This window comes from Streptomyces sp. ATCC 21386 (assembly GCF_018728545.1).
GTDB lineage: Bacteria > Actinomycetota > Actinomycetes > Streptomycetales > Streptomycetaceae > Streptomyces.
Map to the genome: position 1 here is coordinate 3,478,967 of NZ_JAAVVL010000001.1, position 56,269 is coordinate 3,535,235.

General features: G+C 72.1%; 51 protein-coding genes (1 of these 51 only partly in view). 26 read left to right on the top strand and 25 right to left on the bottom strand.

Annotation, left to right across the window (positions count from 1 at the left end):
* Both GWK25_RS15175 and GWK25_RS15180 read left to right on the top strand, forming a co-directional pair.
* Positions 1-451, top strand: partial view of a hypothetical protein gene (locus GWK25_RS15175; RefSeq protein ID WP_215450755.1) — the final stretch only. It extends 518 nt beyond the left edge of the window; the window shows 451 of its 969 coding nt (coding positions 519-969); its start codon lies off the left edge, out of view; it ends in the stop codon at positions 449-451.
* A gap of 200 nt (positions 452-651) precedes the next feature.
* Entirely contained in the window at positions 652-1,521 is an 870-nt protein-coding gene (locus tag GWK25_RS15180) for a triacylglycerol lipase (RefSeq protein ID WP_215450756.1), read from the top strand.
* Positions 1,522-1,585: 64 nt separating this feature from the next.
* Here the strand turns inward: GWK25_RS15180 and GWK25_RS15185 are convergent, their stop codons facing one another.
* Entirely contained in the window at positions 1,586-2,632 is a 1,047-nt protein-coding gene (locus tag GWK25_RS15185; RefSeq protein ID WP_215450757.1) for a lytic polysaccharide monooxygenase, read from the bottom strand.
* 219 nt (positions 2,633-2,851) lie between these two features.
* Between GWK25_RS15185 and GWK25_RS15190 the strand changes: the two genes are divergently transcribed.
* On the top strand, positions 2,852-3,622 hold the full coding sequence (locus tag GWK25_RS15190; protein WP_215450758.1) for a dienelactone hydrolase family protein: 771 nt from the start codon (positions 2,852-2,854) through the stop codon (positions 3,620-3,622).
* Between the two features lie 140 nt (positions 3,623-3,762).
* Here the strand turns inward: GWK25_RS15190 and GWK25_RS44285 are convergent, their stop codons facing one another.
* On the bottom strand, positions 3,763-3,897 hold the full coding sequence (locus GWK25_RS44285; RefSeq protein WP_268269884.1) for a hypothetical protein: 135 nt from the start codon (positions 3,895-3,897) through the stop codon (positions 3,763-3,765).
* 137 nt (positions 3,898-4,034) lie between these two features.
* On the opposite strand from GWK25_RS44285, the gene GWK25_RS15195 reads away from it, so the two are divergent.
* The gene (locus GWK25_RS15195; RefSeq protein ID WP_215450759.1) at positions 4,035-4,694 is read left to right on the top strand and encodes a bifunctional 2-polyprenyl-6-hydroxyphenol methylase/3-demethylubiquinol 3-O-methyltransferase UbiG; all 660 of its coding nucleotides are present in this window, start codon (positions 4,035-4,037) and stop codon (positions 4,692-4,694) included.
* Between the two features lie 19 nt (positions 4,695-4,713).
* Here GWK25_RS15195 and GWK25_RS15200 read toward each other — a convergent pair whose 3' ends face one another.
* Positions 4,714-5,226, bottom strand: a complete 513-nt coding sequence (locus GWK25_RS15200) for a DUF402 domain-containing protein (protein ID WP_215450760.1) — start codon at positions 5,224-5,226, stop codon at positions 4,714-4,716.
* Positions 5,207-6,136, bottom strand: coding sequence for a GNAT family N-acetyltransferase (locus GWK25_RS15205; RefSeq protein ID WP_215450761.1), 930 nt, complete (start codon positions 6,134-6,136; stop codon positions 5,207-5,209). Before GWK25_RS15205 ends, GWK25_RS15200 begins: the two co-directional genes overlap by 20 nt.
* A 71-nt stretch (positions 6,137-6,207) precedes the next feature.
* On the opposite strand from GWK25_RS15205, the gene GWK25_RS15210 reads away from it, so the two are divergent.
* Positions 6,208-6,576, top strand: a complete 369-nt coding sequence (locus tag GWK25_RS15210) for a GntR family transcriptional regulator (protein WP_184895946.1) — start codon at positions 6,208-6,210, stop codon at positions 6,574-6,576.
* Positions 6,577-6,746: 170 nt separating this feature from the next.
* On the opposite strand, the gene GWK25_RS15215 is transcribed toward GWK25_RS15210, so the two are convergent.
* Positions 6,747-7,517: a DUF72 domain-containing protein gene (locus GWK25_RS15215; protein WP_215450762.1), complete on the bottom strand. Its 771-nt coding sequence runs from the start codon at positions 7,515-7,517 to the stop codon at positions 6,747-6,749.
* A 51-nt stretch (positions 7,518-7,568) separates the two neighbouring features.
* Positions 7,569-8,663: a DUF5925 domain-containing protein gene (locus GWK25_RS15220; protein WP_184895950.1), complete on the bottom strand. Its 1,095-nt coding sequence runs from the start codon at positions 8,661-8,663 to the stop codon at positions 7,569-7,571.
* A 135-nt stretch (positions 8,664-8,798) separates the two neighbouring features.
* Here GWK25_RS15220 and GWK25_RS15225 point away from each other — a divergent pair, with 135 nt between their 5' ends.
* Entirely contained in the window at positions 8,799-10,214 is a 1,416-nt protein-coding gene (locus GWK25_RS15225) for a xylan 1,4-beta-xylosidase (protein ID WP_215450763.1), read from the top strand.
* 3 nt (positions 10,215-10,217) lie between these two features.
* Here the strand turns inward: GWK25_RS15225 and GWK25_RS15230 are convergent, their stop codons facing one another.
* The 7 genes from GWK25_RS15230 to GWK25_RS15260 form a co-directional block, all read right to left on the bottom strand.
* Positions 10,218-14,093, bottom strand: a complete 3,876-nt coding sequence (locus GWK25_RS15230; RefSeq protein WP_215450764.1) for a lipopolysaccharide biosynthesis protein — start codon at positions 14,091-14,093, stop codon at positions 10,218-10,220.
* Positions 14,086-14,898, bottom strand: a complete 813-nt coding sequence (locus tag GWK25_RS15235) for a polysaccharide deacetylase family protein (RefSeq protein ID WP_215450765.1) — start codon at positions 14,896-14,898, stop codon at positions 14,086-14,088. The genes GWK25_RS15230 and GWK25_RS15235 overlap by 8 nt, the downstream gene beginning before the upstream one ends.
* Positions 14,895-15,926 carry a glycosyltransferase family 2 protein gene (locus GWK25_RS15240; protein WP_215450766.1) on the bottom strand — a complete coding sequence of 344 codons (1,032 nt, stop codon included), beginning with the start codon at positions 15,924-15,926 and terminating at the stop codon, positions 14,895-14,897. The genes GWK25_RS15235 and GWK25_RS15240 overlap by 4 nt, the downstream gene beginning before the upstream one ends.
* On the bottom strand, positions 15,923-16,756 hold the full coding sequence (locus GWK25_RS15245; protein ID WP_215450767.1) for a glycosyltransferase family 2 protein: 834 nt from the start codon (positions 16,754-16,756) through the stop codon (positions 15,923-15,925). Before GWK25_RS15245 ends, GWK25_RS15240 begins: the two co-directional genes overlap by 4 nt.
* 352 nt (positions 16,757-17,108) lie before the next feature.
* Positions 17,109-18,230 carry a GNAT family N-acetyltransferase gene (locus tag GWK25_RS15250; RefSeq protein ID WP_215450768.1) on the bottom strand — a complete coding sequence of 374 codons (1,122 nt, stop codon included), beginning with the start codon at positions 18,228-18,230 and terminating at the stop codon, positions 17,109-17,111.
* Between the two features lie 3 nt (positions 18,231-18,233).
* On the bottom strand, positions 18,234-18,596 hold the full coding sequence (locus GWK25_RS15255; RefSeq protein ID WP_374105903.1) for a hypothetical protein: 363 nt from the start codon (positions 18,594-18,596) through the stop codon (positions 18,234-18,236).
* Positions 18,597-18,829: 233 nt separating this feature from the next.
* Positions 18,830-20,035: a S8 family peptidase gene (locus tag GWK25_RS15260; protein ID WP_215450770.1), complete on the bottom strand. Its 1,206-nt coding sequence runs from the start codon at positions 20,033-20,035 to the stop codon at positions 18,830-18,832.
* Between the two features lie 315 nt (positions 20,036-20,350).
* On the opposite strand from GWK25_RS15260, the gene GWK25_RS15265 reads away from it, so the two are divergent.
* On the top strand, positions 20,351-21,157 hold the full coding sequence (locus GWK25_RS15265; protein WP_215450771.1) for an SGNH/GDSL hydrolase family protein: 807 nt from the start codon (positions 20,351-20,353) through the stop codon (positions 21,155-21,157).
* Here GWK25_RS15265 and GWK25_RS15270 read toward each other — a convergent pair.
* The 4 genes from GWK25_RS15270 to GWK25_RS15285 form a co-directional block, all read right to left on the bottom strand.
* Entirely contained in the window at positions 21,141-22,868 is a 1,728-nt protein-coding gene (locus tag GWK25_RS15270) for a serine/threonine-protein kinase (protein WP_215450772.1), read from the bottom strand. The genes GWK25_RS15265 and GWK25_RS15270 overlap by 17 nt on opposite strands.
* Before the next feature lie 72 nt (positions 22,869-22,940).
* Positions 22,941-24,785: a nickel transporter gene (locus GWK25_RS15275; RefSeq protein WP_215450773.1), complete on the bottom strand. Its 1,845-nt coding sequence runs from the start codon at positions 24,783-24,785 to the stop codon at positions 22,941-22,943.
* Complete coding sequence (locus tag GWK25_RS15280) at positions 24,782-26,617, bottom strand: tetratricopeptide repeat protein (RefSeq protein ID WP_215450774.1); 1,836 nt, start codon at positions 26,615-26,617, stop codon at positions 24,782-24,784. The genes GWK25_RS15275 and GWK25_RS15280 overlap by 4 nt, the downstream gene beginning before the upstream one ends.
* 138 nt (positions 26,618-26,755) lie before the next feature.
* On the bottom strand, positions 26,756-28,279 hold the full coding sequence (locus tag GWK25_RS15285) for a DUF4331 domain-containing protein (protein WP_215450775.1): 1,524 nt from the start codon (positions 28,277-28,279) through the stop codon (positions 26,756-26,758).
* Between the two features lie 233 nt (positions 28,280-28,512).
* On the opposite strand from GWK25_RS15285, the gene GWK25_RS15290 reads away from it, so the two are divergent.
* The 3 genes from GWK25_RS15290 to GWK25_RS15300 all read left to right on the top strand — a co-directional run bounded on the left by GWK25_RS15290 (position 28,513) and on the right by GWK25_RS15300 (position 30,302).
* Positions 28,513-29,055, top strand: coding sequence for a sigma-70 family RNA polymerase sigma factor (locus GWK25_RS15290; RefSeq protein WP_215450776.1), 543 nt, complete (start codon positions 28,513-28,515; stop codon positions 29,053-29,055).
* Between the two features lie 34 nt (positions 29,056-29,089).
* On the top strand, positions 29,090-29,920 hold the full coding sequence (locus tag GWK25_RS15295) for an anti-sigma factor domain-containing protein (protein WP_215450777.1): 831 nt from the start codon (positions 29,090-29,092) through the stop codon (positions 29,918-29,920).
* A gap of 115 nt (positions 29,921-30,035) precedes the next feature.
* Positions 30,036-30,302 carry a hypothetical protein gene (locus GWK25_RS15300; RefSeq protein WP_215450778.1) on the top strand — a complete coding sequence of 89 codons (267 nt, stop codon included), beginning with the start codon at positions 30,036-30,038 and terminating at the stop codon, positions 30,300-30,302.
* A 39-nt stretch (positions 30,303-30,341) separates the two neighbouring features.
* Here GWK25_RS15300 and GWK25_RS15305 read toward each other — a convergent pair whose 3' ends face one another.
* The 3 genes from GWK25_RS15305 to GWK25_RS15315 form a co-directional block, all read right to left on the bottom strand.
* On the bottom strand, positions 30,342-31,565 hold the full coding sequence (locus GWK25_RS15305) for a CaiB/BaiF CoA-transferase family protein (RefSeq protein ID WP_215450779.1): 1,224 nt from the start codon (positions 31,563-31,565) through the stop codon (positions 30,342-30,344).
* Positions 31,566-31,671: 106 nt separating this feature from the next.
* Positions 31,672-32,454 carry an ABC transporter permease gene (locus GWK25_RS15310; protein ID WP_215450780.1) on the bottom strand — a complete coding sequence of 261 codons (783 nt, stop codon included), beginning with the start codon at positions 32,452-32,454 and terminating at the stop codon, positions 31,672-31,674.
* On the bottom strand, positions 32,451-33,428 hold the full coding sequence (locus GWK25_RS15315) for an ATP-binding cassette domain-containing protein (RefSeq protein WP_215450781.1): 978 nt from the start codon (positions 33,426-33,428) through the stop codon (positions 32,451-32,453). The genes GWK25_RS15310 and GWK25_RS15315 overlap by 4 nt, the downstream gene beginning before the upstream one ends.
* Positions 33,429-33,491: 63 nt before the next feature.
* On the opposite strand from GWK25_RS15315, the gene GWK25_RS15320 reads away from it, so the two are divergent.
* On the top strand, positions 33,492-34,199 hold the full coding sequence (locus tag GWK25_RS15320; RefSeq protein WP_215450782.1) for a TetR/AcrR family transcriptional regulator: 708 nt from the start codon (positions 33,492-33,494) through the stop codon (positions 34,197-34,199).
* Positions 34,200-34,225: 26 nt separating this feature from the next.
* Here GWK25_RS15320 and GWK25_RS15325 read toward each other — a convergent pair whose 3' ends face one another.
* Genes GWK25_RS15325 through hmgA form a run of 3 tightly spaced genes read right to left on the bottom strand, consistent with a single transcriptional unit; the run spans position 34,226 to position 37,544 of the window.
* Positions 34,226-35,428, bottom strand: coding sequence for a type ISP restriction/modification enzyme (locus GWK25_RS15325; RefSeq protein ID WP_215450783.1), 1,203 nt, complete (start codon positions 35,426-35,428; stop codon positions 34,226-34,228).
* Between the two features lie 12 nt (positions 35,429-35,440).
* A complete protein-coding gene (locus tag GWK25_RS15330; protein ID WP_215450784.1) occupies positions 35,441-36,190 on the bottom strand; it encodes a GntR family transcriptional regulator in 750 nt (249 codons plus the stop codon).
* A gap of 28 nt (positions 36,191-36,218) precedes the next feature.
* The gene (gene hmgA / locus GWK25_RS15335) at positions 36,219-37,544 is read right to left on the bottom strand and encodes a homogentisate 1,2-dioxygenase (RefSeq protein WP_215450785.1); all 1,326 of its coding nucleotides are present in this window, start codon (positions 37,542-37,544) and stop codon (positions 36,219-36,221) included.
* Between the two features lie 349 nt (positions 37,545-37,893).
* Between hmgA and GWK25_RS15340 the strand changes: the two genes are divergently transcribed.
* From GWK25_RS15340 to GWK25_RS15385, 10 genes are all read left to right on the top strand, one after another.
* A complete protein-coding gene (locus GWK25_RS15340) occupies positions 37,894-38,511 on the top strand; it encodes a TetR/AcrR family transcriptional regulator (RefSeq protein ID WP_215450786.1) in 618 nt (205 codons plus the stop codon).
* 212 nt (positions 38,512-38,723) lie between these two features.
* Positions 38,724-40,979, top strand: a complete 2,256-nt coding sequence (locus GWK25_RS15345; protein WP_215450787.1) for a molybdopterin oxidoreductase family protein — start codon at positions 38,724-38,726, stop codon at positions 40,977-40,979.
* A gap of 121 nt (positions 40,980-41,100) precedes the next feature.
* Positions 41,101-42,567, top strand: a complete 1,467-nt coding sequence (locus GWK25_RS15350; RefSeq protein WP_215450788.1) for a citrate:proton symporter — start codon at positions 41,101-41,103, stop codon at positions 42,565-42,567.
* 78 nt (positions 42,568-42,645) lie between these two features.
* On the top strand, positions 42,646-43,920 hold the full coding sequence (locus tag GWK25_RS15355; protein ID WP_308404242.1) for an MFS transporter: 1,275 nt from the start codon (positions 42,646-42,648) through the stop codon (positions 43,918-43,920).
* Positions 43,921-44,020: 100 nt separating this feature from the next.
* Positions 44,021-44,647: a hypothetical protein gene (locus tag GWK25_RS15360; RefSeq protein WP_215450789.1), complete on the top strand. Its 627-nt coding sequence runs from the start codon at positions 44,021-44,023 to the stop codon at positions 44,645-44,647.
* A 58-nt stretch (positions 44,648-44,705) separates the two neighbouring features.
* Positions 44,706-45,629: a class F sortase gene (locus tag GWK25_RS15365; protein WP_251828871.1), complete on the top strand. Its 924-nt coding sequence runs from the start codon at positions 44,706-44,708 to the stop codon at positions 45,627-45,629.
* A gap of 159 nt (positions 45,630-45,788) precedes the next feature.
* The gene (locus GWK25_RS15370) at positions 45,789-46,331 is read left to right on the top strand and encodes a DUF3574 domain-containing protein (protein WP_215450791.1); all 543 of its coding nucleotides are present in this window, start codon (positions 45,789-45,791) and stop codon (positions 46,329-46,331) included.
* A gap of 193 nt (positions 46,332-46,524) precedes the next feature.
* Positions 46,525-47,913, top strand: coding sequence for an aldehyde dehydrogenase family protein (locus tag GWK25_RS15375; protein ID WP_215450792.1), 1,389 nt, complete (start codon positions 46,525-46,527; stop codon positions 47,911-47,913).
* Between the two features lie 66 nt (positions 47,914-47,979).
* Complete coding sequence (locus tag GWK25_RS15380; protein ID WP_215450793.1) at positions 47,980-49,065, top strand: Zn-dependent alcohol dehydrogenase; 1,086 nt, start codon at positions 47,980-47,982, stop codon at positions 49,063-49,065.
* A gap of 262 nt (positions 49,066-49,327) precedes the next feature.
* On the top strand, positions 49,328-50,653 hold the full coding sequence (locus GWK25_RS15385) for an MFS transporter (RefSeq protein WP_215450794.1): 1,326 nt from the start codon (positions 49,328-49,330) through the stop codon (positions 50,651-50,653).
* A gap of 100 nt (positions 50,654-50,753) precedes the next feature.
* Here the strand turns inward: GWK25_RS15385 and GWK25_RS15390 are convergent, their stop codons facing one another.
* Positions 50,754-51,392 carry a TetR/AcrR family transcriptional regulator gene (locus GWK25_RS15390; RefSeq protein ID WP_215450795.1) on the bottom strand — a complete coding sequence of 213 codons (639 nt, stop codon included), beginning with the start codon at positions 51,390-51,392 and terminating at the stop codon, positions 50,754-50,756.
* Between the two features lie 74 nt (positions 51,393-51,466).
* On the opposite strand from GWK25_RS15390, the gene GWK25_RS15395 reads away from it, so the two are divergent.
* The 5 genes from GWK25_RS15395 to GWK25_RS15415 all read left to right on the top strand — a co-directional run bounded on the left by GWK25_RS15395 (position 51,467) and on the right by GWK25_RS15415 (position 55,525).
* Positions 51,467-52,618: an acyl-CoA dehydrogenase family protein gene (locus GWK25_RS15395; protein WP_215450796.1), complete on the top strand. Its 1,152-nt coding sequence runs from the start codon at positions 51,467-51,469 to the stop codon at positions 52,616-52,618.
* 117 nt (positions 52,619-52,735) lie between these two features.
* Entirely contained in the window at positions 52,736-53,023 is a 288-nt protein-coding gene (locus GWK25_RS15400; protein WP_184896013.1) for a YiaA/YiaB family inner membrane protein, read from the top strand.
* Positions 53,024-53,150: 127 nt separating this feature from the next.
* Entirely contained in the window at positions 53,151-53,777 is a 627-nt protein-coding gene (locus tag GWK25_RS15405; RefSeq protein ID WP_215450797.1) for a TetR/AcrR family transcriptional regulator, read from the top strand.
* 309 nt (positions 53,778-54,086) lie between these two features.
* Positions 54,087-54,782: a glycoside hydrolase family 11 protein gene (locus tag GWK25_RS15410; RefSeq protein ID WP_251828872.1), complete on the top strand. Its 696-nt coding sequence runs from the start codon at positions 54,087-54,089 to the stop codon at positions 54,780-54,782.
* 104 nt (positions 54,783-54,886) lie between these two features.
* On the top strand, positions 54,887-55,525 hold the full coding sequence (locus GWK25_RS15415; RefSeq protein WP_215457388.1) for a polysaccharide deacetylase family protein: 639 nt from the start codon (positions 54,887-54,889) through the stop codon (positions 55,523-55,525).
* Positions 55,526-55,744: 219 nt separating this feature from the next.
* On the opposite strand, the gene GWK25_RS15420 is transcribed toward GWK25_RS15415, so the two are convergent.
* Positions 55,745-56,206: a MaoC family dehydratase gene (locus tag GWK25_RS15420; protein WP_215450798.1), complete on the bottom strand. Its 462-nt coding sequence runs from the start codon at positions 56,204-56,206 to the stop codon at positions 55,745-55,747.
* Between the last annotated feature and the right edge of the window lie 63 nt (positions 56,207-56,269).

Consider the following 56,269-nt stretch of genomic DNA (forward strand, 5'->3'; position numbering starts at 1 on the left):
GAACGCCGTGGCCCGCTCTCTCGCCACCGAACAGACCTTCCCGTACGACGAGTTGAACCCCGACCGGCACCGCCGCGCCCTGCTCGCGTGCACCGAGGAGCTGGGCTCGCGGCTGCGCGCCCTGGAGAAGGTCTGCCGCACCCTGACCCTCACCGTCCGCTACGCCGACCGCTCCTCGACCACCCGCACCCGCACTCTCAAGGAGCCGACGGCGCACTCCCCGGCGCTGACCGCGGCCGCCTATGCCCTGTACGACGCCCTCGGTCTCCAGCGCGCCCGCGTCCGCGCGGTCGCCCTGCGCGCCGAGGGCCTCACCCCCGCCGACCAGGCCTCGCACCAGCTCGCCTTCGACCTCGTGGACGAGAAGGTCCGCCGGATCGAGGAGGTCGCCGACCTGGCGCGCGCCAAGTTCGGCCCGCACGCGGTGATGCCGGGGACGCTGGCCGCGTGAGTCGCCCCCGCCGGTCCCGTCCGGTGACGGTCCGGCGTCACGTGTCAGTGGCCCCGATCATCACTTGAAGTTTTTACTGACGCGTAACTTCCCACTTTTTCTACTCGCCCGTAACTTGGCGAATAAGAACAGCATCCTCGTGATCCGGATCACAGGGCGAACGTCGTCGCACGTCCCTTGAGCCGCAAGGAGATCACCCGATGCTGCCCTGGAAGCGCCTGATCAGACCGTTGGCCGCCCTGTGCCTGGCCGCCGCGGCGACCCTCGTGCCCGTCACCGCCGCGGAGGCCGCCGACTCGGCCGCCGCGACCTCCCGTGGCTGGAACGACTACTCCTGCAAACCCTCCGCCGCCCACCCCCGCCCCGTCGTCCTCGTCCACGGGACGTTCGCGAACTCCGTCGACAACTGGCTGGGCCTCGCGCCGTACCTCGTGAACCGCGGCTACTGCGTCTACTCCCTCGACTACGGCCAACTCCCCGGCGTCGCCTTCTTCAACGGCCTGGGCCCGATCGCGAAGTCGGCGGAGCAGCTCGACGCCTTCGTCGACCGGGTGCTCGCCGCGACCGGCGCCGCCGAGGCCGACCTCGTCGGCCACTCGCAGGGCGGCATGATGCCCCGCTACTACCTCAAGTTCCTCGGCGGCGCCGCCGAGGTGAACGCGCTCGTCGGCATCGCGCCCTCCAACCACGGCACCACCCTGAACGGCCTCACCCAGCTCCTCGACCACTTCCCCGGCGCCGGTGACCTGCTCTCCACCGCCACCCCGGCCCTCGCCGACCAGGTCGTCGGATCCCCCTTCCTCACCAAGCTCAACGGGGGCGGTGACACCGTCCCCGGTGTCACCTACACGGTTCTCGCCACCCAGTACGACGAGGTGGTCACGCCGTACCGGTCCCAGTTCCTCGACGGGCCGAACGTACGCAACATCGTCATCCAGGACCTCTGCGCGCTCGACCTCTCCGAGCACGCGGCGATCGGGCTCCTCGACCGGATCGCGTTCCACGAGGTCGTCAACGCCCTGGACCCGGCCCACGCCACCCCGACGACCTGTCTGTCGGTCGTCGGCTGACACGTGCCGGTACGTTCCGCCGGGGCCTGTCCGGCCTGAGCCGCCCGACAGGCCCCGGAAGTCGTCAGCGGCCGTGCCGCCCACCGGTCGTCGCGCGGCGGCGGGCCGCGGCGAAGAGGAGGGAGGAGCCCGCCGCCAGGACGGCGGCACCGCCGAGGGCCAGATACGGGGTCATGCCGTCGCCGCCGGTGTCGGCGAGGCCGTCCTTGCCGCCGGCGGGTTCCGCGAGACCCGCGGAAGCGGCTTCCACGGCCGACCTCTCGTCGGTCGTGGACCTGGCGGTCGGTGACGTGTCGTCGGAGGCGGTGTCTGCGGCGTCCCCGGCGTCCCCTGAGTTCTCGGCGTCTCCGGCGCCCCCGGCTTTCTCGTCCTCCTCGGCCGAGGTCCGTTCCGTCGCCTTCGCCGAGATCCTCGGCGCCGGGCCGGTCGTCGTGCTCGCGTCGTCGCCGCCGAACGAGACGTCCGAGCAGGAGTAGAACGCCTCCGGGCTGCCCGAACGCTGCCAGACCGCGTACAGCACGTGCTTGCCGGAGCGCTGCGGGAGGGCGCCGGAGAACGTGTAGAAGCCGCCCGACGCGGCCGGGTCGGTGGCCGTCGCCACCGGGTTCGCCAGATCGAGGTCGTCCCAGGCGAGCGGCCGGGACGGGTCGTAGCCGCCCTTGGTGACGTACACCGTGAACGTCCCCTTGTGCGGGGCCGTCACCCGGTACTCGAAGGTGTACGACCCGGCGCGCACGCTCGTCGCCGGCCAGTCGGTACGGGCCAGGTCGAGGCCCTTGAACGCCTCGCTGCCCGCGCTGCACAGCTCGCCGTCCGGGATCAGCTCCCGATGGCGGCCGGCCGCGTCGCCGATCCGTACGCCGTTCCAGTCGTAGAGCGCCTGGGTGCCGCCGGCCGCGACCGCCGCCCCGCAGGCGGCCGACCTCGGGCTCTCGGGGCCCTCCGCGTAGCACTGCGCCACCCGGCTCACCGGGTCGCCCAGCGAACCGTGCGCCGCGGCCGGCCCGGCGGCGCACAGGGTCAGGGCCAGCGGGGCGGCACCGGCCGCGCCCATCGCACCGACGACACGTGCGGCGGCGGACGCGGTGGCCTTGCGGCGGGCAGCGGGCATGGAGGGCACTCCTCAGGGCGGGGACGATCAGCAAGCTAGCCCCGGGCGACCGCGAAATCACCTGCCGAGGGTGGGGGCGCGCGATCCTTATGGTGGCGTTAAGGATGGGCTAACCGAGGGCTCAGGAAAGCCCGTTGGGAAGTCCGCCGAAGATCCGATTCTTACCTCGGTGCGTGACACTGGGCCCGTTCGTATCCGTCGTAGAGAAGGGACCCGCGCATGAGCGCCGTACGCGGAACATCCGTGGACATCACCACCGAGGACGGCACCGTCGACGCCTACTTCGTCCACCCCGACGACGACGCCGCGCATCCGGCGGTCCTGTTCTACATGGACGCGTTCGGGCTGCGGCCGCATCTGCGGGCGATGGCCGACCGGCTGGCCGGTGCCGGATACACGGTCCTCGTGCCCAACGTCTTCCACCGTTCGGGGCGGACCCCGGTGTTCGACCTGCCCGAGTTCATCGACCCGGCCGCGCGACCGGAGATATGGGACCAGATCCTGCCGGTCATGCTGGCGCTGACGCCGGACCTCGCCCTGCGGGACGCGGCGGCGTACCTGGAGTGGCTGGCCGACAGCCCCCGGGCCGCCGACGGGCCCGTCGGGACCACCGGGTACTGCATGGGCGCCCGGCTGGCCCTGCGCACCGCCGGCGCCTTCCCCGAACGGGTCGCCGCCGCGGCCGGCTTCCACGGGGGAGGCCTCGCGACCGACGCCCCGGACAGCCCGCACCTGGCGGTGGCGCGGATCACCGGCGAGGTCTACTTCGGCCACGCCGAGGGGGACCCCGCCCTGCCCCCGGAGCAGATCGACCTCCTGGACAAGACGCTGACCGAGGCCGGCGTCCGGCATCACACCGAGGTCTACCCGGGCGCCTCGCACGGCTACACGCAGGCCGACACCGCCGCGTACGACGCCGAGGCGACGGAACGCCACTGGACGGCGCTGCTGGACCTGTTGGACCGCACCCTGAAGCGGCCGAGGTCATGACAGTCCGGCCGCCGGGGCGATTGCTGGAGTTCGTGGACGCGCGCACGCGTGCGTGACGGTCGCGTGGACGGGGGACGGGGGACGGGGGACGGGGGCGAGGGCGGGGCGCGGGTGGTCGGCGGGGCGGGAGCGCGGCGCGCTCAGCCGTCCGGCCACCACGTGCGCGCGATGTCCTTTCGCACTTCCCGGCGCTCGACGGGGCGCTCGTCGGCCTCGTCCCGTACCCGGCGGGACGGGGACTTCCTCAGGGGCTTCTGCACGGTCGTACGGCGCATGGCTGCCTCCTTGCGTCTACCGGGTTCCGCGTTTTCACGGAGGTAGACCCTTTCCGGGAGCGTTACTCATCGTTCGTGCTCTGTCAGTGGCGGCTGTCACCATCTGGACTGTCAGTGGCAGGTGTCACTCTGGCGGCATGACCAACATCGACGACGGCGAAACCTCCCCGGCCCCGCGAACACCGAACAACCCGGCGGCAGATGACCCTCCCGGGGCCGTCGACTGGGACGCGGAAGCCCCCGTTTTCGACGACGAACCCGATCATGGCCTGCGGGAACCCGCCGTCCGGGAGGCCTGGGCGGCCCGGCTGCGCGACTGGCTGCCCGCGCACGCCTGCGACGTGCTCGACATCGGCTGCGGCACCGGCAGCCTGTCACTCCTCGCGACCGAGCAGGGGCACCGGGTGACCGGAGTGGACTCCTCCACCGCCATGGTCGCCCTGGCCCGCGCCAAGCTCGCCGGGCGTCCCGCCGTGTTCCTCGTCGGCGACGCGGCGGCCCCGCCCGTGGGCGAGGAGCGGTTCGACGTGATCCTCGTCCGCCATGTGCTGTGGACCCTGCCCGACCCTGGTCGCGTGCTGCGCCGCTGGTGCGGACTGCTGCGGCCCGGCGGCCGACTCGTGCTCGTCGAGGGCGTGTGGGGCACGGTCGGCCCGGTCGGCATACCCGCCGAGCGGCTGTACGGGCTGCTCGCGCCCCTCGTGTCCGACGCGGAGCTGGTGCGGCTGGGGGACGACCCGTCGCTGTGGGGGAGGGAGGTCGAGGACGAGCGGTACGCCATCGTGGCCAGCCTCTGACCGCCCCGGTCGGTGCCGACTAGGACAGCAGCGACTCCAGGCCGCCCTCGGTGGTCGCGAGTGCCTCCAGCGTGTCGAGGGCGGCCATGGCGGCGGCCGCGGCCTCCGGGTCGCTCCGCGTGAGTCCGCTCTCCTCGAACTCGTCCTCGTCCAGCCGCAGTACGGTCCCGCCGTCGGCGGACCGCCACAGGTCCAGGTCGAGGTCCTCGACGACGACCTCCCCACCGGAGAACACGGCGGGCCTGGTGATGTCGCAGTACCAGCCCTTCAGCACACCCCGGGGGTCCCGGACCTCCTTCACCGCGTACCACCGGTCACGCCAGTAGTACTCGGTGAACACGTCACCGGGCCCGAAGCACACGAAGCCGAAGTCCCGTACGCCCTCGGTCGCCCAGTCGGCCCGGACCACGATCCGGGTGCCGTCGTCGCTCACCAGCCGTGCGGGGTAACGGATCTTCGTACGGCCCGCCTTGAGCAGGACGACGTCCACCTCGCGCCCCTCCTCCCGGTGCTCAGCCGAGGTCGCGGACATACCGCACCTCCGTCGCGCAGACCTCGTACCCGAACCACTTGTTGACCGCGAGCATCGGGTCGTTGCCGGCGTCGTTGCCCGTGAACGCCTCCGTGCAGCCGGCGGCGCGGGCGCGGTGCAGGGAGTCGTTCTTGGCGAGCTTGGCGAGGCCGCGGCCGCGGAAGGCACGGGCCGTGCCCGTCATCACGGTGAAGTAGCGGTCCCGGCCGTCCGTGTGGACGGCGGTGAACGCGGCGGGGGTGCCGTCCACGACGACCACCGTGCTCAGGGCGTGGTCCAGCAGGGGGTGGCCGTAGATCTCCTCGACCCACTGCCCGTAGTCGTCCAACTCGGCGTCCACGTCGCCCGGTTCGTCTGCCGTGGTCTCCGCGTCCAGGTCGAACAGGGGGCGCGGGTCGTCGGCGAAGTCGGCGGCCGTACGCAGTTCCACGCCCGGGGGCGGCGAGGAGAGCGGGGGGAGGGTGCCGTGGGCCAGGTCCAGGCGGAGGAAGTGCGCGGAGCGGCTCTGTGTGTAGCCGCGCCGCTCGGCGAACGCGCGGTTGTCCGGGGTGTCCAGCACCCAGGACAGCAGGCGCCGCGCGCCCACCGCCGTCAGCCGCTCCTCGGCGGTGCGCGCCAGCAGGGCGCCCGCGCCCCGGCGCACATGCGCCGGGTGGACGTACACATTGATGTCGCCCTGGCCCGGTACGGGGCTGTCGTGGGCGATGGACAGCTGCGCGGTGCCGATCACCTCCCCGTCGGCCTCGGCGACCAACTGCTGGTGGTGGGCCTCGGGGGGCGCGAGCGTCGCGTCGTGGAGCAGGGAGGCGGCGGTGCTGACCATGTAGGGCAGGGCGCGCCGTCGTACGTCGGCGAAGGCCTCGGCGTCCGCGGGGTCGGCGGCACGGAGGTCGCGCACGATCAGAGTCATGTGAGCGCACGCTACGCGGGCGTCGCCGGGCGTCGCCTCCGATTTTCCGGTGGGTACGGGACAATCGCCGCGTGACCTTGAAGATTCGCATCGTGGAGGGGGGCGCGCCCTACGAGCAGGTGCGCGCCCAGATCTCGGAACAGGCCCGCTCCGGAGCGCTGCCCGTGGGGTATCGGCTGCCGACCGTACGGGGGCTCGCCGAGCAGCTCGGGCTCGCGGCCAACACGGTCGCCAAGGCGTACCGGGCGCTGGAGACCGACGGGGTGATCGAGACGCGGGGGCGCAACGGGACGTTCGTGGCCGCGGCCGGCTCCGCCGCGGAACGGGAGGCCGCCGTGGCGGCGGGGGCGTACGCGGAGCGGGCGCGCCGCCTGGGCCTGAGCGAGACGGAAGCACTGGCAGCGGCCAGGGACGCCCTCCGGGCCGCGTACGCGGAGTAGAGCCGACGGGGCGCGAGACCGGCTGGGCACCGCCGGGATCCACCGCCGTGGCTGGGCGCCGCCGCGGTGGAGGTGGTGTGCCGCGGCAGGGATGGTCGGGGCGACCCGCTGAGGGACGGGGCGGCAGTCAGAGGCTCGGCGGCAGGGGCGCCGTCGGCAGTGGGAAGCCCCTACGTCGCCGTCAGGTGTCCCGGTGTCCGGGTGGGGTGCAGGCCTGCTCTGCGGGCCGCCTTCGCGAACGTCGTCGCGTCCTGCACCGCCGCCGCGTGGGGGTCGTTGTTGAAGTAGACGTACGCGTCGGCGGTGGCCGGCCAGGTGTCCGCCAGGCGGTGGGCCCAGGTCGTCAGGGAGCGGCTGCCGTAGTGGGGCCAGGGGTGGGCCCGGCCCTGGTGGAGGCGGAGGTAGCACCAGTCGGTGGTGCGCCAGAGCGGGGTGGCCGGGCGGGAGTGGCTGTCCGCCCAGCACAGGGCGGCGCCCCGGGACTGAAGGACCTCGCGGACCTCGGGCGTCCACCACGAGTCGTGCCGGGGCTCGACCGCGACCCGGGTGCCGGAGGGGAAGCAGCCCAGGCAGGCGTCCAGGAGAGCGGCGTCGGCTCTCAGCGTCGGGGGCAGCTGGAGCAGGACCGGGCCCAGGCGGTCGCCCAGTCCCTCCGCATGGGTCATCAGACGCCGCACCGGCTCCTCGGGGTCCCGCAGCCGCTTGATGTGGGTCAGGTACCGGCTCGCCTTCACCGCGACCAGGAAGTCCCCCGGCACCCGGTCCCGCCACGCCTCGAAGTTCTCCCGCGTCGGCAGCCGGTAGAACGCGTTGTTGAGCTCGACCGTCGCGAAGTGCGCCGCGTACTCCTCCAGCCACGACCGGGTGGGGCAGCCCTCCGGGTAGAAGGCGCCCCGCCAGTCCTTGTACTGCCACCCCGACGTGCCGACGAACAGGGTCATACATCCATCAAAGCACCGTCGTCCTCCTGTCACAGAGGCGGCCGCCCCGGCCTACAGGTACAGGCCCGCGTCTGCCCCGCCCCGCGGCTCCGGCAGCGACGTCGGCGACGTGCCGCGGCGCAGCGCATACAGCTCGGCCAGGGTCGCGCCCTCGCGGCCGACCCCCTCGTCCGTGCCGAGCCAGCCCACCGCCTCCGCACGGGTCAGCGCGCCCACCTCGATCCGGGCGAGACAGCGGCCGGGGCGGACCACGGCCGGGTGGAGGCGCTCCAGGTCCTCGTTGGTGGTGACGCCCACCAGGACGTTGCGCCCCTGCCCGAGCAGGCCGTCCGTCAGGTTCAGCAGCCGGGAGAGCGCCTGGCCCGCCGTGTGCTTGGCCTCGCCCCGGATCAGTTCGTCGCAGTCCTCCAGCAGGAGCAGCCGCCAGCGGCCCTTGCCCGCCGCGTCCTCCTCGCCGATCGCGATGTCCATGAGATAGCCGACGTCGGAGAAGAGCCGCTCGGGGTCCAGGACGCAGTCGACCTGGCACCAGTCCCGCCAGGAGCGCGCCAGCGTGCGCAGCGCGGAGGTCTTGCCGGTCCCGGGCGGGCCGTGCAGCAGCAGGAGACGGCCCGCGATGTCCTCCGGGGTCGTCTTCATCAGGCGGTCCATCGCGTCCGCCACGGGGGCCGTGTAGTTCGGCCGTACCTCTTCCCAGGTGCCCGCCGAGATCTGCCGGGTGGTGCGGTGCGGGCCCCGGCGCGGCGAGACGTACCAGAAGCCCATCGTGACGTTCTCCGGCTGCGGCTCGGGCTCGTCGGCCGCGCCGTCGGTGGCCTGCCCGAGGACCTTCTCCGCCAGCTCGGCGGTGGTCGCGGTCACCGTGACGTCCGCGCCCCGGTTCCAGCGGGAGATCAGCACCGTCCAGCCGTCGCCCTCGGCGAGGGTCGCGCTGCGGTCGTCGTCCCGCGCGGAGCGCAGCACCCGGGCGCCCGGCGGCAGCAGAGTGGCCCCGGACCGTACCCGGTCGATGTTCGCCGCGTGCGCGTACGGCTGCTCGCCCGTCGCGAAACGGCCGAGGAACAGCGCGTCGACGACATCGGAGGGGGAGTCGCTGTCGTCGACGTTGAGCCGGATCGGCAGTGCGTCGTGCGGGTTGGCAGACATGTCGCCATGATCCGTCACCGAGGGCTCCCCGTGCATCCGCTTTCCGTGGCGTGCCGGTGGTGTCGGAGCGATTGCCCGGGAGTTCACGGACGGAAGCTCCCCCGGCAGGGGTTCGCGCGGTTACTGTTGCCCATGATGGGACGTCATGGGTGGATTGCGGGGGACCGGCGGTGGCGGCTCACCGCGTTCGTGGGCGTGGGGGTGGCGGCGCTGGCCCTGGTCGTGACCTTGCTCAGCACACTGCCCGGGGGCGGCAGCATCGCCGGCACCACGCCCGACGGCGACAAGGTGCACGGCACGCCCGCGACCCCGCCGAAGTCGACCGGGCCCAGTGTGGGCTGGGGTTTCACCCACACCCAGTACAGCGCGGACGCGGGCAGCGGGACGGCTGTCGAGCGCGTCGAGGAGCGGCTCGGTGAGCGGCCCCTGCCGCAGATCCAGCACATCATGGGCTGGGGTGCGGGCAACCCCGAACCCGTCGAGGGGCGTTACGACTTCGAGGAGATGGACCGGCGCATCGACTTCGTCCGCGCCACCGGCGGCACCCCCGTCGTCACCCTGTGCTGCGCGCCCGACTGGATGAAGGGCGGCAGACCGGGCGCCGACCGGACCGACTGGAGCCAGGCCGCGCTGGAGACCGCGCCCGAGCCCGAGCACTTCGCGGACTACGCCGAGCTCGCCGCGACCGTCGCCAAGCGCTACCCGGACGTACGGCACTTCATCGTCTGGAACGAGTTCAAGGGCTTCTGGAACGACGCGGAGGCCCGCTGGGACTACGAGGGGTACACCGAGCTGTACAACCTCGTCCACAAGGCCCTCAAGAAGGTCGACGAGGACATCATGGTCGGCGGGCCCTATCTGGTCATGGACAGTGTCGATCCACGGCAGAAGCAGGACGCGTCGACCTCGCTGAAGGGGCCGTGGGGCTCCCTGGACCAGCGGGTCCTCGACGCCTTCGACTACTGGAACGAGAACAAGGCCGGCGCCGACTTCGTGGTGGTCGACGGCTCCAGCTACACCCGGGACGACGAATTGGTCCCCGACGAGTTCGCCGCGAGCGACAAGTTCACGGCCGTCAGCCGGTGGGTGCGGGAGCGGTCCGGTGATCTGCCGCTGTGGTGGGCCGAGTACTACGTCGAGCCCGCCGACGCCGACGACAACCGGCACGGCTGGTCCGAGAACCGCCGCGTCGCCGTCCAGGCCTCCGGGCTGATGGCCATGGCCAAGGGCGGTGCCACCTCCGGCTTCTACTGGAACCCGGAGGAGAGGACCGGGGAGTGCCCCGGCTGCCTGTGGACGCCTACCGACAAGAAGGACGGGGGCGAGGAACTGCCCATGTACGGGCTGCTGTCCCGGTTCGACGAGGAGTTCCCGCCGGGGACCAGGTACGAGACGGTGGCCGTCGCCGACGACGACAAGCCCAACGTCCGGGTGCTCGCCGACGACAAGGCGGTGCTGGTGGTCAACACCCTCGACCGCAGGATCAGCGCCGACATCGACGGCCAGAAGTTCGACATGGCCGCCTACGAGGTGAAGTGGCTTCAGAGGTGAGGGTCAGGGCGCGCCCATCGTCAGGAAGCGCTGCACCAGTGAGGCCAGCAGGAGCGTCAGCAGCGGCAGGCTGAACCAGAAGCTGCCCTGGAGCCACCGGAGTTGCCGGACGCCGGGGCGGACCGCCACCCGGACCAGCTCGCGGACGCTCAGCAGCACGATCAGGGCGATCGCGGCCAGGCCGCCCACCACCGACCACGGGGTCCAGGTGACCTGCGGACCGATCGGCCCGGGATCGGGCTCCGGGGCCTTCCCTGCCTGGTCGCGCAGGGCGAAGATCGTGGCGTCCCTGTGGGAGAAGACCTTCTCGATGTCGGCGCGCGCGTCGAGGTTCCGGATGAGCCGGGACTCCCAGTTCGCGGAGTAGCCGGCGTCCATCTGGAGGTTGGTGACCTGGCTGCGGTTGACGATCAGGAGGGAGCCCGCGCCCGCGTCCTTCAGCGCCTTGGCCACACCGGACACCAGGACCGGGTCGATCGGCGCGAGCGTCGGCACGTACTCGACCTTCTCCATGTCCCGGGCGCCCCACGGCATCGCGGGCGTCACATTGTTCACCGGGTCGTCGCTGAGCCAGAGCAGCCGCACCGTCGGGTCGTCGTGGGCGTAGACGTACTCCATGGCGGCGACCTCCCCCGGGCGGACGCGCTCGAAGGGCTCGTTGCCCCAGCGGGCCACCAGGAAGCCACCGATGAGGACGAGACCGGCCATGAGGGCAGCCAGCGGGGCGAGGCTCACCCGGTCCTTGGCGCGTTCCCTGTCGGTGACGCCGGTGCGCGGGAAGAGGGCGAGCGCGGCGAGCAGCGCGGCGCCCGGCAGGGCGAACATGAAGACCCGCAGGGCCATCTCACCGCCGTACGACTGCATGCCGAAGCCCAGGAACGGCACGAACGTCAGGACGAGCAGGGAGCGTTCGCGGTACTTGTTCGCGCGGCGGCGCAAGAAGCCGTAGCAGGCCAGGAGCATGACCGTGCCGGCGAGGGCCACGCGCGCGTACAGCACGAGTTTGTGTGTCGAACTGCCCTCGCCGATCCGGCCGGAGACCGAGGACGTGACGTTCCCGCCCACACCGCCGACCCCGCCGAAGAGCTCGTCGAAGTGGCCCGACCAGTACGGCTCGGCGAGGAAGCCCACCCAGACGGCGACCAGCACGGCGAACAGGATGGGCAGGCCGCGCAGTTCCGAGCGGCCGACCAGGACGAGGGCCGCGAGGACGCCCAGCATCACGAACGGGGTGAGCTGGTGGGCCGGGACCGTCGCCGCGTACAGCCCGATCAGGACCGCCAGGAGGACCGCCCGCTGCCGACGGTCGGTGGGTTCCACCTCCGCCTCGCCGGGGCGCACCTTGCCCCACAGCATGTGCGGGGCGCGGAACCAGACCAGCAGGATCGCGACGAAGACCAGGTAGAGGAGGTAGGTGAAGCCCTGGGGGGAGAAGTAGTCCTGGCCCACCCAGCCGCTCAGGACGAAGATCCAGACGCCCGTCCACCTGGCGCGCCAGCTCGCCCGCATATGGCGGGCGAGCAGGAACATCGGCGCCAGGTACAGGAGTTGGACGGCCGTCGGCCACCAGCGGATGATCTCGGTGAAGTCGGTGACCCCGCAGGCCTCGGCGACGAACGCGGCCGCCGCGAAGAACCCCGGCCAGCTCCAGCGGGCGTCCAGGTCGGGTACGGCGGAGCCGGTGCGGTCGATGTAGTCGATGAAGCCCAGGTGCTGCCAGGCCGTCGCGAACCGGGGTTCGGTCTCGATCACGGCCGGCAGCGCGTGCAGCGAGAACACGGTGGCCAGCAGGGTGATCAGCAGCAGTGCGCGGTGCTCCCGGGCCGGCCACAGCAGCGAGGCGAACACGACGGCCAGCAGGGCCGCCCCGATCAGCGTCGGCGTGGGCAGCACGGAGATCAGGCCGAGGCCGCCCATGCGGTCCAGGTCGGAGTCGTCCAGCGCCAGCGCGGGCACCCAGTACAGCAGCAGCGCGACGATCAACAGGAAGCCGAGGACGATCCCGGTGGCCGTGGGGTGCAGCAGTCGTTCGCGGAGGGGTACCCGAGGTGCGTCCTGCGCGGCCGGTGTCTCCCCGGCCGGGTGGTTCACCGGCTCCTGTACGGACTTCTCCAGCGTCTCGGCCTCTCCCGCCGCGTCCGGTTCCCGTACGTCCTTCTCGAACGGGGCGTCCACACCCGGGGACGGCGCCGGGCCCAGGGAGGACTCCGAGCCCGGCTCGCGGGACTCCACCGGCAGGCCCAGCCCGGACGGCGGCAGCAGCGGACCCGTCGGCCGGTCCTGGGCCCAGGCCGGCCGGTGGTCCCCGCGCGGCACCGCGGTTCCGGCGGGCGGGGTGCCGGGACCGGGCCGTACGTCCGGGCGGCGCTCCAGATGGTCGAAGTCGACGTGGACGCCCAGGGCGAGGGTGTCGGAGTCCAGACGCCGGGACCAGGCGCCGCTCTGCTTCTTCGCGGCGGAGGCCACCCGGCCCAGGTCGGCGAGATCACCGTCGGGTGCCGCGTCGGCGGGCACCTCGGCGGGCCCGGCGGTCCGCAGGATCCGGTACAGCCGTGGCGCGGCGATCAGCACGATCACCGCGAGGCTGGAGATCTCGGCGACGCCCGCGCCGGTCAGGCCCATCCGGGGGAGCAGGGCCAGCGTCAGGCCGAGGACCAGAGCGCACAACAGGCCCTGCAGCCAGGCGAGTCCGGCCGTGCGGCTCTGCGCGCGCAGCACCGCGAAGTACGTCTCCATCACCACCCGCAGGACCGCGCCCACCGCGAACCAGCGCAGCAGCGGGGTCGCCGCGTCCGCGTAGCCCTGCCCGAAGACGGCCAGGATCCACGGCGCCCCGAAGAACAGCACCGCGCACACCGGCAGCATGATCCGGGCCATCCGCTTCAGCGCGGCCCGGGTGTTGGCGGCCAGACGCGCCGGGTCGTGGGCGCCCTCGACGGTCAGCGAGGCGCCCATGTTGATGGCCAGCAGATTGACGGTGCCGCCGATGGTGGTGGTGATGTAGAAGTACGCGTTGTCGGCGGAGCCGACCTGGGCGGCGACGATCACCGGGACCGCGTACACGACCGCGAGGGAGAAGAGGGACCCCGTGTAGTCGCCGGCGAGGAAGCGGCCGATCTCCCGCCACGACGGGGGGTGCGCGCGCTCGGCGGTGGCCTCGACGTGCCTCGGGATCAGCCGCCGGAACACCAGCCAGCCCAGCGGCAGCACGGACATCGCGATCGCCGCGACCCAGGAGACGAAGACGCCCATGGTCGGGACCGCGGCGGCGAACACCACGAGGAGCACCAGCTTCACCGCCGAGAACACGGTGTTGCCGACCGGCACCCACACCGCGCTGCGCAGCCCGGTGAGCACCCCGTCCTGGAGCGTCAGCGTCGACCAGGCGACCACCGCGAGCACGAAGAACACGGCGTAGAGCGGATCGTGCAGAAAGCTGTACGACGACCCCCACAGGCCCAGCGTCAGCAGGAACACCCCCGCCGCGAGTGCCACGACCACCGCACTGCCCGCGTACATGCGGAAGATCAGCCGTCCGGTGTCGCGCCCCGCGACCGGGATGAACCGGGCCAGGGCACCCGTCAGCGTCAGCGCGGTGAGCCCGGCGAGGAGCTTCATCGCGGCGATCGCGGCGGAGCCCTGACCGACCGAGGCCTCGGTGTAGTAGCGGGCGGCGGCCAGCCAGAAGCCGAGACCGAGCACGGCCGAGATACCGGTGTTCAGCATCAGGGCGTAGGCGTTGCGGAACAGCTGGTCGCCGCCCGTGCCCCGGCCCAGCCCGGGCAGGCGCAGCCTGCGGCCGGGGCCGGGCGCGGGCCCGGTCTCCTCGGCCGGGGTGCTCTCGGCCTCGTGAGCCGTGGTGGTCGTCGTGTCAGACACGGGAACGGATGGCCTTCCGGACCTGTCGTGCTCTTCGGACCATGGCGTACCCCTTGGTGAGGGCACGGTCCCTGGCGAAGGTGCGGGCGATCGCGCGGCCTTCGACGAGCCGCTCGAACTCCGCGACGTCCGTGGAGCGCCGCACGGTCACCCGGCGCAACGCGTACGGGCCCTGCGCGCGCCGGGCCAGCGCGTTGCCGACCGCGAGCGACTGGGCGAACCCCGTCTCCCGCACCGCGACGCGCACCCGGCGGCTGGAGTAGCCGTACGGGTAGGCGAACGAGACGGGCGGGGCGCCCAGTTCGTCGGCGACGATGCTCCGGCAGCGCCGCAGCTCGGACCGGAGCCGGTCGTCGTCGAGCATGTCGAGCTGCGGGTGGGTGTGGCTGTGCCCGCCGATCTCCACGCCCCCTGCGGCGAGCTCGCGGACCTGGTCCCAGCCGAGCATGGTGTCGAGGGCCCCGCCGTTGTCGTGGGGGCCCTCGATCCAGCCCGTGGTGACGAACAGCGAGGCCATGAAGCCGTGCTTGGCGAGGACGGGCAGGGCGTGCCGGTGGACGCCCGCGTAGCCGTCGTCGAAGGTGATCAGCACGGGCCGGGCGGGGAGCGGGCGGCCGTCCCGCCAACTCGCCGCCAGGGCCGCGGTGTCGACCGGGGTGAGGCCCAGGTCGTCGATGACCGCCATCTGTTCCGCGAAGGCCGCCGGGGTCACCGACAGGTCCCTGGTGGCGTCGTTCGGCGTGGTGGACACCGCGTGGTACATCAGGATCGGTACGGCCGCCGCCGTCCCCGTCGTCTTCGTCATGACGAGCCCCCCTCGCCCCCCTTGCCGACCGGGCCGACCGTGCTGTCCGGGAGTCCGCCGACGGAGAACGTGACCTCGCCCCTGCGGGCCCGGACGCTCCCGACAACGTACCCCCCGGCGGCGGCCGCCACCCCCAGGACGATCGCGCCCGCGCGGCCCGCGCCCCCCGCGCGCCCGAGCAGGGCGTCCCGCACCCCGCGCGCGACCCCGGCGGGCAGCACCCGGGTGGTGTACCGGCGCTCCGACTCCAGTCCCTTGTCCGCTCCGACGCTCCGCGCCACCAGCGCCTTCGACAGGCCCTCGGCGTAGGTGCGCGCCCGGAAGTACGCCAGGCGCTCGCGTGCGTCGGGCACCCGGTGGTGGATCACCGCCCGGTCGTCGAGCAGCAGCACGCTCCCCGGGAGGGCCCGGGAGAGCCGGATGCACAGCTCCGTCTCCTCGCAGCCCAGCGGGCGCTTGTCCCCGTCGCGGCCGATACCGGTGGCGAAGCCCCCGGCGGCGTCGAAGGCGGCGCGGCGGAACGAGGCGTTGCCGCCGAGGACGTTGCGGACCTCGGCGACCCCGCCGGGCAGCCCCTTGTAGGCGCAGCCCACCACCCAGTCGAACTCCTCGGGGAACCAGGCCGGGCGGCGGCCGGACGCCCACACGGGCACCGTACGGCCGCCGACGGCCATGACGTGGGGGTCGGCGTACCCCTGGGCGAAGTACCGCAGCCAGTCGCGCTCGGCCACGGCGTCGTCGTCGAGGAAGGCGATGATCTCCCCGCACGAGGCGGCGATGCCCGTGTTGCGGCCCGCGGACAGCCCTCGGGGGCCCGCGTTGGCAAGCACCCGGACCTCGCCGCTCTCCTGGTGTTCCTTGTACTCCCTGGTCAGACGCTCCAGCAGGGGCCGGTTGTGGTCCACCACCAGGAGCGTCTCCAGGGCCGGCCGGGACTGCGCGCGCACCGAGGAGACCGCAGCGAGGATGTCCTCCCAGCGGTCCTCCGTGTACACACAGATCACGACCGAGACGGTCGGCTCGTTCAAGACGCCTCTCCCCGCCCCGCGGTGAGCATCGTGGCGTGCGAACGGCGGCGCAGGGCCCGCCGGTTGGAGCGCTCCTTCAGGATCACCTTCAGCACCCGCAGTCCGTCGCGGACGGCCCGCAGGTTGCTCGCGCCGTGGATGCGCAGATACTCGTGGCTGGGGATCTCCTGCACCTTCAGGCCCGCCTTGACGACCCGGATGTTCATCAGGGTCTCCACCTCGAAGCCGGTGCAGTCGAGGTCGATCTTGTCGAGGCAGTGCCGCCAGAACGCGTTGTAGCCGTAGCACAGGTCGGTGTAGCGGGCGCCGAACTTGCGGTTCACGGTGGTGCACAGCGCCCAGTTGCCGAGCTTGCGGATCGGGGTCATGTCGTCGGTGCCGCCGCCGTTGGCGAAGCGGGACCCCTTGGCGAAGTCGGCGCCCGAGACGAGGGCGGAGACGTACGAGACGATCTCGTGGCCGTCGGCCGAGCCGTCCGCGTCGACCATCACGATGATGTCACCGGTGCACGCCTCGAAGCCGGTGATCAGGGCGTCCCCCTTGCCCTTGCCCCGCTGCGGGACGACCTTGACGTCCGGCCACAGTTCGCGGGCCACCTCGACGGTGTCGTCGGTGGAGTTGCCGTCGACCAGGACCACCTCGTGGATCCAGCCCGGCAGCGTCTTGAAGACGTACGGAAGGTTCTCCGCCTCGTTCATGGCGGGGATCACCACGCTCACCGGTGGTGCGATGGCCAGGTGGTTGGAGATCGGCCGGTACTTCGCGAGCGCCGACGTCCCGGCGCTGCCGGTATCGGACTCGGATATCGCCGGGCGCAGAACTGAGCTCATGAGTCTGGTCCCTCTCGTCCGGTGAACCACCCGCCCCTGGGTGGTCCGGAATGTTGTCCGGTTCGAAAGGGGGGTTCTCACTCAGGGCACGGCGAAGTCGATCTCCGTGCATGCCGGGTGAGCCGGCAAAGCCGGCCGACTGTCGCGACTCGGCAGTCGGTCGCGCGGCACGACTCGGTAATCGGTGCGGTCACCGAGCACGGCACCCCCCTACCGCGCCCCGCGCCGGGGTCGCCGCGCTCCTTGAGCCCTCCCCTAGGAGCATGTGCCGACGGACCGATGCGGGTGTAAGTACAACGATGCAAGACGGTATTGATGATTGAGACCATATGGCAAGACCTCGTACGAGGACTCACGTTTTTGTTGATGTGTCCGTTACCTGACCTCCCGACCGGAATTTCCCCATCCGCTTCAGCAATCTATCGGCAGGTTCGAACAGTTCCGGTCGCGCCAACACCGTGTTGCGCAAGGCCCTGACCGGTGCCCGTCGAGCCCGGTGCCCGAGCGCCACCGGATGGCGCCGGGTGACCCACCCCTCCGACACGGAGATCTCCCGGGTCTTCAGGGAATCCTTGTACTGCTTCTGCCCCCGGCCCAGATCCAGGTAGGCGATGCCGTCGGCGGCGCCCTCCTCGGCCATGTGCAGATGCAGGAGCAGGCCCGGCGAGAATCTCGCGAACGCCGGGTCGTACGCCGGGAACCAGCAGGTCAGCACCCGCTCGGAGCGCAGTCCGAAATGAGCCGCGGCCGGCTTGCCGTCCGCGTACAGCACGGAGAGCTGGCCGGCGAAGGAGGCGGAGCGGGTGTGGAAGAGGCGGTGCACCAGGCGGGTGATCCACGGGTGTGCGAAGCGGTCGCTGCGGCCCGTCCTGCGGTACTGCGCCGACTTCCAGGCCATCAGGGTGCGCAACACCTTCGGGTCGCGCTCGTCGTGCACGTAGCGCACCTCGTCCACCGCGCGGCCGAGCCTGCGCTCCTTGGCGAACGTCGAGCGGACGAACTTCGGCGAACGGGTGCGCAACTGGCCGAGATAGGCCTCGTAGCCCTGCTCCAGGTCCATGACCGGCGACGGGAAGCTTTCGGTGACGTGCGCGGCGAACGGTGTCTGGCCCTCCGCCAGGTGGTCGAACTCCCACACCGCGAGCCCGCAGGCCCGCAGCAGCTCCTGGGGGTCCCAGGTGAAGCCGGGGCGGTGGACCACGCCCTGGCAGTCGGAGAGGCCGAGACCGACGGCTCTGCCCACCCCGACGGTGGATCTCTGGTACGGGAAGAAGGCCGCCGGCTCGCCCCCCTCCCGGACGACCGCGATCCGTACGCCGCGTCGGCAGCTGCCCACCGCGAGGGCGAACTCCGGGGACAGGAACGGATTGGCCAGCTCGGGAGCGCCGTGGAGATGGGCCTTCGACTGCAAAGCGGTCCAGGCCGCCCGGTCGGCGGCCGTCAGCTCGCCTGGGCGGTACACACTGATGTCCACGTCTCAGGTCCGTCTTCTCTCCGTACGGCCGCGCAGGAGCCGTACCAGACTCGGCAGGATGACGAGCGAGCTGATCACGGTCACGGCCGTGATCCCACCGGTCGACGACCACGAGTGGGTGGCGATCATGCCCTGGGCGACGAGGAGGTTCACCGCGATCGCGCCCGCGAGGGACGTCACGACCCGGCCGAACGGCTCCAGCCCGCGCAGTACGGCCCCGATGGCGGCTCCTGGCGCGGCGAGGAGGAAGAACAGGGTGAACGGGCCGCGCAGCACCGAGTCGGAGCCGGCGAACGCGAGCACCGCGCCGACCCCCGCCACGGCCGCGGCCACACCTGCCAGCAGCGGCCCCCCACTGCCTGACAACGATGGCTTGATACGCAAGGTCTGCATTGGCGACTTTGCCCCCTGAAGCGCCGGATGCCGGGCTTCAATGTCGCTCAGTCGGCGCGGGGGAGTCAATACGTCGAGACCCGCCACGCCCGACCGTACGTCCAATTGTCATACGTCGGCGGGGGAATGCGCGGTCGCGCACGAGGAATCCCCGGAGGCGACCCGCGCCTCCGGGGAAACATCACTTCAGGATGCGGCGGCCGCCCTTACGGGACGATCTGCAGCAGACGGTTCGGGGAACCGGTGCCGGGGCTGGTGACCTTGCCGGTCACGGCACCGGCGGTCAGGGCCGAGGCGACCTGGGCCGGGGTGGCCGAGGTGTGGCCGGCCAGGTAGATCGCGGCCGCGCCCGCGACGTGCGGGGTGGCCATCGAGGTGCCCGAGATGGTGTTGGTGGCGGTGTCACTGGTGTACCAGCCCGCCGTGATCGACGAACCCGGGGCGAAGATGTCCAGGATCGACCCGTAGTTGGAGTAGCTCGCCCGCGCGTCCGTGTTGGTGGTGGCGCCGACCGTGATCGCCGAGGCGACACGGGCCGGGGAGTACGAGGAGGCGTTGGCGCTGCTGTTGCCGGCCGCGACCGCGTAGGTGACGCCGCTGGCTATGGAGTTGGCCACGGCCGTGTCGAGGGCGGTGGAGGCGCCGCCGCCGAGGGACATGTTGGCGACGGAGGGGCCGCTGTGGTTCGCGGTCACCCAGTCGATGCCCGCGACGACACCGGCCGTGGTGCCCGAGCCGGAGTTGTTGAGCACGCGCACGGCCACGATCTTCGCCGACTTGGCGATGCCGTAGGTCGAGCCCGCGATGGTGGAGGCGACGTGCGTGCCGTGGCCGTTGCCGTCCTGGGCCACGGTGTCGCCGTCGACGGCGTCGTAGCCGTTGACCGCCCGGCCGCCGAACTGCGCGTGCGAGACGCGTACGCCGGTGTCGATGACGTACGCGGTCACCCCGCTGCCCGCGCTGTCCGGGTAGGTGTAGGTGCCGGACAGCGGCAGCGACGCCTGGTCGGATCGGTCCAGGCCCCAGGGGGCGCTGGTCTGGGTGGCGTCGGACGTGAAGATCTGGTTCTGCTCGACGGAGGCGACCGCCGGGTCGCCGGCCAGTCTCTTCGCCTCGGTGGCGGAGAGCTCGGCCGAGTAGCCGTTGAGCGCGGACTTGAAGGTCCGCTTCACCGTGCCGCCGTACTCCTCGACCAGGTCCTTGCCGGCGCTCGACGCGGCCTTCAGGCCCGCGCTCTTCTTGAGCGTGACGATGTAGCTGCCCTTGATGGCGGTGGGGGAGTCCGCCGCGAGCACCTTGCCCTCGGCCGGGGCGGCCTGGGCGGGGAGCGCGGTCAGACCGCCGAGCAGGGCGGTGGTCGCCAGGGTGGTGACGGCGGCGACGCGGATGTTCTTGATACGCAGGTGTGCCATTACGAGGGTTTCCTCCTCATAGGCGACGCGCGCCTGGGTGGGGCGCGCGTCCGTGGGGGGTGCGTGCGGAATCGCACTCACGACCGGGAGCGTCGCGTTCCGCTCTCGGCTGTAAGCAGATTGAGTGATCTACGGGTGTAGCTCAAGAGAGTTGAAGCGTTGTCATGTTTCTGTCACACATCTGAAATCGAACGAGGGAGGGAGCGCGGTGGGTACAGGTGCTTGCGGGCGGGAAAGTATTGACATGAACACTTCCGATCAACACGCGTAGTTGCTACGACGGTTGAGGCAGAGATCCTGCTAAAGGGAGGTTCCATGAGACGTTCCCGACTTGCGGCATACATGACCTCACTCCTCCTCGCCGTCGGCGCGGGCCTGACCGGGGCCGCGACGGCGCAGGCGTCCCAACAGGCCGCCGCCACCGGCTATGTGGCGCTCGGCGACTCCTACTCCTCGGGTGTCGGCGCGGGGAGCTACCTCTCCTCCAGCGGCGACTGCAAGCGCAGCACGAAGGCCTACCCGTACCTCTGGGCGGCCGCCAACGCTCCCTCGTCCTTCGACTTCACGGCCTGCTCGGGCGCCCGAACGGGTGATGTTCTGGCGAGTCAACTCGGGCCGCTCGGCGCGGGCACGGGGCTGGTCTCCGTCTCCGTCGGCGGGAACGACGCCGGCTTCGCCGACGTCATGACCACCTGCGTCCTGCAGTCCGACAGCGCCTGCGTCTCCCGCATCAACACGGCGAAGGCGTACGTCGACTCGACGCTCCCCGGCCAACTCGACAAGGTCTACTCGGCGATCAGCGCGAAGGCACCGTCCGCCCATGTGGTGGTGCTCGGCTACCCCCGCTTCTACCAGCTGGGCGGCACCTGCCCCGGCCTGTCCCAGGCCAAGCGGACCGCCATCAACAACGCGTCCGACTACCTGAACACCGCGATCGCCAAACGCGCCGCCGACCACGGGTTCACCTTCGGCGACGTCCGCTCCGCGTTCACCGGGCACGAACTGTGTTCGGGCAGCGCGTGGCTGCACAGCCTCAACCTGCTGAACATCGGCGAGTCGTACCACCCGAAGGCCGCGGGCCAGTCGGGCGGTTATCTGCCGGTCTTCAGGAACGCGGCCTGACGGCTCCGTTCAGGGCTCCGGCCTCGTCGTCGTAGTCGGCGTCCGAGTCGCCGTAGCCGCCTGGGTTCTCCGAGTCGTCGGAGGGGGAGGTCCCGCCCGTGGTCGGGGCCTCCGACTCGCACGTCACCGAGAACGCGACCTTGTTCGACTCCGTCTTCACCGGACCGCGCACCTCGACGCCGATCTCGTCCGAGTGGCTCCCGTTCGTCGAGACGACGACCCGGTCCTGCTTGGTCTTCCCACCGCCGGACGCGAACGACAGGGTCTTCCAGCCCTCGTCCTCCACCTCGCCGCTCCTCGCCACCCACCGGTAGTCGACGTCCACGGGGACGCTGCCCACGGTGAACGTCGCCGTGAAGGTGGGAGCGTCGGCGTCCTCGGGCGGACAGGTGCCGGAGTAGTCGGTGTTCACGCCCTCGACGGACACCTCGACCGACTGCGCGGGCGGCTTGGTGGTCGGCTTGTCCTCGGTGGGCGTGTCCGAGGGCGATTCGTCGGCGCTCGTCTCGTCGCCCCCGCCGGGCTCCTCGCCCGTACCGCCGTCGGCCGTCCGGTCGTCGGTGCCGCCCACCGTGCCCGCCCCGTTGGTCGGACTGCCGTCCTTGCCGTCGTCGTCCTGGTTGACCAGGGCGTATGTCAGGCCCGCGATGGCGAAGGCGATCGCCGCGATGCCTGCGACCAGGAAGACCAGGGCCCGCCGGTTGCGGTCCGGCTCGCGGGTGGGAACCGGGGAGGGGTGGGTGGCAGCCGGGGTGGGGCGAGGCGGGGTCGGCGGCCCGTACCGGTTCACGTCCGGTTCCGTGTTCGTGCTCGCGCCCGTGGCTGGGAAGGCGGCCACCGTGGGGCTGTACGGGGTCGTCGCGTCCGCGTGCGGGGTTCCCCCGGCGCCGATGATGCGTAGGTCCCGCTCGGCCTGCTCGGCGGAGATCCGTTCGGCCGGATCCTTGCGCAGCAGCCCCTCGATCACCGGGGCCAGCGGACCGGCCCGGTGCGGCGGCGGCAGCTCCTCGTCCACGACCACGCGCAGGGTGCTCAGCGGGGTGTTCTGCCGGAACGGCGAGTTGCCCTCCACCGCCGCGTACAGCAGCACCCCGAGCGACCACAGGTCCGACTCGGGGCCGAACGCCCGGCCGAGCGCCCGCTCGGGCGCGAGGAACTCCGGGGAGCCGATCACCTCACCGGTCATGGTCAGCGCGGAGCTGCCCTCGACCGTGGCGATGCCGAAGTCGGTGAGCACGACCCGGTTGTCGTTGGAGATGAGCACATTGGCCGGTTTCACGTCCCGGTGCAGCACACCCGCCTCGTGCGCGGCGCGCAGCGCGGACAGCACCTCGGCGCCGATGTGCGCGGCGCGCTGCGGGGACAGGGGCCCCTCGCCGTCCAGGAGATCGGCGAGCGACAGCCCGCGCACCAGCTCCATCACGATCCACGGGCGGCCGTCCTCCATCGCCACGTCGTACACCGTGACCACATTGCGGTTGGCGACCCGGGCCGCGGCCCACGCCTCCCGCTCCAGACGGGCGTACATCCGCTCGACGTCGGAGACCGCGATACCGCCCGGCGCCCGCACCTCCTTGACGGCGACCTCGCGCTGCAGCACCTCGTCGCGGGCCCGCCACACGGTTCCCATGCCGCCCTCGCCCAGCGGGGTCAGCAGCCGGTAGCGGCCCGCGATCACCCGTTCACCGCCCGGTTCTTCGGACACGGCCATCCCCCGTCACTCGCATCCGCACGCGCATCGGCCCGGAATCTCCACTCCGTGCTTTTTCTCCCCAAAAGTAGCTCAGCCGAGTGCGGATGTTGCCCCCCTGAACACCAGAACGGCCCCGAGCGCGACGACCAGCAGAGCCGACGCCAGCGGTACGGTCCTGCGCACCAGCGCGGCCGTCGGCCCGCCGAGCCGGCCCTCGCCGCGGTCCATCACCCGTGTCACCCAGCCGCCCGCCTTCACCACGGCGTAGCCGGCCGCGGTCAGCGTGAGCGCGAGGCCGATGCCGTACGCCAGCACGAGCAGCAGGCCGAACCATGCCTTCCCCAGTGCCGCCGCGCCGACCAGGACGACCACGGCGGACGGGCTCGGCACCATGCCACCCGCGAAGCCGAGCAGGATCGTGCCGCGCAGGGTGGGCGCGGTGGGGTGGGTGTGGGTGAAGCCGCCGTGGGTGTGCGTGATCCCGCCGCCGAAGAGGGAGCGCTTCTCCTGGGGCGCGTCGTCGGGGCTGTGGTGGTGGTCGTGGGTGTGGTCATGGCCGTGGCCGTGGCCGTGCTTGTCGCCGTGTCGGTGGTCGTGGGGGGCGACCGGCGCGTGGGTGTGCGTGCGGGGCTCGCTGTGCGCGTGAGCGTGTGAAGGAGCGGCCTGGGCGAGTACGAGCTCCCGGCTGGGCTCCGGCTCGTGGTCGTGCCCGTGGGTGTGGCCGTCTCCGTGGCTGTGGTCGTGAGAGTGCCCGTGCCCGTGCGCGTGGCTGTGGTCGTGGCCGTGGTCGTGGTCGTGGTCGTGGTCGTGGCTGTGGTCATCGCCGTGGCCGTGGCCGTGGTCGTGTGAGTGCCCATGGCCGTGGGCGTGATCGTGCCCGTGTGCGCTCGCGTGGGTGAGGGCCAGTTTGCGGTTGAGCCATGCGCGGCGGGCGAGGGTGACGCCCGCACCCATCACGAACAGGCCGCTCGCGATGCCGAGCCAGGTGATCACGGACGGGGCGGCGGCGGAACCGGCCAGGACGAGCAGGCCGAGGGCGACGACGCCCAGGGTGTGGGTGACCGTCACGGACGCGGCCATGGGCAGCACGTCCCGCATCCGGGCCCGGTCCCGCGCGGCGGCCGTCGCGGCCATCAGGGTCTTGCCGTGACCCGGGCCGAGCGCGTGCATGGCGCCCAGGAACAGGGCGATGCCGAAGGCCAGGGCGCCGAAGCCGAAGGTGAGGTCCTGGCTGGAGACCAGGTCGTCGAGGGCCCTGGTCCAGCGGTCCGCGCCGCGCGGGAGGATCGAGGCGCCGGGCGCGGCGCTCTCCCGCTCGGCCAGCGCGGGACCGCCCGGCCGGACCTGGAGCGAGGCCGTGGCCGTGTCCTCCGGCGACTGCAACAACTCCGCGGGGTAGTCGGTGAGTCGCTTCGACACCGACTCCTCGGGCACATCCGACCCGGCCAGGGTCATCCGGTCGCCCTGGGCGGTGACCTCGCGCCAACCGGGGCCGGAGTCCACGGCGGCGTGGAAGCGTACGTCGGCGGCCCGGTCCGGCAGCGCGGCCGTCAGCCTGCACTCCACCCGCAGCGTCTTCAGCCCCGCCTGGCCCGGCCGCTCCTCGGCCCGGCTCGACTTCAGCGCCACCTCGGCGGCGCTCCCGTCGACGGTGACCTCACTGCCCTCGGCGGCCTTCTCGCACCGCTCCCGGGCCCAACTCTCCACGCCCTGGCGCTTGAGGACGGGCGCGGCCTGGGTCGCCGGGATCTCCGCCAGGTCCTCGACGTGGAGGATCCGCAACTGCCCGGGGGCGGCGACCAGGCCGTCGTACCGGTTGACGGTGAAGTTGCCGAGCGGGTGGGCGCTCGCGGCCTCGGCGGGGCCGAGGACGAGCGCGCAGGCGGCCGCCAGGACCGCCGTGCCGGAGGCGAACACGCGCCGGGGAGAGATCACTTGGCGGTCTCCAGAGCCTGCAGTGTCTTCAGGGTCTCGCGGGCCTCGGCCGCGCCGAGCGGCGAGAAGCCGGCGTTGAGGTCGAGCGCCGCCTTGAGGGTCCTGCGGGCGTCCTTCTTGTCGCCGGCCTCGTACTCGACCATGCCGCGGTGGTACAGGAAGGTCGCGTCCTTGTAGCCGGTGGCGGTGGCCCGGCGGGCGTACGGCAGGGCCTCCTCGTCGCGGCCGTTGACGTGCAGCGCCCAGGCGAGGGCGTCCGCCGTGTGCACCGTCTCGCGGCGCTCGAACTCGGCCTCGGCGGCCCGCAGCGCGGCCTTGGTGTCGCCGTGGTCGGCGGCGGCCAGCGCGGTGTCGAGGTCGGCGTTGACGCCGTTCGCGCGAGCGATGGCGGTGTAGGCGTCCACCAGCGCGTACTGGTCGTTCGCCTTGGTCCTGTCGCCCTTGGCCTCGTACAGCTCGCCGAGCACGACGAGGGGTCCCGGCAGCGGGTAGGAGGAAACCACCTGCTCCAGGCCGCGGATCGCCTCCGCGTCGTCGCCGCTCGCGGCCTGGGCGCGGGCGCGGCCCTCCAGTGCGGGGAGATAGGTGTCGTCGGCGCCGAGTGCGCGGGCGTAGTGGTCGAGCGCGGTCCTGTAGTCGCCCTGCTTCCAGGCGAGTTGGCCGAGCTGGGTGGCCACGTAGGCGATGTCGCCGCGGGTGGCCGCCGAGTCCAGGGCCTGCTCCAGGACGCGTCGGGCGGTCTTCACGTCGCCGCGCAGTTCGTACACGTAGGCGTAGCGGGTGAAGACGGGGATGCCGGGGCGGCGGGTGTCGGCGAGGCGGACCGCCGCCAACGCGTCGTCGTAGCGCCCGAGTTCGACGAGGGCGTCGACGCGGCTGCACAGCGCCCGCTCGCTGTACGGGTTCTCCTTCAACGCCCGGTCCGCGAACCGCAGGGCGTCCTCGAAGTCGTGGCGGGCGGCGGCGAGGGCGGCGAGGCCCGCGAGCGCCGGGTCGTTGTCCGGGCGCAGCTCCAGCGAGCGCTTCAGGGCCTTCTCGGCCTGCGGGTAGCGGGAGGGGTCGCCCTTGACCCGGGCCTGCTCGACATAGGCGAGGCCGAGTGTGGACCAGGAACCGAAGTCCTTGGGTTGTTCCTTGAGATGGGCCTGGAGCCGTTCGACCGCCGTGTCGAGGTCGCCGCCGGCGAGCTGGGCCGCGGACACACCCGGTGAGGAGGACATGGCCACGGTCCGGTCGTCGTCCCCGGCACCGAGCGCCACCGCGAACCCGGTGAACGCGACGGCCAGCGCCACCGCACAGGCACCGACCCGCATCAGCCGCCGCCCGGCCGACTCGGCCACGGGCCGGCGGCCGGGCCGAGAAGCCGACCCATGACAGTCCACCGACGCGGGAGCCGGGTTCCCTTCGCCGCACGACGCGGACCCGGACACGGGCACCGCGCCTGAGCCGACGTCCAGGTCGGCCTCGACCGCGGAACGGGTCTCGACGCCGGACGCGGGTTCGGCCTGGGCATCGGGCCTGGATGCGGCCTCGGCCTCGGCCTCGGCCTCGTCGTCGGCGTCGGACGCCGGGCTCGGCTCGGCAGTGGAAGCCGCATCGGAGCGAGCGTCGGCCCCGGCCGTCGGAACGGGCACGGGCCGCGGCCCGTCGTCCGACGCCGGACCGGGCGCCGGGGCGGACCCGGTGTCGGCCCCCCGCTCCGCCACCGCGGCGGACCCGGTGTCCGTCGGCCCGGTGGATGTGGTGAGTCGGGGTCGGTCCTGCTCGGGTGCCCCCTCGTCGGGACGCGGACGCCCGTTCTGCGGCGCGCTCTCGTTCGTACGCGGGGACATGCCCTCTCCTCAACATCCTTGCCGAGTGCGGTGATCGTGGTCGTGGGGCGCGGCCCGCGCCGTGGGGGATGGATACGAGCGGGCCGCGCCGGTCACGTCGGCCGGGCCCCATGGGGAAGGGCCCGGACGAGGGATCGGCTAGTAGTACGCGCGGTCGTTGCGACGGCGCCACCACAGCAGACCCGAGCCGATCAGCAGGACACCGGCCGCGCCGGCTCCGGCCGAGGCGGCGATCAGCGTGGTGTCGTCGGTGCCGCTCTCGACACTGCCGCCCAGCGCGCTGCGGACGTTGTTCGTGGTGTTGCCCTTGACCGTCTTGCCCCGCGAACCGGCCGTCGGCAGACCGACGTACGGGAAGGACTTGCCGAACTTCTTGTCGTTCTTGTCGACCGCGTCGCCCAGGTCGTTGGGCGCGTCGACCAGTTCGCCCTCGACGACCTGGAGCGCGATGTCGATCACGTCGTCGGTGAGCCGGCGCCCGTTCGGGAAGCCCTGGTTGTCGCCGTCCAGCACACCCAGCCGCTTCGGCTTCGCGGTGGGCTCGATGGAGGTGTTGAGCCGCAGCTGCTCCGAAGGCGTCACGTGCGGGGGCTGGTTGAGCCCCTCGACGCCCTTGAGGAAGACGTCGACGAGGTCGTTGCGCGGCTCCTTGGGCGCCGGGATCTTGTAGATCGCCTCGATGAGCTTGGGCAGCTCGGGCTCGGTGACGTTCTTCAGGAACTGGGCGTCGTCCACCGGCGAGGACGCGTTGAACTTGTCCTTGTCACCGATGGGGTTGACGACCTCGTTCACCAGCGGCATGCCGAGGCGCGACACCTGGTGGTACTGACCGTCGGCGCCCTGGCGCTGCGTCGTCGACCAGATGCCGACGATCGGCTGGTCCTTGGACTGCACGAGCGCCTCGCTCGGGACCTGCAGGGCGATCGAGTTGACGTTGTAGCCCTTCAGCGTGTCCCGGCCGACCTCGGAGAGGTCACCGCCGTAGAGCAGGTCGAAGACGCGCAGGTCCAGGAAGAAGGGGTCGTCGGCCTGACCGGCGTACGTGGTCACCCCGCTCGCCGTCTTGTAGACGGCCTCGTCGCGCAGCTTCTTGAAGTCCGGCATCGACGCCTTGCCGACGTTCGACGGCGCCACCCACACGTCGTCCGCGAGCTTCGTCTTGGAGACCGCCCGACGGTTCTTCAGCTTGATGAGGTCGATGTCGTACGTCTGCGTGATGTTCAGGTCCGGGTCGTCGAGGCTCTCCACGACGCCCGTGTTGTACAGGAAGGTCCTGTCGTTCTTCGTCTTCGTCTTGAACGTGTACCGGAAGATCAGGTCTTCCTGGGCGTCGCCGTCCTGGTCGACGCGGATGTCGTACTCCGCGTCCTCGGAGAAGGTGAAGAAGTTCGGGCCGCCCGCGGGCTCCTCGAAGGGGATCCAGTTCGCGATCACCGTCGTCGTATCCGGCTTGTCGGGGCTGACGAACGCGTACACGTCGGTGTTGTCGAACTGGGGCTCCCCCGAGATGAGCGGGGCCTCCCGGTGGCTGGAGGCGGAAGCCGCCCCCGGCTCCAGCACGGTGACTCCGGCGGCCGCGAGTCCTCCGGCGGCCAGCGAAGCACAGATGAGGGACGCGATGCTCCGCCGTCCCGCGCCGCTCCTGGAAGTAGGTGTCGTCATGCCGTCCGTCCTCTGTCCCAACTTGCCTGACGAACGCCATTCGGAGCGGTCGGCAGGGTGGATTGGTCGAATCCCAAACGTTCTTACGGCGCGTTTGAAAGGTTGTTTCAGCGGAGAGCGGGATTTGTTGATCGGGATGTGTTCCGGATCCGTACCCCCATCCGGAGGTGGGTCGGTTGCGAATGCCTTACGCGCGGGGATGGCCGTGCTCGGCCGGAGGCGAGGGGGAGCGAGTGGAGGCGGACAGGCTTCTGGTCCGGGTGGCCGGGGGCGACCAACGAGCGTTCGAGGAGTTGTACGGCCTGGTGTCCGGCCCGGTGTTCGGGCTGGTGCGCCGGGTCGTACGGGACCCCGCGCAGTCGGAGGAGGTGGCCCAGGAGGTGCTGCTCGAACTCTGGCGTTCCGCGAGCCGGTTCGACCCGGCGCGGGGCAGTGCGCTGTCCTGGATACTCACCCTCGCGCACCGGCGCGCGGTGGACCGGGTGCGCAGCGCCCGCGCCGCCACCGAGCGCGAGCAGCGCGAGGGACGACGCAACCACCACACCGCCTTCGACCAGGTCGCCGAGGAGGTCGAGGCCGGCCTCGAACGCCAGTGGGTGCGCCACTGCCTGGAGAAGCTCACCACGCTCCAGCGCGAGTCCGTCACCCTCGCCTACTACGACGGCTACACCTACCGTGAAGTGGCCGAGCAGCTCTCCCTGCCGCTCGGCACGGTCAAGACCCGTATGCGCGACGGACTCACACGGCTGCGCGAATGCCTGGGAGGAGTCGCATGAGCGCCCTGTACGGCCGGCCCGGGGGAGGTGCCGCATGAGCCTGTTCCGTCGCGAGGACCTCCACTCGCTCGCCGCCCCCTACGCGCTGGACGCCCTGGAGCCCGACGAGCGGCGCCGCTTCGAGCGGCACCTGGAGCGCTGCGACCGCTGTCCGGCCGAGGTGCGCGCCCTGTCCGAGGACGCGGTCCGGCTCGCCTGGTCGACGGCCGCGCCGGCCCCCGCCGCGATGCGCGACCGGGTCTTCGCCGCCGTACGCAGCACGCCGCAGGAGAGCGGCACACCCCAGGAGGACCAGTCCTGGAGCGCCCAGCCGACGCGGTCCGGGCATCTGCCGCGGCATGTGTGGGGGACCGAGCCGCCGCCGAGGTCGCGCGCCCGTGCGCCCCGGTTGCGCTCTTGGCTCGTCCCGCTGGCCACCGTGACGGCCGCCGCCGCGCTCGTGGTGGCCTCCCTCTTCGCCGTCCAGGCCGACCGCACCCGCGACGAGCTGGCCGCCGAGCGCGCGCGGGCGAGTGAGATCGCCCACGTTCTCACCGCGCCGGACGCCCGTGCGACCAGCGACCGGGACGCGGAGGGCCACAGAATCGGAGTGATCGCTTCCGCGGAGGAGGGGAGTGCGATCGTGACCCTCGGCGGATTCGAGGACCTCCCGAAGAACCGGGTGCACCAGCTCTGGCTCATGCGCCCCGACGTGCAACCACGCTCCCTGGGTCTCTTCGACGGCGACACGCCCTTGGTCACGAGCGGAATGAACACCGACGCGACGTCACTCGCCGTGACCGTCGAACCCGACGGGGGGTCACCGCAGCCCACCAGCCAGCCAGTTGTCCAACTCGCCCTGGAATCTGTCGGATTCGGAGAGTAATCAGCAACACCGTTACGGGGTAGGTGAATAGCGGGACCGTGATTCCCGAGTGCTCCAACGGGGCGATATGGTTACGCTGCCCGGGCCGGGTGGACTCGTACGGGTGGGGAGTGACATGGAACAGATAACAGTGCGCAGGGCGCGAGTCCCTGCGATCACGTGCGGGAGCAGCGCGACCAGCTCGCGCCTCGACCGACATCTCTCGGTGCTGAGTGGCCCCGCCGTGCCACAGCGCGAGGCCGCCGAGGCGACCTCGCTGATGCGCGAGATAACGTCACGTTCCCCGCAGGAACGCGTCAGCCGCAAGGACACCCGCGTCGGCAGGGTCTCGCTGTTCGCCCCCCTGAAGAGGCTGCGCCGCTCGCTGTTCGGCAGCCGCTAGCACCACCGCACCAAGGGCTTTCCCGCAGGAGGCCCGCGCTCAGGCCACCACGCCGTCCCGGCGCAACGCTGCGATCTCGTCGTCCGTCATCCCCGCGGCACGCAGCAGCGAACCGGTGTGCTCCCCGAGCGCGGGCACCGCACCCATCCGCGCCTCGTCCCCGCCCGGCAGCGTGATGGGCGGCAGCAGCGCCCTGAGCGGCCCCACCGGTGAGTCCACCTCCCGCCACCGGTCCCGGGCCGCCAACTGCGGGTGCTCCGCCACCTCCGTCACATCCCGTAGCCGCGCGCAGGCGATTCCCGCCGCCTCCAGCCGCGCCAGCGCCTCGTCGGTGTCCAGCAGCCCCAGCGCCGAGGCGACGAGGTCGTCCGTACGGTCCCGGCGCTCGACCCGCGCCGGATTCGTCGCGAACGCCGGGTCGTCCGCCAACTCCGGGCGTCCCAGCACCTGTTCGGCGAGCCGCCGCCACTCCCGGTCGTTCTGCACCGACAGCAGCACCCGCCCGCCGTCCGCCGTCGGATAGGCGTCGTACGGTGCGATCACCGCGTGCCCGAGGCCCGTGCGGGCCGGCGCGCTCCCGCCGTGCATCGCGTGGTGCAGCGGATGCCCCATCCACTCCGCCAGCGCCTCCAGCATCGACACCTCCACCGGCCCGCCCCGCCCGGTCGTACCCCGCCGGACGAGCGCCGCGAGCACCCCCGAGAACGCGTACATCCCGGCGGCGATGTCCGCCGCCGGGACGCCCGCCTTCACGGGCCGCTCCGGTGTCCCCGTCACCGACACCAGCCCGGCCTCGCACTGCACGAGCATGTCGTACGCCCGCTTGTCCGCGTACGGCCCCGACGCCCCGTAGCCGGAGATGTCCACGGCGATCAGCCGGGAGTGCGCGGCGCACAGCGAGGCCGCGTCCAGGCCGAGCCGGGCCGCCGCGCCGTGCGCGAGGTTCTGCACGAACACGTCCGCGTCCGCCACCAGCCTGCGTACGACGGCCAGGCCGCGCGGGTCCTTCAGATCCAGCGCGAGGGACTCCTTGCCCCGGTTGCACCACACGAAGTGCGAGGCCAGGCCCCGGGCCGCCGTGTCGTAGCCGCGGGCGAAGTCGCCGCCGTCCACCCGCTCGACCTTGATCACCCGGGCGCCGAGGTCGGCGAGCTGCCGGGTGGCGAAGGGGGCCGCGACGGCCTGCTCGACGGCGACGACGGTGATGCCGTCGAGGGGCAGGGGATCACCGGTGCGGGGGAGTGGACGCATGCCGTGGATCATGTCCCCGCCGGGGCGCGGTTGTCACCAGGGAGTGCCGCGTGTCACGCGCCCGACGGCGCGCCCCGGGGCCGGCGCTCCCCGGCCCGTTCCCCGACCGGGCCGGAGGTCACCTGGGCCCCGCCGCGTAGGTGCGGACCGCGAGCGGTACGAACACCGCGAGCAGCAGCGCGCACCAGAGCAGCGACCCGGCGACGGGATGCGTCACCGGCCAGGCGGCCCCCTCCGGCACGGCCGCGTTCCCGAAGAGGTCACGCAGGGCCGTGGCGAGGGCACTGATCGGGTTCCACTCGGCGGCCGTGCGCAGCCAGCCCGGCAGACCCTCGGTCGGGATGTACGCGCTGGAGAGCAGCGGCAGCAGGAACGTCGCGCCGCCCAGTTGCCCGGAGGCCTCCTCGTCGCGGGTGAGCAGCCCCAGGAAGATACCGATCCACACGCACGCGAACCGGAACAGCAGCAGCAGTCCGAACGCGCCGGCGGCCGCGAGCGCGCCCCCCTCGACCCGCCAGCCCACGGCGAGCCCCACCAGCAGGAACAGTGCCGTCCCCGCCACCGTGACCACCAGGTCCGCCAGGGCCTGGCCCAGGGGCACGGCGGCCCGGCTCATCGGCAGCGTCCGGAAGCGGTCCATCACGCCCCGGTGGGTGTCCTGGGCGGCCTGGAACATCCCCGTCATGATCCCGCCGGAGGCGGTCGCCACCAGCAGACCGGGCACCAGGAACCGCCGGTACTCCTCGCCCGGCACGGCGAGGGCGCTGCCGAAGACGTACCCGAAGAACAGCAGCATCGAGATGGGCATGATCTGGGTGAGGATCAGCAGCCCCGGGTTGTTGCGGACCCGCCGCAGCTGCCGGCCCAGCATCGCCGTGCCGTCGTACGCCAACGCGCTCATGCCGCACGCTCCTTGAGGTCGCGGCGGTCGCCGAGGCCCGCCGGTGAGCCCGCGGTGAGACGGAGGAACACGTCGTCGAGGGTGGGCGGGCGCAGACTCGCGTCCATCAACGGCACGCCTGCCGCGTCGAGTTCGCGCACCAGCCGGGGCAGCGTGAGCGTCGGGTCGAGCGCGACCGCGCCGACCGCGTGCCGGGCGTGGTCGAACGAGGGCTCCGCGCCGGTCAGTTGGTCGAGGACGCCCGCCGCGGCGATCAGCGCGTCCGGGTGGGCGACGACGACCTCCGCGTACGACCCGATGAGCGCCTTGAGTTGGGGCGGCGAACCGCTGTGCGCGATCCGGCCCCGGTCCATCAGGACGATCCGGTCGGCGAGTTGGTCGGCCTCCTCCAGATACTGCGTCGTCAGCAGCACGGTCGTCCCCTCCTCCTTGAGGGCGCGCACGGCGTCCCAGGTCCGGTTGCGGCTGACCGGGTCGAGGCCGGTGGTGGGCTCGTCGAGGAAGAGCACCGCCGGGCGCCGGACGAGACTGGCCGCGAGGTCGAGCCGGCGGCGCATACCGCCCGAGTAGGTGGAGGCCGGGCGGTCGGCGGCCTCGGTCAGACCGAAGCGGTCGAGGAGTTCGGCCGCGCGCGCCGCCGTGTCGCGGACCCGGTGCAGCCGCGCGAACAGCCGCAGGTTCTGCCGTCCGGTGAGGTCGCCGTCGACCGACGCGTACTGCCCGGTCACCCCGATCGCCCGCCGGACGGCGGCCGGCTCCCGCACGAGGTCGTGGCCCGCGATCCGCGCAGACCCGCCGTCCGGCCGCAGCAGCGTGGCCAGCAGCCGTACCGCCGTCGTCTTGCCCGCCCCGTTCGGGCCGAGCATCCCGACCACCGTGCCCTCCTCCACGGCCAGATCGAGACCGCGCACGGCACGGACGTCGCCGAAGCTCTTCTCCAGACCCTCACTAAGTACAGCGTACGTAGTAGTCATGGGTCGACCCTAGCGCATTACGTACGCTGTACGTAACTAGGATGGTGGCCGAGGTGATGATCGATGGCTGGCCGAGCGGCCCGACCCGAAGTGATCTGGGCACGCCCCGAGCGCACCGGCCGGGGGCCGAGGCCCGCCTTCAGCCGCGCCGACATCGCGGTGGCGGCCGTGCGGCTGGCCGACGCGGGCGGTCTGGACGTCGTGTCCATGCGGCATGTGGCCGCCGAGCTGGGCTGCGGCACGATGTCGCTCTACAACTACGTCCCCCGCAAGGAGGACCTGTACGAGCTGATGGTCGACGTGGTCGCCGGGGAACACGAGCTGTGGGAGCCGGGCGGGGACTGGCGGGCCGATCTGCGCCGGGTGGCCCACCAGACGCGTGACCTGCTGCGCCGCCACCCCTGGATGCCCCGGCTGATGTCGCCGGTCTACGGGTTCAGCCCCAACAGCCTGCGGTATCTGGAGCACTGCATGGCCTGCATGGACCCGCTCGACGCGCCGTACGGGACGAAGATGCAGCTCCTGGGGATGCTGAACGGGTGCGTGACGATGTACGCCACGAACGAACTGGCGACCGCCGAGCGGGTGCGTTCGCTGCCGTGGTCGGAGGAGCAGGAGAACGAGATCCGGATCGCGTACCTCGGGGGGCAGATCGCGAGCGGGGCGTATCCGCGGCTGGCCGCGGCGTTCATGGAGGACTCCGGGCCGATCGATCTGGAGGCCGCGTTCGAGTGGATGCTGGACAGGGTCCTGGACTCGTTCGCGCCGTAGGGGTGCCTCGCAACACCCCGGAGGCCCTACAACAGGGTGAACTGGCCCTCCGGGCCCTCCTCCCGGTGGTCCAGGACCGAGGCGGGCCTGCGGGAGGAGTCCGGGACCGGGAGTACTCCCGCCCGGCGCAGGTCCGCGGTGGTGATCGCGTTCTCGACCGTCAACTCGGCCTGTCGCGGCCGCAGTTCGGCCAGCAGCGCCAGGACGGTGATCAGTTCGAGCAGCTCCGACGTCCAGGCCTGCGGCCAGGTCGTCGGGCGGATCGCCTCCAGGGTGCCCGGCTCCGCCGGTGCCGTTCTGCGGGTGAACCACTCCTCCAGCACCCGGACACCGCCGACGTGGAAGTCCCAGGCCTCGGCCGGGACGGGGGAGATGCGGCCCTCGTCGACGACGAGGCTCTCCTCGTCACGGTCGTAGCGGACGTCGACCGGGCGGGCGGGGAGCGGGGCGCGCACATACGGGCGACGGCCGCCGGGGAGCTTGGGGCGGTCGCCGTCGCGGCGCATGAGCCACAGGACGCGGCGGCCCAGCTCGACGCCGCGCGACCACACGTCCGGGTCGGCCGGGAGGGGCACCTCGGCACCGTCGGGGCCGGGGCGCGCGGCCACCAGGATCCAGGCGAGGACGTCGACGGGATCGACCGGATCGACGGGGCCGGTGCCGAGGCGCTCGCCGAGGTACGCCGTCAGTCCCGGCGCCAGGTTCGGTTCGGCGGCCCCGGGGCGGCGGTACAGCGGGTGGACACGGCCGACGCGGGGCCCGTGGAGCGGGGCGAGCGGGAGGACGGACGACGCGAGGAGCAGGGGCCCGGAGGGCTCCGGGGCCGGCGTCTGCTCGACCACGAAGACCTGCCGCTCGTCCGCCACCCGCCACAGCTCTGGGCGGGCCGAGTCGATGAGGCGGTGGTCGGGGACGAGCCACTGCTCGTCGAAGGGGGCGGCCAGGACGCGGACCGGTTCCGGGCAGGGGCCCGACTCCCGGACCAGCCGGCCGGTGCCGGTGGACCGGCCCGGCAGCTGGGCCACCGCGGAGGTGAGGGTGCGGGAACGCGTGGGGACGAAGAGGGTTTCGCGGTCCGGGCCCTCCGCCTTCACCAGGGCGTCCCAGCGGGCCTTCAGGGACACGGCGTCGGGGGCCGTCGGCCACCCCCGGCCCAGCCGTGGCGGTGCGACGGACCACGGCATGAGGTCCGCGAGTCGCGGAGCGTCGTCGGGCGTCACGCTGGGCATCGTACGGCCTCGTCAGGGGGCGTCGAGGGTCACGGTGAACGAGAAGCGGTCGCCGCGGTAGTGGATGACCGCCACGTCGAGGACGCGGCCGGACTCGTCTCGGGTGACGCCCGTGTAGTGCAGGATCGGGCTGAGCAGCGGGACCTGGAGCAGGCGGGCGGTCTCCGGGTCGGCGATGCGGGCCTCGACCGTGTCGGTGATCCGGCCGATGCCCACGCCCACGACATCGCGCAGCACCTTGGTCATCGGCCAGCGGAGCAGGTCGTCATGGTCGATGCGTTCGGCCAGCTCGGGGCGGACGTAGTTGCGGGCGTGGTTGGTGGGCTCGCCCGTCCGCTCGTCGCCGCGCAGCCGGTGGTAGGTGGCGACCTCGGTCAAGTCCGGGAAGTACTCCGACAGTTCACCCGACAGGGGGGTGCTGCCGTGGTCCAGCAGCTCGGTCGTCATCCCCGACTGCTGGGCCACGATCGCGTCCACGGAACCGAGCAGCCGCACCGGGGTGCCCCGCTGGGCGCTCGGCTCGATAAACGTGCCGCGTCGGCGGTGCCGGCTGATCAGCCCCTCGTCCTCCAGCTCCTTGAGCGCCTGGCGCATGGTCAGCACGCTCACGCCGTAGTGCCCGGCCAGCTGTTCCTCGGTCGGCAGCCGCAGCGACTCCTGCGGCGACCGGCCGAGTATCGAGGCACGCAGCGACTGCGACACCTGATACCAGAGCGGCAGTTTGCGGTTCAGGACGATCGAGTCCGGAGCGAATGAGGTCACGACGGTATCCGTACCCGGCCCCGGGCCCTCAGTGCAACGGGTCGAAGTGGCGCCGGAGGCCGGACCACACGTCGTCGTACCCCCGCTGCAGCCGCTCCGAGCGGGCCGCCTGCTCGGTGGTGAGGACGGGCCAGCGCGTTTCGAACATGAAGGCGAGCCCGTCGTCCACCCGCTGCGGCTTCAGTTCCGCCGTGCTCGCCCGGTCGAAGGTCTCCCGGTCCGGGCCGTGCGCCGACATCATGGTGTGCAGCGAGCCGCCCCCGGGCACGAAACCCCCTTCTCCGGCGGTCTTCGCGTCGTACGCGCCCTCGATCAGGCCCATGTACTCGCTCATCACGTTCCGGTGGAAGTAGGGCGGCCGGAACGTGTCCTCGCCCACCAGCCAGCGCGGCGCGAACACCACGAAGTCCACCGCCGCGAGCCCCGGGGTGTCGCTCGGCGAGGTCAGCACCGTGAAGATCGACGGGTCCGGGTGGTCGTACGAGATCGTCCCGATGACATTGAAACGGCGCAGGTCGTAGACGTACGGGGTGTGGTTGCCGTGCCAGGCGACCACATCGAGCGGGGAGTGGTCGTAGGTGGCCGTCCAGAGGTTGCCGCAGAACTTGTTCACCACCTCCACCGGGCCCTCGACGTCCTCGTACGCGGCCACCGGCGCCCGGAAGTCACGGGCGTTCGCGAGGCCGTTGGCGCCGATCGGGCCGAGGTCGGGGAGCCGGAAGGGGGCGCCGTAGTTCTCGCAGACGTAGCCGCGGGCGGAGGCGTCGAGGAGGTCGACGCGGAAGCGGACGCCCCGGGGGATCAGGGCGACCTCACCGGGTTCGGCGCGCAGCAGGCCGAGCTCCGTGCGCAGGAGGAGGCCGCCCCGCTCCGGGACGATCAGGAGTTCGCCGTCAGCGTCCCCGAAGACCCGCTCCATGGCGGAATTGGCGTGATACAGGTGCACGGCCATGCCCGAGCGCAGCGCCGCGTCGCCGTTGCCGCCGAGGGTCCACAGGCCGGAGAGGAAGTCGGTGCCCGCCGGGGGCTCCGGCAGGGGGTTCCAGCGCAGACGGTTGGGGTCGGGGACGGTCTCGGTGAAGGGGGCCGTGCGCAGCGCGCCGTTGTCCGTGCGCGTGAACGGGGGGTGCGCGGCGGAGGGGCGGATCCGGTACAGCCAGGAGCGGCGGTTGTGCGGCCTCGGTTCGGTGAACGCGGTGCCGCTGAGCTGCTCCGCGTACAGGCCGAGCGGGGCGCGCTGCGGGGAGTTGCGGCCGTGCGGCAGCGCGCCCGGGACCGCCTCCGAGGCGTGTTCGTTGCCGAAGCCGGTGAGGTACTCCAGTCTCTCGGCCGTCTTCCTCGCGTCCCCGTTCATGCCCACTCCCTCGCGATCCTGATTCCTGTGCTTCACCGTAGGATTCGGCCGGGGCGGGTGCAAGGGGGCGAGGCGGCGGCGGTGCGCCGACGGACGGCAACCGGACGCGGGCGACGCGCCGACGGGCGACAACCGGACGTCGGCGGCGCGTCCGCAGATCGGGTGCATCGGACGGAGGGGGAGAACCGGACGGCGAGGAGATCCGTCCTGTCAGTGCGGTGCTCTAGTCTCCCGGCAGGCTGAGGGCGTGCGGATGTTCGGTGTTCGCACGGTCCAGCGCTGAGCGGGAGCGGCGGTACCGGCCGTACTGATATTCGGACAGTTCATCGGACCTAGGCGGAAAGGCATCATGAAGCCCGTGTCCCAGGCGACCTCCCTGCGCCGTGCCCCCGTGCAACGGCGCAGTGCCGAACGACTGACCAGGATCCTCGACGCCTGCGCCGACCTCCTCGACGAGGTCGGCTACGACGCGCTGAGCACCCGTGCCGTGGCGCTGCGCGCGGGTGTGCCCATCGGCTCCGTCTACCGCTTCTTCGGCAACAAGCGCGCGATGGCCGACGCGCTGGCCGAACGCAACCTGAACCGTTTCACCGACCGGGTCACCCACCGCCTCCAGGGGACGGGCGACCGGGACTGGCGTACCGCGATGGACGCCGTGCTCGACGAGTACCTCGACATGAAGCGCAACACCCCCGGGTTCGCCCTCATCGACTTCGGCAACCAGATCCCGGTCGGCGGCAGCCGGCAGGAGCCCAACCACCGGGTCGCCGACCGACTGTCCGACCTGCTGTCCGCGTTCATCGGCCGCGCCCCCGACGAGGACCTGCGCCGTACCTTCCTGATCGCCGTCGAGACCGCCGACACCTTGGTGCACCTGGCCTTCCGGGTCTCCCCGGCGGGTGACGAGCGGATCATCCAGGAGATGCGGGAGCTGCTGCGGGCCTATCTCGCGCGCGTGCTGGACTGAGCCCCGCACGGGGTCGGGAACGTCCCGCCGGCCCCCCGGGCGCCGACCGCCGCCGTGCGGCCGCGCCCCGGTTCCCGCTGTTTCCCGACAAGACCCCCGGCAGCCCCTCCCCGTGGTGCATACCGGTCGGTATGCTCGGCCTCGGTGCCGCGTGCTCGCACGCGGCCCACGTCCGAGCGTCACCGTCGCCGCCGCCCCCTCCGGGAGGACCCGTGTCCACCACCACCGACTCCCGCACCGCCCTGCGCGTCTGCCCCCTCTGCGAGGCCACCTGCGGACTCACCCTCACCATCGAGGGCACCCGGGTGACCAGGGCCCGCGGCGACCGGGACGACGTCTTCAGCAAGGGCTTCATCTGCCCGAAGGGCGCCTCGTTCGGGGCGGCCGACGGCGACCCCGACCGGCTGCGCACCCCGCTGGTCCGCAAGGACGGGGAGCTGCGGGAAGCCACCTGGGCGGAGGCCTTCGACGCCGTCGCCGCCGGACTGAGGCCCGTCGTCGAGGCGCACGGCCCGAACGCCGTCGGTGTCGTCCTCGGCAACCCGAACGTCCACACCATGGCCGGCGCCCTCTACCCGCCGATCCTGCTCGCCGGGCTCGGCACCCGCAGCCTGTTCACCGCCTCCACCGTCGACCAGATGCCCAAGCACGTCTCCAGCGGGCTCCTGTACGGCGACGCCCACGCGATCCCCGTCCCCGACCTCGACCGCACCGGCCATCTGCTGCTCCTCGGCGCCAACCCGCTGGAGTCCAACGGCAGTCTGTGCACCGCCCCCGACTTCCCCGGCAAGCTCAAGGCGCTCAAGGCGCGCGGCGGCACCCTCACCGTCGTGGACCCCCGTCTGACCCGGACGGCCAAGCTCGCGGACCGGCACATCGCGATCCGGCCGGGCACGGACGCGCTGCTGCTGGCGGCGATGGCCCAGGTGCTGTTCGAGGAGGGGCTCACCGACCTCGGGGACCTCGCCCCGCATGTGCAGGGGGCCGACGAACTCGCCGACGCCATCGCGGAGTTCACCCCCGAGGCCGTCGCCGGCGCCTGCGACGTCGACGCCGGGACCATCCGCGAGCTCGCCCGCGAACTGGCCGCCGCGCCCACCGCCGCCGTCTACGGCCGCATCGGCAGCTGCACCGTCCCGCACGGCACCCTCGCCAGCTGGCTGGTCGACGTCCTCAACATCCTCACCGGCAACCTCGACCGGCCCGGCGGCGCGCTCTTCCCGCACTCCGCGACCGACAAGACCCCCCGGCCCGCCGGACCCGGCCGGGGCTTCGCCCTCGGGCGCTGGCACAGCCGGGTCAGCGGCCACCCCGAGGCCAAGGGCGAACTGCCGCTGTCCGCGCTCGCCGAGGAGATCGACACCGCCACCCCCGAGGGCACCCCCGTCCGCGCCCTCATCACGATCGCCGCCAACCCGGTGCTCTCCGCACCCGACGGCGATCGCCTCGACAAGGCTCTCGACTCGCTGGACTTCATGGTCAGCGTCGACCCCTACCTCGGCGAGACGGCCCGCCACGCCGACGTGGTCCTGCCGCCGCCCCCGCCCTCGCAGGCCCCGCACTTCGACTTCGCGTTCAACGCCTTCGCCGTGCACAACCAGGTCCGCTACAACCGCGCCGCCGTCCCGCTGGAGGACGGCCGCATGGCCGAGACCGAGATCCTCGCCCGCCTCACCCTCGCCGCCACCGGGATGCACGGCGCCGACCCCTCCGCCGTCGACGACCTGGTCATCGGCCAGACCCTGGGCAAGGCCGTGAAGGAGGCACACTCGCCCGTCCGCGGCCGCGACCCGAAGGAACTCGCCGGCCTGCTCACCGGCGACACGGGCCCCGAGCGCCGGCTCGACATGATGCTGCGCCTCGGCCCGTACGGCGAGGGCTTCGGCGCGGTACCGGACGGACTGACGCTGGACAGGCTCCTCGCCCACCCGCACGGCATCGACCTCGGTCCGCTGAAGCCCCGACTGCCGCAGCCGCTGAAGACGGTCAGCGGCAAGGTGGAGCTGCTGCCGCGACCGATCGTCGACGATCTGCCGAGGCTCCGCACCGCCCTGCGCGAGCGCCCGGACGGCCTGGTGCTCATCGGCCGCCGCCATCTGCGCTCCAACAACAGCTGGATGCACAACATCCCCGCCCTCACCGGCGGCACCAACCGCTGCACCCTCCACATCCACCCCGACGACGCCGACCGCCTCGGCCTCGCCGACGGCGACGCCGTACGGATCAAGGGCGCCGGGGGAGAGGTCACCGCTCCCGTCGAGGTCACCGACGTCGTACGACGCGGTGTCGTGAGCCTTCCGCACGGCTGGGGACACGACCGTCCCGGCACCCGGATGAGCCACGCGGCGATCGACCCCGGGGTCAACGTCAACCAGCTCCTCGACGGCTCCCAGCTCGACCCGCTGTCGGGCAACGCGGTCCTCAACGGAGTGCCCGTGGAACTCGCCCGAGCAGGCGCAACGCTGTGACCTGGAGTTCTGCGCTTATTGCTCGCATGTCAACGTCTTGTTAACGCTCGTGGAGCCGCCCTAACGTCGTCGCACCGCCGGTGCCCTGGTGGGAGTTCAAGGGCGAACGTTAGGTATCCACATGTTGACCATCCTCGGCTTCGCCATGATCGCGACCTTCCTGGTCCTGATCATGATGAAGAAGATGTCGCCGATCGCGGCGCTCGTGCTGATCCCGGCACTCTTCTGCGTGTTCGTCGGAAAGGGAGCCCAACTCGGCGACTACGTCATCGAGGGGGTGGGCAATCTCGCGCCCACCGCCGCGATGCTGATGTTCGCCATCGTCTACTTCGGCCTCATGATCGACGTCGGACTCTTCGACCCGATCGTCCGAGGCATCCTGAAGTTCTGCAAGGCCGACCCGCTGCGCATCGTCGTGGGCACCGCCCTGCTCGCCGCGATCGTCTCCCTCGACGGTGACGGCTCGACCACCTTCATGATCACCGTCTCGGCCATGTACCCGCTGTACAAGCGCCTGAAGATGAGCCTGGTCGTGATGACCGGTGTCGCCGCCACCGCCAACGGCGTGATGAACACGCTGCCCTGGGGCGGCCCGACCGCCCGCGCCGCCACCGCGCTCAAGCTCGACGCAGGCGACATCTTCGTCCCGATGATCCCGGCGCTCCTCGTCGGCCTGCTCTTCGTCTTCGTCCTCGCCTACTTCCTCGGTCTGCGCGAGCGCAAGCGCCTCGGTGTGCTGAGCCTCGACGAGGTCCTGGAGCAGGAGAAGATCGTCAAGGACGAGGAGAAGTCCGGCTCGGAGCAGACCGTGCTCGTCGGCGCGGGCGCATCGTCGGCCGCCGGCTCCGGCTCCGGCGACGACAAGGTCCGTACGACGAAGGCCACCGGCGGCTCGGGCTCCGGCACCGACGCCGACACCGAGGACGACGACGCGGACGACGTCCGCCTCCAGGGCCTGGACCCCAACCGCCCGACGCTGCGCCCCAAGCTGTACTGGTTCAACGCGCTGCTCACGGTCACGCTGCTCACCGCCATGATCATGGAGTGGCTGCCGATCCCGGTGCTCTTCCTGCTCGGCGCCGCGCTCGCCCTGACGGTCAACTTCCCCCACATCCCCGACCAGAAGGACCGGCTCGCCGCCCACGCGGACAACGTCCTCAACGTCTCCGGCATGGTCTTCGCCGCCGCCGTCTTCACCGGCGTCCTCCAGGGCACCGGCATGGTCGACTCGATGGCCAAGTGGATCGTCGACGGCATCCCCGGCGGCATGGGCCCGCACATGGCCCTGGTCACCGGCTTCCTGAGCCTGCCGCTCACCTACTTCATGTCCAACGACGGCTTCTACTTCGGCGTCCTCCCGGTCCTCGCCGAGGCCGGTGCCGCCCACGGGGTCTCGCCGCTGGAGATCGCCCGCGCCTCCCTCGTCGGCCAACCGCTGCACATGTCCAGCCCGCTGGTCCCGGCCGTCTACGTGCTCGTGGGTATGGCCAAGGTCGAGTTCGGCGACCACACCAGGTTCGTGGTGAAGTGGGCGGCGGCGACCTCGCTGATCATCCTCGGTGCCGGTGTGCTGTTCGGCATCATCTGAACCAGCAAACCCGACTCCCCGGCACCGGAGCGGAGTTCGCTCGCACCGGCCTGAACTTCCCCCAGGAGGACCCGCATCGTGAGGCCCGGTAGGAACCGCGGCTGGCTGCTCCGCCTCGTCATCGCCTTCAGCTTCGCGCAGGGGGCGGTGTCGATGGCGCGGCCCGCCGTGTCCTACCGGGCCCTCGCGCTGGGCGCCGACGAACGGGCGATCGGTGTGATCGCGGGGGTCTACGCCCTGCTCCCGCTGTTCGCCGCCGTCCCGCTCGGCCGCAGGACCGACCAGGGCCGGTGCGCGCCCCTGCTGCCGGTCGGTGTCGTCCTCATATCCGGCGGCTGCGTCCTGAGCGGTCTGGCCGACTCCCTGGTGGCGATGGCCGTCTGGAGCGGGGTGATGGGCCTCGGTCACCTCTCCTTCGTCATCGGCGCCCAGTCTCTGGTGGCCCGCCAGTCCGCGCCGCACGAACACGACCGCAACTTCGGCCACTTCACCATCGGCGCCTCACTCGGTCAGTTGGTCGGCCCGATCGCCGCGGGCGCCCTGATCGGCGGCCCGGACATGGCCCGGACGAGCGCCCTGGCACTGGTGGCCGCGGGCGCCGGGGCGGCGGTCGCGTTCACCTCGCTGTGGCGGACAGAGCGTCCCGTCGAGCCCAAGTCCCGTGCGGGGCGGGGCGAACGCGTGCCCGTGCACCGCATCCTGCGCACCCGTGGCGTGCCGGGCGGCATCTTCATCAGCCTCGCCGTGCTGTCGGCGACGGACATCCTCACCGCGTATCTGCCGGTGGTCGGTGAACACCGGGGCATCGCGCCCTCGGTGATCGGTGTCCTGCTGAGCCTGCGAGCGGCGGCGACCATCGCGTGCCGTCTGGTGATGACTCCCCTGCTGCGACTGCTCGGCCGGACCGCGCTGCTCACGGTCACCTGTGTGCTGGGGGCCGTGCTGTGCGCCGGGATCGCGCTGCCGGTGCCGGTGTGGGCGCTCGCCCTGATCCTCGCCGCCCTCGGGTTCTGCCTCGGGGCCGGGCAGCCGCTCTCCATGACGACGGTGGTGCAGGCCGCGCCGGACGACGCCCGCTCCACCGCCCTCGCGCTGCGACTGACGGGGAACCGGCTGGGGCAGGCCGGGGCGCCGGCCGCCGCGGGTCTCATCGCCGGGGTCGCGGGCGTGGCCGCGCCGTTCGTGATGCTGGGCGCGCTGCTGCTGGTGTCGTCGGCCATCGCCCTGCGCTCACCGGCGGAGCCGGGGCGGGCGGAGCGGGACGCGAGGCGCGGCACCTCGGCGAAGCGGAAGCAGGGCGGCTCGCGGCCGGCCGCTTCGGACGAGTCCCTGAGCCGTAAGGGGGACATCTGACGGGTCGTCGGGCGCGGCTCCCCCCGCGCCGGGTGCGATGTGACAGAGAGTCAGGCGAAAGAACGATTTGTGTGAAAATCGTCTGACTCGGAGGTTCTGCATGTCCACCTCGTCCCGCCCGCGCCCCGCCGGAGTGCGCGCGAGTGCCGCCGCCGTCCTCGCGGCCCTCACCGTCACGGGAGCCAGCCTGATCACGGCACCGGCCGCCGTCGCCGCCCCCGGCGACCCCGACGTCGTGATCCACAAGGTGGGCTTCCCGTTCGACAACCAGCGCAACCAGCCGCTGGTCTGCGACTTCTACCTCTCCGCCTTCAACTTCCCCGAGGACCCCACGCCGTCGCAGCGCATCAGCTGGACCATCGACCGCCAGCCCCCCGCGCCGCGCACCGACCCCGTCGCCACGGGCGAGATCACCCTCGCGGCCGACGGCACCGGACACAGCACCCCTGTGGCGCCCCCGAACGCGGCGCGCCTGCCCAACGGCAACTACGTGCTGACCTGGAGGACCATCGGCGGGACGCTGGAGGAGGGCCGCCGGGACATCAACGTCAACTGCCCGCTGGGCGGACTCGCCGGGCCCGAGGGCGCGGTTCCGGCCGGTGGCGGTGGCCTCGCCCTCACCCAGAACTTCTCGCCGGTCGCCGGCGCGGCCACCGTGGGACTCGCCGCGGTCGGTGGCGTGGCCTATCTGCGGCTGCGCCGTCGCCGCGCCGATGGCGCCGCGTAGACGCCGGCGCAGGCCCTGGCACCGGACGCGCGCCTACCGCCTGACGCGGACGGTCGTCATGGCCACCGCGCTGGTGGTGGGCGGCGTCCACATCGCGGAGAACAGGGAGCAGCGGACCGGGACCGCCGAGGCCGGCGCCGCCTGGGCCGACTCCGGGGCGCGCGGCGCGGAGGACCCGCGCGCCCGGGCGTCCCTGTACTTCACGCCCCCGCCCGAGGAGCCCGTACCCACCCCGCCCCCGGCAGCGGCCCCCGACCGAGGGGCGGAGGGCGCCGAACCGGCCGCGCCCACCGAGCCGACGCGGCCGGTCGGCCAGGCACCCGCCCGCCCGACCGCGCCCACCCCCGCGGCCGCGCCGACCGGACCGGCGGCCGCCGCACCCACGACGCCGGCGCCCGCCGCGCCCGCCGGACAGGACCCCGTCCGGCCCGCCACCACCGCGCCCGTGCCACCCGTGTCCACGCCAGGGCCCGCCGAGCCGAGGAAACCGGCCCGCCCCCGTACGCTGCCGCCCTCTCCGGCGAAGACCGTCACCATTCCCTACCTGGGCATCGAGGCACCGGTGACCGCCCTGCGCCTCGACGCCGGTCGACGCCTGCCCGCGCCGCCGGACGACAAGCCGAAGCTGGTCGGCTGGTACGCGGAGGGCCCCGCGCCCGGCGGACCGGGCACGGCCGTCGTCGTCGGTCACAAGGACACCCGGACGGGCCCCGCCGTCTTCGCCGCGCTGGACGTGATCAAGCCTGGCCGACTCGTCGAGGTCCTGCGGGCGGACGGCCGTACCGCCGTCTACACCGTGGACGCCGTGAAGTCGTACGAGAAGGACCGCTTCCCCAGCAAGAAGGTGTACGGCCATCGCGGGCGTCCCGAGCTGCGCCTGATCACCTGCGGGGGGACGTACGACCGGCGGAAGGGCTACGCGAGCAATGTCGTCGTCTTCGCCCACCTCACCGCGACCCGGGAACCGGCGCGCGGACCCTGAACCGGTCGCAGCCCCGGAACGGGCGCGCAAGCCCTGAACCGGCGCGCAGGGCGCGCGCCGCCCGCCTCGGCGAGCCCCGGGGGCGTACGGGCGCACACGCGGCCCGGTCCCGGCGCGGCCGACGGATCCGGAACCGACGCTCCCGCTAGAGCTGGACCCATGACCTCCTACCCCCCACGGCCGAGCGCCTGCGCGAACGCCCGGACCCGCACGCGCCCCCACCCACGCGCCTCCCTCCGCTCCCTCCGCTCCCTCCGCTCCCGGGGAGCCCTCGCGCTCACCGCCTGTCTGCTGGTCGTGGGCGCCCCGACCGCGTACGCGACCCTCGCCGAGGACGCCCCCGCCGGTACCGTGATCGCCCCGGCGCGCGGCACGCCCTACATCGAGACGCGGCTCCTCTTCGGCACCGAGCGGCCCGACGGCGGCCCGGCCGTCACCGACGCGCAGTTCACGGCCTTCGTCGACCGCGAGGTCACCCCCGGGTTCCCGGACGGGCTGACCGTGCAGGAGGGGCGCGGGCAGTGGCGGGACGCGAGCGGGACGATCGAGAAGGAGCGGTCGTACGAGCTGATCCTGCTGTATCCGGTGGCGTCGGCCGCCGTGAGCGACCACAGGATCGAGGAGATCCGCGGCGACTACCGCGAGGAGTTCGCGCAGGAGGCCGTGGCACGGGTCGACGACAGGAAGCGGGTCGACTTCTGAGGCGAGGCGGCTTTGAGCCCGGCGGGGAGCGCCGGCGGCGGTGTCGTCGGCGACACTCCCGGCCGCCCTGTGGCCGACGCGTCCTGCCTCGTGGCCGACGAGTCCTGCCTCACTCCCCGCAGGCCTGGTGCCGGAAAACTATCAGGGCTAGTTTTTGGGGCGGAAGGACGACGCCCGCCCCGGAGGCAGCACGATGAAGGCACACGACGGCATGTACATCGGCGGTACCTGGCGCCCCGCCGCCGGGACCGACACGATCGAGGTCGTGAACCCGGTCGACGAGCAGGTGATCGACCGTGTCCCGGCAGGCACCGCCGAGGACGTCGACGCCGCCGTGGGCGCCGCCCGCGCCGCCTTTCCCGGCTGGGCCGCTACCCCGCCCGCCGAGCGGGGCGCGATCATCGGCGCGCTGCGCGACGCGCTCGCCGCGCGCCGGGAGGAGATCGCCGAGACGGTGACGGCGGAGCTCGGCTCGCCGCTGGCGTTCTCCCAGAAGGTGCACGCGGACCTGCCGGTCGCCGTCGCCGGCTCCTACGCCGAACTGGCTGCCGAGCACGCCTTCGAGGAGAAGGTGGGCAACTCCACCGTGTACCACGAGCCCATCGGCGTCGTCGGCGCGATCACCCCCTGGAACTACCCGCTGCACCAGATCGTCGCCAAGGTCGCCCCGGCCCTCGCCGCCGGTTGCACCGTGGTCCTGAAGCCCGCCGAGGACACCCCGCTGACCGCCCAGCTGTTCGCCGAGGCCGTCCACGACGCGGGCGTACCCGCCGGAGTGTTCAACCTGGTCACCGGCCTGGGCCCGGTCGCCGGCCAGGCGCTCGCCGAGCACGACGGCGTCGACCTGGTCTCGTTCACCGGCTCCACGGCGGTGGGCCGGCGGATCGCCGCGACCGCCGGCGCCGCCGTCAAGAAGGTGGCCCTGGAACTCGGCGGCAAGTCCGCCAACGTGATCCTCCCGAGCGCCGACCTCACCAAGGCGGTCGGTGTCGGTGTCGCCAACGTGATGTCCAACTCCGGGCAGACGTGCAGCGCCTGGACCCGGATGCTCGTCCACACCTCCCAGTACGACGAGGCCGTCGAGCTGGCGGCGGGGGCCGCCGCCAAGTACGGGGACCGCATCGGCCCGCTGGTCAACGCCAAGCAACAGGCGCGGGTGCGGGGTTACATCGACAAGGGCGTGGCCGAGGGTGCCCGTCTCGTCGCCGGCGGCCCCGAATCCCCGCGCGAGCGGGGCTACTTCGTCAGCCCCACCGTCTTCGCCGACGTGACCCCCGAGATGACGATCGCCCAGGAGGAGATCTTCGGCCCGGTCCTGTCGATCCTCCGCTACGAGGACGAGGCCGACGCCCTGCGGATCGCCAACGGCACGGTGTACGGGCTGGCCGGCGCGGTCTGGGCCGGCGACGACAGCGAGGCCGTGGCCTTCGCCCGCCGGATGGACACCGGCCAGGTCGACATCAACGGCGGCCGCTTCAACCCGCGGGCCCCGTTCGGGGGTTACAAGCAGTCGGGAGTGGGCCGCGAGCTGGGCACGCACGGACTGGCGGAGTACCTCCAGACCAAGTCGCTGCAGTTCTGAGCCCCCTGCTTCACGAGTCCCTCCGTTCCGACCGGGTTCCAGGCGAACCAGTAGGAGAGTCGTCCCATGGCCGTTCGAGCCGCCGTACTGCCCGCCGTCGGTGCCCCGTTGGAGATCACCGAGATCGAGCTGCCCGACCCCGGACCCGGCCAGGTCCGGGTGCGGCTGGCGGCCGCCGGGGTCTGCCACTCCGATCTGTCGCTGTCCGACGGCACCATGCGCGTGCCGGTGCCCGCCGTGCTCGGCCACGAAGGGGCGGGCACCGTCCTGGCGGTCGGCGACGGGGTCACCCATGTCTCGCCCGGCGACGGCGTCGTCCTCAACTGGGCTCCCTCCTGCGGGAGTTGTCACGCCTGCTCGCTCGGCGAGGTCTGGCTGTGCGCGAACGCGCTGCTCGGCTCCGGGAACGTCCACGCCCGGCGTGCCTCCGACGGCGCCGACCTGCACCCCGGGCTGAACGTGGCCGCCTTCGCGGAGGAGACGGTCGTGGCCGCCGGGTGTGTGCTCCCCGCGCCGGACGGGGTTCCGCTCGCCGACGCGGCCCTGCTCGGCTGCGCCGTCCTCACCGGCTACGGCGCGGTCCACCACTCGGCGCGGGTCCGGGAGGGCGAGACCGTCGCCGTGTTCGGCGTGGGCGGCGTCGGGCTGGCGGCGCTCCAGGTCGCGCGGATCGCCGGCGCGTCCCGGATCGTCGCCGTGGACGTCTCCCCGGCGAAGGAGGGACTGGCCCGCGCGGCGGGGGCCACGGAGTACGTGGTCGCGTCCGAGAACACCGCCCGCGAGATCCGCGCGCTCACCGGCAAGCAGGGGGTGGACGTGGCCGTGGAGTGCGTCGGCCGCGCGGTCACCATCCGGACGGCCTGGGAGTCGACCCGGCGCGGCGGCCGTACGACCGTCGTCGGCATCGGCGGCAAGGACCAGCAGGTCACCTTCAACGCGCTGGAGATCTTCCACTGGGGCCGCACCCTCTCCGGATGCGTCTACGGCAACTCCGACCCGGCCCGCGACGTGCCGGTGCTCGCGGAGCACATCCACGCCAGCCGCCTGGATCTGTCCGCCCTGGTGACCGACCGCATCTCCCTGCACGACATCCCGGTGGCCTTCGACAACATGCGGGCGGGCAAGGGCGGCCGGGCGCTGGTGACGTTCTGATTCTGCTGCGGCTGCGGCTGCGGCTGCGGCTGCGGGCATGGGTGCGGGTGCGAGAGGGCTGGTCGCGCAGTTTGCTGCGCCTCTAGAAGCCTCCGGTCGCGCCCTGTGTCTCCGAGGTGCGCGGGGGACGGCGCGAGCAATCCTCACCCACCCGCTGCCAAAAAACTCCTCCCCGAACTGATACCCGCACGACCGTTGACCTCCATACCGTCCGGTCAGTACGTTCCCGGGAACGTCCCCGCACCCACCGGAGTGTGCTCGTATGGACACCGCTCCCGTTTCCGCCCCCGTCACCACCTCCCCTCCCCAGAGCCACCGCAAGGTGGCCACCGCCGCGGCGCTCGCCTCGGCGGTGGAGTGGTACGACTACTTCGTCTTCGGCATAGCCGCCGCCCTCGTCCTGGGCGACCTCTACTTCCCGGCCGGCAGCTCCTCCGCAGGAGTCCTCGCCGCGTTCGCCACCTTCGCCGTCGGCTTCCTCGCCCGGCCCCTCGGCGGCGTCGTCGCAGGTCACCTCGGTGACAAGCGGGGCCGCAAGCCGATGCTGGTCCTGGCGCTGACCCTGATGGGCCTCGCCACCACCGGCATCGGCCTCCTGCCCACGTACGAGACGATCGGGATCGCCGCCCCGGTCCTGCTCGTCCTCCTCCGTGTCGCCCAGGGCGTCGCCGTCGGCGCCCAGTGGGGCGGCGCGATGCTGCTGGCCACCGAGTACGCCCCCGAGGGCAAGCGCGGGGTGTACGGCAGCTTCGTCCAACTCGGTGTCCCCATCGGCGTGGTGAGCGCCAACACGATGTTCCTCGTCGTGGGCGCGGCCACCAGCGACTCGGCCTTCGCCGCCTGGGGCTGGCGCGTGCCGTTCCTGGTCGGCCTGTTCGTCCTCGGCCTCGCCTGGTACATCCACCGCCATGTCGAGGAGACCCCCGAATTCCGCGCGGCGGAGAGGGAGTTGGCGGAGAAGGAGAAGGGTGAGAAGAGCTCCCCGCTCAGGACGATCCTGCGCGGACATCTCGGCACGGTCTTCCTGGCCGGCGGCTCCTTCGCCGTGAACACCGCGACCTTCTACATCCTCATCACCGGCGTCCTCGACTACACCACCCGCGAACTCGACATGAAGCGCAGCGCCGTCCTCGCGGTCTCCCTCTGCGTCAGCCTCACCCAGCTGGTGCTGATCCCCGCGGCCGCGGCCCTCTCCGACCGCGTCGGCAGGATCCGGATCTACGCGTTCGGCGCGGCCGGCATCGCCCTGTGGGCCGTCCCGCTGTTCCTGCTCATCGACACCGGCTCCCTGCTGTGGCTGGCCGTCGGCACCTTCGTCGCCAGCTGCTTCCTCAGCATCATGTACGGGCCCCAGGCCGCCCTGTTCGCCGAGCTGTTCACGCCCGAGATGCGCTACACGGGTGCCTCCCTCGGTTACCAGATCGCCGCGGTGCTCGGCGGCGGCCTCGCCCCGTTCCTGATGGTCCTCCTCCTGGAGGCCACCGGCACGTCCATGGCGGTGTCCGCGTACATCATCGGGCTCTCGGTGATCGCCCTCGTCTCGATCAAGATCCTCGCGGGGAGGGCGAGTTCACGCGCGGAGGATTAGGCCGGCTCGTCGCCGACGGCCGGGTCGCGGCTCCGGAAACCATCCGGGGCCGCGACGCCGGGCCGCTCATGTCATGCCCGAGCGGGCGGTTCCCCGCCGCCTATCGGGTCCCGACCCGCTCGTACTGCTGCTCCAACCCGTCCAGCAGCGCCCGCAGCCCCACCTCGAACGCCCGCTCGTCGACCTTCTGCTGCTGCTCGGCCAGCAGGTGGGCCTGCCCGAGATGCGGGTAGTCGGCGGGGTCGTAGGCACTCTCGTCGTCCACGAACCCTCCGGCGAACGATCCGATCGCGGACCCCATGATGAAGTACCGCATCAGCGCCCCGATGGACGTGGCCTGTGCCGCCGGCCACCCCGCCTCGACCATCGCCCCGAACACCACGTCGGCGACCCGCAGTCCCGCGGGACGGCGCCCGGGTCCCCGCGCGAGGATCGGCACGATGTTGGGGTGGTCGCGCAACGCCGCCCGGTACGACACGGCCCAGTCGTGCAGCGCGGTCCGCCAGTCCCGCCCGTCCCGGAACATCGACAGGTCGACCTGTGCGCTCACCGAGTCGGCGACCGCCTCCAGGATCTGGTCCATGGTGCGGAAGTGGTTGTAGAGGGAGGGCCCGCTCACTCCGAGTTCCGCGGCGAGCCGCCGGGTGGAGACCGCCGCCAGCCCCTCCGCGTCCACCAGCGCCCGCGCCGTCTCCACGATGCGGTCGGTGCTCAACAGGGGCTTGCGTGGTCGGGCCATGGCGCACATAGTAGGGCTGCACTCTAAAACTAGCAGTGGTAATTAAATGGGGGACTGACGAGAGGCGGCGCCGCGTGAACCTGGAGCTCAGCGAGGAGCAGGCCGCCGCGCGCCGGCTCGCGAGCGACTTCGTGGAGCGCGAGATCGCCCCGCACGTCATCGAGTGGGACCGCGCGGAGAACGTCGACCGGGCGATCGTGAAGAAGCTCGGCGAGGTCGGCTTCCTGGGGCTCACCGTCGACGAGGAGTACGGCGGCTCCGGCGGCGACCACCTGACGTACTGCCTGGTCACCGAGGAACTCGGTCGCGGCGACTCTTCCGTGCGCGGCATCGTCTCCGTCTCCCTGGGGCTGGTCGCGAAGACGATCGCGGCCTGGGGCGACGAGGAGCAGAAGCGCCGCTGGCTGCCGGGGCTCACGGCGGGGGAGTACGTCGGCTGCTTCGGTCTCACCGAACCCGGCACCGGCTCGGACGCGGGCAACCTGGCCACCAGGGCCGTGCGCGACGGCGACGACTACGTCATCAACGGCACCAAGATGTTCATCACCAACGGCACCTGGGCCGACGTCGTCCTGCTCTTCGCCCGCTCCACCGACGCGCCCGGCCACCGGGGCGTCTCCGCCTTCCTCGTCCCCGCCGACGCCTCCGGCCTGACCCGGCGCACCATTCACGGCAAGCTCGGTCTGCGCGGTCAGGCCACCGCGGAACTGGTCCTGGAGGACGTCCGCGTCCCCGCCTCCGCGATGCTCGGCCCCGAGGGCAAGGGGTTCACCGTCGCCATGTCCGCGCTCGCCAAGGGGCGGATGTCGGTGGCCGCAGGCTGCGTCGGCATCGCCCAGGCGGCGCTGGACGCGGCGGTCCGGTACGCGGGTGAGCGCGAGCAGTTCGGCAGGCCCATCGCCCACCACCAGCTCGTCCAGGAGCTCATCAGTGACATCGCGGTGGACGTCGACGCGGCCCGGCTGCTGACCTGGCGGGTCGCCGATCTCGTCGACCGGGGCCGGCCCTTCGCCACCGAGGCCAGCAAGGCGAAGCTCTTCGCCTCCGAGGCCGCCGTCCGCGCCGCGAACAACGCCCTCCAGGTCTTCGGCGGTTACGGCTACATCGATGAGTACCCGGCCGGAAAACTCCTGCGCGACGCCCGGGTGATGACCCTCTACGAGGGCACCAGCCAGATACAGAAACTGCTCATCGGGCGGGCACTGACGGGCGTTTCGGCGTTCTGAGCCCGGCGCCGCGCTCGGTGCGGCCCCCCGTCCGGGCCGCGGCTCTGAGTACGCGACACCGCCGACTGAGTATCCCGACGGATGTGGTTCGGGCCACATCCGTCGAACCATGTCCCCATGAGTGAGACACCGGTCAAGCAGCAGAACACGGCGGCCTTCTACGGGCAGGCCGTCGTATCGTTCGCCGTCGCCATGGCGGCCACCACCGTCGGCATCTACAACCTCGACGCCGACACCTGGGTCCGTGCCTTCCTGGCCATCGCGGTCCTCTACCTGGTGACCTCGTCCTTCACCCTGGCCAAGGTGATCCGCGACCGTCAGGAGGCCGGGCGGATCGTCAGCCGGGTCGACCAGGCCCGGCTGGAGAAGCTCCTCGCCGAGCACGACCCCTTCGAGAAGCTCTGAGGCCGGTCGCGCGCCCCCCGGCGCGCGATCCCGGCCACCGTGCGGCACAGCCCTGAGCGGGCCTTCTAAGCGCCCGCTCACCTTCGGCGGTATGGTGGTGCCCAGCCATCGAAGGGACGAACGAGCGATGAGTACGGCGGAGGAGACGGCGGGCGGCGAGCCGCAGCCGTGGGGCGAGGTCAGTCCGGAAGCGGCCCGGCGGCTGCTGATGGCCGCCGTGGAGGCCTTCGCCGAGCGTGGCTATCACGCGACGACGACCCGGGACATCGCGGGCCGCGCGGGGATGAGCCCCGCCGCGCTGTACATCCACTACAAGACCAAGGAAGAGCTGCTCCACCGGATCAGCCGCATCGGTCACGAGAAGGCCCTCGAGGTCCTGCGGACGGCGGCCCGGTCCGAGGGCGGCCCGGCCGACCGGCTCGCCGAGGCCGTGCGCTCCTTCGTCCGCTGGCACGCGGGGCAGCACACCGTCGCCCGCGTCGTGCAGTACGAGCTCGACGCCCTCGGCCCCGACGCCCGCGCCGAGATCGTCACCCTGCGCCGTGAGAACGACGCGGCCGTGCGCGGCATCATCGAGGACGGCGTCGCCTCGGGCGACTTCGACGTTCCCGACGTCCGCGGGACGACCGTCGCCATCCTCTCCCTCTGCATCGACGTGGCGCGCTGGTTCAACGTCAACGGCCCCCGCACCCCCGACGAGGTCGGCGCGCTCTACGCGGACCTCGTCCTGCGCATGGTGGGCGCCACGAAGTAGGGCCCACCCGCCCCTCACGTCACCAGCCCGGCGGCTCCCCCCTTCCAGACGACCGACGGCATGGTTCGGCGCAAACTTCGAAACATTCGAAGGGGTGGATCCGGGCCTTTGATCTTCGGGTTGAGAGGCCGCGAGGAACGTATTTCTTCTGGGTGGCATCAACAGCTTCTGAACAGGTATTACGGCACTTCTTCGGTCAACTGCGCCGGGCGAATGTTTCGGGATCATTGCCGAAACCATTGACAGTTGACAGGGGCAGTTCAACACTCCCTCGTGACAGGGCCCCACGAGAGGGAGGAAGCACGCCAGATGAACGACGCACCCGCACCCGTGCCCGGCAACCCCAGCCGCAGGCTGTTCCTCGGCGGCGTCGGCGCCACCGCGCTGGCCGCCGCGACCACGCTCACACTGCCCGGTACCGCCCACGCCGACACGGTCGTCACCAGCAACCAGACCGGTACGAACGGCGGCTTCTACTACTCGTTCTGGACCGACTCCCCGGGGTCCGTCTCCATGACGCTGGCCAACGGGGGCGCCTACCGGACCTCCTGGCGCAACACCGGCAACTTCGTCTGCGGCAAGGGCTGGAGCAACGGCTCCCGCAGGACGGTGACCTACTCGGGCAGCTTCAACCCGTCGGGCAACGCGTACCTGTGTCTCTACGGCTGGACGTCGAACCCGCTCGTCGAGTACTACATCGTCGACAACTGGGGCACCTACCGGCCCACGGGCGCCTACCGGGGCACGGTCAACAGCGACGGCGGCACGTACGACATCTACCGGACGACGCGGTACAACGCCCCGTCCGTCGAGGGCAACCGCACCTTCGACCAGTACTGGAGCGTCCGCCAGCAGAGGCGGACCGGCGGCAGCATCACCACCGGCAACCACTTCGACGCCTGGGGCCGTGCCGGAATGCCACTGGGCAACTTCCGCTACTACATGATCATGGCGACGGAGGGCTACCAGAGCAGCGGCAACTCCAGCATCACGGTCGGCGGTTGACGATGACCGCTCCCCGCCCGGCACAGTCGTCGGCGCATCCGTCGGCGCGGCCTTCCCGACGCCGGTCCCTACGTTCCCTGGTGGCGCTCCAGGCCGCCGTCGTGATGGCCGCCGTGGGCGCCCTCACCGCCGGCACCGCCGCACCGGCGGGAGCCGCAGGGGCCGCCGCCTGCAACGGCTACGTCGGGCTCACCTTCGACGACGGTCCGACCGGCAACACCTCGGCCCTGCTCAACGCGCTGCGCTCGAACGGGCTGCGGGCCACGATGTTCAACACGGGCCAGAACGCGGCGGCCAGCCCGGTCCAGGTCCGCGCCCAGGTCTCCGCCGGGATGTGGGTGGCCAACCACAGCTACACGCACCCGTATCTGACCCGGCTCTCCACGGCGCAGATCGACTCGGAGCTCGCCCGCACCCAGCAGGCCGTCGCGAACGCGGGCGGCGGCACTCCGCAGTTGTTCCGGCCGCCGTACGGGGACACCAACGCGACGGTGAAGTCCGTCGCGGCCAGGCGCGGCCTGACCGAGATCCTGTGGAACGTCGACTCGCAGGACTGGAACAACGCCAGCGCGGACGCGATCGTGCAGTCCGTCGGCCGGCTCACCAACGGGCAGGTCATCCTCATGCACGACGGGCCCGCAAACACGCGTGCGGCGATCCCGCGCATCGCGCAGACGCTGGCCGCCCGCGGTCTGTGCTCCGGGCGGATCTCGCCCCAGACGGGACGCGCCGTGGCTCCCTGAGCCCGGTGACGGCGGTCCTCCGCCCTGGCGGGCCATGCCCGACCGGTGCGAACAGCAGTACCCGTGGCGCGGCGGTTTCTCGCCTCCGCCGCGCCACATCACCGGCTGGGCGAAGCCGCGTCACCGGCCCGGGCAAGGCTGCGTCACCGGCTCGGGCAAGGCTGCGTCACCGGCTCGGGCAAGGCTGCGTCACCGGCTCGGCAGCGCCCCGGCGCCCGCTCAGAAGTAGTAGCGCGACACGGACTCCGCCACGCACACCGGCTTCTCCCCGCCCTCGCGCTCCACGACCACCGCGGCGGTCACCTGCACACCGCCGCCGACCTCCGTGACGTCCTGGAGCGTCGCCGTCGCCCGCAGCCGGGAGCCCACGGGGACGGGCGCGGGGAAGCGCACCTTGTTGGTGCCGTAGTTGACGCCCATCTTCACGTTGTCGACCTTGAGCACCTGAGGCACGAGCAACGGCAGCAGGGACAGGGTCAGATAGCCGTGGGCGATGGTCGTCCCGAAGGGCCCGGCCGCCGCCTTCTCCGGGTCCACGTGGATCCACTGGTGGTCGCCGGTGGCCTCGGCGAAGAGATCGATCCGCTTCTGGTCGACCTCCAGCCAGTCGCTGTAGCCCAGCGACTCGCCCACCGCCGCCTTCAGCTCCTCGGCGGACGTGAAGATCCTCGGCTCTGCCATGTCTCGGCCTCCCTGGTCCCATGTCTAAGCGACTGCTTAGCATGGTCGGTCGCGCGATCCCTG

Excerpts from the sequence above, each read along its gene's own strand:
- GWK25_RS15380 (WP_215450793.1), top strand. The coding sequence starts at position 47,980 with ATGGCCGTTCGAGCCGCCGTACTGCCCGCCGTCGGTGCCCCGTTGGAG.
- GWK25_RS15225 (WP_215450763.1), top strand. The coding sequence starts at position 8,799 with ATGGGACGTCATGGGTGGATTGCGGGGGACCGGCGGTGGCGGCTCACC.
- GWK25_RS15385 (WP_215450794.1), top strand. The coding sequence starts at position 49,328 with ATGGACACCGCTCCCGTTTCCGCCCCCGTCACCACCTCCCCTCCCCAG.
- GWK25_RS44285 (WP_268269884.1), bottom strand. The coding sequence starts at position 3,897 with ATGCGCCGTACGACCGTGCAGAAGCCCCTGAGGAAGTCCCCGTCCCGC.
- GWK25_RS15325 (WP_215450783.1), bottom strand. The coding sequence starts at position 35,428 with ATGCCCAGCGTGACGCCCGACGACGCTCCGCGACTCGCGGACCTCATG.
- GWK25_RS15390 (WP_215450795.1), bottom strand. The coding sequence starts at position 51,392 with ATGGCCCGACCACGCAAGCCCCTGTTGAGCACCGACCGCATCGTGGAG.
- GWK25_RS15420 (WP_215450798.1), bottom strand. The coding sequence starts at position 56,206 with ATGGCAGAGCCGAGGATCTTCACGTCCGCCGAGGAGCTGAAGGCGGCG.
- GWK25_RS15315 (WP_215450781.1), bottom strand. The coding sequence starts at position 33,428 with ATGACTACTACGTACGCTGTACTTAGTGAGGGTCTGGAGAAGAGCTTC.
- GWK25_RS15260 (WP_215450770.1), bottom strand. The coding sequence starts at position 20,035 with ATGGCACACCTGCGTATCAAGAACATCCGCGTCGCCGCCGTCACCACC.
- GWK25_RS15200 (WP_215450760.1), bottom strand. The coding sequence starts at position 5,226 with ATGTCCGCGACCTCGGCTGAGCACCGGGAGGAGGGGCGCGAGGTGGAC.
- GWK25_RS15205 (WP_215450761.1), bottom strand. The coding sequence starts at position 6,136 with ATGACTCTGATCGTGCGCGACCTCCGTGCCGCCGACCCCGCGGACGCC.
- GWK25_RS15410 (WP_251828872.1), top strand. The coding sequence starts at position 54,087 with ATGAACGACGCACCCGCACCCGTGCCCGGCAACCCCAGCCGCAGGCTG.
- GWK25_RS15215 (WP_215450762.1), bottom strand. The coding sequence starts at position 7,517 with ATGACCCTGTTCGTCGGCACGTCGGGGTGGCAGTACAAGGACTGGCGG.
- GWK25_RS15295 (WP_215450777.1), top strand. The coding sequence starts at position 29,090 with ATGAGCCTGTTCCGTCGCGAGGACCTCCACTCGCTCGCCGCCCCCTAC.
- GWK25_RS15300 (WP_215450778.1), top strand. The coding sequence starts at position 30,036 with ATGGAACAGATAACAGTGCGCAGGGCGCGAGTCCCTGCGATCACGTGC.
- GWK25_RS15405 (WP_215450797.1), top strand. The coding sequence starts at position 53,151 with ATGAGTACGGCGGAGGAGACGGCGGGCGGCGAGCCGCAGCCGTGGGGC.
- GWK25_RS15245 (WP_215450767.1), bottom strand. The coding sequence starts at position 16,756 with ATGAGCTCAGTTCTGCGCCCGGCGATATCCGAGTCCGATACCGGCAGC.
- GWK25_RS15285 (WP_215450775.1), bottom strand. The coding sequence starts at position 28,279 with ATGACGACACCTACTTCCAGGAGCGGCGCGGGACGGCGGAGCATCGCG.
- GWK25_RS15360 (WP_215450789.1), top strand. The coding sequence starts at position 44,021 with ATGTCCACCTCGTCCCGCCCGCGCCCCGCCGGAGTGCGCGCGAGTGCC.
- GWK25_RS15305 (WP_215450779.1), bottom strand. The coding sequence starts at position 31,565 with ATGATCCACGGCATGCGTCCACTCCCCCGCACCGGTGATCCCCTGCCC.
- hmgA (WP_215450785.1), bottom strand. The coding sequence starts at position 37,544 with ATGAACGGGGACGCGAGGAAGACGGCCGAGAGACTGGAGTACCTCACC.
- GWK25_RS15310 (WP_215450780.1), bottom strand. The coding sequence starts at position 32,454 with ATGAGCGCGTTGGCGTACGACGGCACGGCGATGCTGGGCCGGCAGCTG.
- GWK25_RS15265 (WP_215450771.1), top strand. The coding sequence starts at position 20,351 with ATGAGACGTTCCCGACTTGCGGCATACATGACCTCACTCCTCCTCGCC.
- GWK25_RS15195 (WP_215450759.1), top strand. The coding sequence starts at position 4,035 with ATGACCAACATCGACGACGGCGAAACCTCCCCGGCCCCGCGAACACCG.
- GWK25_RS15350 (WP_215450788.1), top strand. The coding sequence starts at position 41,101 with ATGTTGACCATCCTCGGCTTCGCCATGATCGCGACCTTCCTGGTCCTG.
- GWK25_RS15185 (WP_215450757.1), bottom strand. The coding sequence starts at position 2,632 with ATGCCCGCTGCCCGCCGCAAGGCCACCGCGTCCGCCGCCGCACGTGTC.
- GWK25_RS15375 (WP_215450792.1), top strand. The coding sequence starts at position 46,525 with ATGAAGGCACACGACGGCATGTACATCGGCGGTACCTGGCGCCCCGCC.
- GWK25_RS15365 (WP_251828871.1), top strand. The coding sequence starts at position 44,706 with ATGGCCACCGCGCTGGTGGTGGGCGGCGTCCACATCGCGGAGAACAGG.
- GWK25_RS15280 (WP_215450774.1), bottom strand. The coding sequence starts at position 26,617 with ATGTCCCCGCGTACGAACGAGAGCGCGCCGCAGAACGGGCGTCCGCGT.
- GWK25_RS15270 (WP_215450772.1), bottom strand. The coding sequence starts at position 22,868 with ATGGCCGTGTCCGAAGAACCGGGCGGTGAACGGGTGATCGCGGGCCGC.
- GWK25_RS15340 (WP_215450786.1), top strand. The coding sequence starts at position 37,894 with ATGAAGCCCGTGTCCCAGGCGACCTCCCTGCGCCGTGCCCCCGTGCAA.
- GWK25_RS15400 (WP_184896013.1), top strand. The coding sequence starts at position 52,736 with ATGAGTGAGACACCGGTCAAGCAGCAGAACACGGCGGCCTTCTACGGG.
- GWK25_RS15190 (WP_215450758.1), top strand. The coding sequence starts at position 2,852 with ATGAGCGCCGTACGCGGAACATCCGTGGACATCACCACCGAGGACGGC.
- GWK25_RS15180 (WP_215450756.1), top strand. The coding sequence starts at position 652 with ATGCTGCCCTGGAAGCGCCTGATCAGACCGTTGGCCGCCCTGTGCCTG.
- GWK25_RS15235 (WP_215450765.1), bottom strand. The coding sequence starts at position 14,898 with ATGACGAAGACGACGGGGACGGCGGCGGCCGTACCGATCCTGATGTAC.
- GWK25_RS15220 (WP_184895950.1), bottom strand. The coding sequence starts at position 8,663 with ATGTCTGCCAACCCGCACGACGCACTGCCGATCCGGCTCAACGTCGAC.
- GWK25_RS15415 (WP_215457388.1), top strand. The coding sequence starts at position 54,887 with ATGGCCGCCGTGGGCGCCCTCACCGCCGGCACCGCCGCACCGGCGGGA.
- GWK25_RS15370 (WP_215450791.1), top strand. The coding sequence starts at position 45,789 with ATGACCTCCTACCCCCCACGGCCGAGCGCCTGCGCGAACGCCCGGACC.
- GWK25_RS15320 (WP_215450782.1), top strand. The coding sequence starts at position 33,492 with ATGGCTGGCCGAGCGGCCCGACCCGAAGTGATCTGGGCACGCCCCGAG.